The organism is Mucilaginibacter sp. PPCGB 2223 (assembly GCF_001705515.1).
GTDB lineage: Bacteria > Bacteroidota > Bacteroidia > Sphingobacteriales > Sphingobacteriaceae > Mucilaginibacter.
The window spans coordinates 461,372-519,042 of record NZ_MDJS01000001.1 but is presented as its reverse complement, the minus strand read 5'-3'; the positions used below and the strand labels follow the sequence as shown (position 1 = coordinate 519,042).

The following is a 57,671-nucleotide window of genomic DNA, read 5'->3' as shown; positions in this document are numbered from 1 at the left end:
GACGGTTTGTGGGACGTATATAACGACTTCCACATGGGTTCGGCAGCTGAGCTGTGTGCTGTGGAGTGTAACGTGAGCCGTGAGGACCAGGATGCTTACGCCATCGAATCATATAATCGCTCCTTAAAAGCTCAGGCCGAAGGCCGTTTTAGCGATGAGATAACCCAGGTTGAAGTAAAAGATAAAAAAGGTAACATTACCGTTGTCAATGAAGACGAAGACCCTAAAGCGGTCAAATTTGATAAGATACCTACCTTAAGACCTGTGTTCAAAAAAGATGGAACAGTTACCGCAGCTAACGCCTCAGCGCTGAACGACGGTGCTGCCGCAGTAGTTTTGATGAGCAAACAGAAAGCCGAAGAGTTAGGTATTAAACCGCTGGCCCGGGTTATTGCTTACGCTGATACTCAACAGGAACCTGAAAGATTTACCACCACCCCGTCGAAAGCCATTCCCCTGGCTATGCACCGTGCGGGACTAAAAAATGAAGATGTTGATTATTTTGAGATCAATGAGGCTTTCTCGGTTGTATCAGTTGCCAATAACAAATTAATGCATCTCGATCCTGCCAAGGTAAACGTAAACGGCGGAGCTGTTTCGCTTGGGCATCCGCTGGGTGCATCGGGCGCGCGCATTGTGGTAACTTTACTGTCTGTGCTGCAACAAAATAAAGGTAAATACGGTGTTGCCGGAATTTGCAACGGCGGCGGCGGGGCCAGCGCAATTGTTATCGAAAATTTACGTTAATAGGTAGATTCGCCGCGACATGAAGTACCCTTTAATTGTATTGCTATTTTTTGTTTTACCTGCCCTTACTTTCGCACAAGCCGGTAGCGACAGGCTAAAGCAACTCAAAACATATGAAGACAGCCTAAAAAGCCTGGGCTATAAAATTGTAAACAAGCGCGAGGAAAACGAGCGTAAGAACGCTAACTATACCTTTATCCGTACATTGGTGAGCGCGTTGAAGATTAACGACTCGTTCCACTACGGTTTCGATTCGGTAAAAAGCGTAACCATACTCAACTCACCCGATTCGAAATTCAGGCTGATTACCTGGCATGTGGCCGAAGACGACGGCGGCTTCCGCTTTTACGGCGCCATCCAGATGAACACTCCGGGCCCGCTAAAACTTTACCCCCTTGAGGATTATTCACCTTTACAGAAAAACCCTGAAGATTCGGTATTGAGCAATCGCAAATGGTACGGTGCGCGCTATTATAAGATCATCCCGGTAACCACATCTGTAACGCCTTATTATGTTATTTTAGGCTGGAAAGGCAACAGCGCCAAATCGACCAAGAAAGTGATCGATGTATTGTCCTTTAAAAATGATCAGCCGCAATTCGGCTTGCCGGTATTTATGGGCAACGGTAAAACCCGCAATCGCGTGGTGTTTGAGTACACCAGCCAGGCCACCATGGCGCTGCGCCAAGCCGACGATGCGCCCGATATGATCGTGTTTGACCACCTGAGTCCATCTCAGCCCAGCCTGAAAGGCAAATACGAGTATTATGGGCCCGATATGACCTACAGCGGCTACCGCCTGAAACAAGGTGTTTGGATATTTGAGGATAACCTCGATCTGAAAAACCTGGCCGATCCGCATGATGCCATACCTTACGTAGATCCTAAAAAACAGGCGGCTATCGATGCCGCCTCGGCAGCACGCAGCACACACCAGTATTGAAATTTGATTTTTGATTCCCCGCAGGTATACATACAAAGTAATTTTATTTGGTTACTTTTCAGGATTAAATTTCGATTTACCGGAATAATGCTATTTTAGACGAAAATTATTAAATCCCTATTTATGCAAGAATCAGCAGAAGTAGCTGTTAAACCGCGATATCCGCGAAGCATCCCTTTCATTATCGGCAACGAAGCCGCCGAGCGTTTTAGCTTTTATGGCATGCGCTCCATATTGGTCACATTTTTAGTTGCCCAATTTTACAATCCGACACATAGCAAAGATCCGTCGATCGTACAAACTGCCGAGGCACATGCCAACGCAAGCACGCACTTTTTTGTGGCGCTGGCCTATGCCCTGCCTTTTGTAGGTGGTGTGGTATCCGACTGGTTTACCGGTAAATATAAAATCATTCTTTACATATCGATAGTTTATTGTTTTGGCCACCTTTGTCTTGGTTTGTTTGATACCAACCTGAGCATGTTCACGTTCGGTCTGGTGCTGATAGCCATAGGTGCAGGCGGCATTAAATCGTGCGTATCGGCTAACGTTGGCGATCAGTTCGATAAAACCAATGCGAGTTTACTGGATAAGGTTTACGGCTGGTTTTATTTCAGTATCAATGCCGGATCGATGATATCGACAGTATTGATCCCTTGGGTATACGAAACTTATGGGCCTAAATGGGCGTTCGGCATTCCCGGTATACTGATGCTGCTGGCTACGATCATCTTCTTCTCGGGTCGTAAGATGTATGTGCGTGTGCCGCCATCCGGGGTTAACAAAAATAACTTCGTTTTTATTTCGGTTTATGCATTGTTCAATCTTGGTAAAAAGAAAAAAGGCGAATCTTGGCTGGATGTAGCCAAAGGCGAATACGACCCCGAGCGGGTTGAAGGTGTTAAAGCAGTTTATCGTGTAATGGCCGTTTTCTTTTTCGCGCTGGCATTTTGGGCCGTGTGGGATCAAAACCTGTCAGAATGGGTTATACAGGCTGATAAAATGGATCGTACCATTAACCTGGGCTTTACTAAATTTACCATACTGGCCGGCCAGGTACAAACCTTTAACCCGGTGTTCCTGCTGATATTTATTCCGTTATTTAACTACTGGTTATACCCGGCTTTAGATAAGATCGGTTTGAAAACCACGCCGTTGAGAAGATTAGGCGTTGGTTTGATATTAACTGCTTTATCGTTCGTAGTTATCGCGATAATACAACAAAGCATTGATCATGGCGGCCATCCGACCATCTGGTGGCAGGTATTCGCTTACGTGGTGCTTTCGGCAGCCGAGGTACTGGTATCCATTACCGGTTTGGAGTATGCTTATACCCACTCGCCAAAATCGATGAAGAGCACCATGTCGGGCATTTGGTTCCTGGTAGTGGCACTGGGCAATACCTTTACGGCGGTAATTAACGGCAATATTTCCTCGCACGGTTTTTTAGAGCCGCATTTACAAGGCGCCAATTACTACTGGTTCTTTGTATCGATCATCGTGGTATTTATCGTTGCGTTCCTGTTCGTATCTACAAGGTTAAAAGAGCGTAATTACATAACTGACCCGGATGTAGTTTCGGATATGGCGATTGGCGGCGAAGCACCCGAACATTAATTAAAACATATTTATAGGAGAGCCCCGGGGATCAAACCCCGGGCTTTTATTTTCTTTCCAGCGTATAGGCCGCCATATCTCCTTCCGATTCTCTTTCCTTTGCAAAACCTCTGCGCTTCAATAATTGTACCGATGCGATATTATCTTCGTGCAGGTCGGCAACAATAGTTTGTAACTTCATTACCGCAAACCCATATTCAATCACTGCGCTAACAGCTTCGCCCATCAGGCCCTGGTTGTGCAATTCAGGGTGCAAAATGTAACCTATCTCTGCCCTGTCGTGTTCAGGTTCGATGTTCCAGAAACATATCGTACCGATGATTTTCGGATCATCGCTTTGCGCAATTGCCCACATAATGGCCTCTCCGGCGGCCTCGTTATGCAATATCCGGTTAATATAAGTTTCGGTTTCAGCAACATTTTGATGAATCGCCATATTGGTGTAACGCAGCACCACGGGGTCGGTGCGGATAAGGTACAGGCCGGCGGCATCGGCAACATCCAATTGCCTTAACATTAGTCGCGCCGTTTCGAGTTTTGGGAATGGGTTAAAGTTGAGGTTAAGCATAGTTAATTTGCAATTACACTGTTACCGGTAATATCCACCTGCGAAATCTTACTATAATCGGGCACAAAAGTTTCGGGCGAGCTAATGGCCATGTTGACTTCAAAGCTTGGCGGATGCGGTGTTTCCAACAAACTCCTTTTCGGAATATAGGGGAACAACTGTGAATAAGTCTGGATCAGGTTCGCGCTCACCCTGCGGTAAATAAAAGGTCGATGCAGATCGCAGGGATGCTGCAAGCCTGCCGCGCCTATCATTTGCACCGCGCTGGCAATGGTTTCCTTATGAAAGTTCGCCACACGTACTTTTTTATCCGATACAACCAAGCCTTTCATCAGGCTTTTATCCTGCGTGGCTACGCCCGTAGGACAGGTATTCATATTACACTCCAACGCTTGTATGCAGCCTAAAGCGAACATCATCCCACGCGCGCTATTGCACATATCGGCGCCCAGGGCAAAATTCTTCACCAGGTCGAAACCGGTTGCCACTTTGCCCGATGCAATGATGCGGATATGTTTTTTGAGATCGAATCCCGTTAACGCATCGTATACAAAAGCTAAAGCTTCGCGTAATGGCATACCTACAGAGTTTGAGAATTCGAGGGGCGCAGCACCAGTACCGCCCTCGCCCCCGTCAACAGTTATGAAATCGGGATAGATACCCGTTTTAACCATAGCTTTACAAATAGCCAGGAACTCGCTTTTGTGCCCAACACAGAGTTTAAAGCCAACAGGCTTACCGCCCGAAAGATCGCGCAGTTTTTGGATAAAATCCATCATTTGCAAGGGTGTGCCGAAAGCGGTATGCCCCGGCGGTGAAATCACATCTTCGCCCATGTTTACCAGGCGGATACGGGCAATTTCGGGTGTAACCTTGGCTGCAGGCAATATACCGCCGTGGCCGGGCTTGGCACCTTGCGACAGTTTGATCTCGATCATTTTTACCTGCGGCAATACGGCGCGTTGTGCGAAAGCATCATAATCAAAAGTACCGTCGGGATGACGGCAACTGAAATAACCTGTGCCTATCTGCCAGAAAATATCGCCGCCGGGCTGCAGGTGATGCTCGCTTAAGCCGCCTTCGCCTGTATTATGCGCAAAATTGCCCAGTTTGGCGCCGCCGTTTAATGCGAGTATGGCATTTTCGCTCAACGAACCAAAACTCATAGCCGAAATATTAAATACACTGGCGCTGTAAGGCTGTTTACATTGTGGACCGCCAACCAGCACGCGCGGGTCTTCATTAAGTTTCTTATGATCGATAGCAGCAATGCTATGGTTAAGCCATTCGTAGCCATTTTCGTAAACGTCGAGTTCGGTACCGAAAGGTCGGGTATCATCCACCTTCTTGGCGCGCTGGTAAATCACACTGCGATTCAATCGGTTAAAAGGCGTACCGTCGGTATCGCTCTCCACAAAATACTGGTAAATTTTAGGCCGCAGTTCCTCCATTAGGAAACGGAGGTGACCAAACACCGGAAAATTGCGGACAATGCTATGCCTTTTCTGAAAAAGATCGAAAATACCGAGGACAATAAACGGACCAACGATAACGAATGAGAATACGGCCGGCGGCCAAATCAAACTCCACGCGGTAAGCGTGGCCACTATAACGACGGAACTGAAAATAAAGAGTTTTCTCATGGCGAAATCCTGGATAGAAAGGGCAATTTAGGGAAAATATTCGGGTGGAATTATTGACGCAGTGTAAGATTAAGTTTTGCTCAAACAACATCACGTACCAATGGTTATATTTATATAAAACTTAAACTTTATGATAACTCCAGACGAAGACGAGATCATCCCGACAGGCGAAAATTCAGAAAATGATGCCGAAGACCAGGAAAGTCAGAAAGATTACCATAGCGATGGTGTTGAACGGGCTAATGACGACGATGGTTATATTGACGATACTCAGGCATTAGACGCAGCCGATAAGGCCAGTGAAGCGGCGTACATATTACATCTTGATAAGGACAAGCCCAAGCAAAAAGAATAATATTTATTGCTACAACCTGGCTACCATGGCCATAATCATGGCGGCAGAGTTCTCGGCGGCTATTTTGTAAAAGCTGGCTACATCGGCAGAGGCTTTGTTTCCCGCATCATCGCTCAAACTGCGAATGACCAGGAAAGGCACTTTTTGCTGGTAACAGGTTTGCGCAATAGCCGCACCTTCCATCTCGGTAGCTTCGGCGTTCATCTTTTGGTGCATGTATTGTGTTGCTCTGCGCGATGAGACGAATACATCACCTGTTACTATGGTCCCGGTAACGATCTTTGGCGAACGGTCGCCGATTTTATGCAGCACCAGTTTATTGCTTACCTGCTGCGCCAGGCTGATGAGCGAGGTTGCAGATGGAAAATAAACAGGGTTTTCCTGCATGGATACCGGGTTTCGGGTAGCACGTAACATCATGCTATCGGGTGTAATGGTGCCGTAATCATGGTAGGCAACAGAAGAGCCGATAACCAGGTCGCCGGGCGAAAGATCAGGGTCGACCCCGCCGGCTATACCTGTAAACAGCACTTCGCGCGGATTGAAATGCTCAATAAGCAAAGCGGTCGTGATTGCTGCGTTTACTTTCCCCATACCAGTTTGGGCCAACACCACTGGCCGACCGTTAAGTACGCCCGTAGTATAGCGTATATTTTGGAATATCAGTTCCTTTTTTTGCTGAATACGATCGTGGATCAAAGCAACTTCGGGCGGAAAAGCGCCGAGGATTGCCGTAATGTTTTGCGGTTTGTATTCAGCAAGGCTGATATCACTGGCAACAATCACCGGTGATTGGGCCACGAGTACAAAACAGTTGATGAATACCGCGAACGGGAGGAGTATATATTTCTTCATATCAGTTTTAATCAGGCTAAAACAAGAGCGGCAATGGCAAATACATCAATAATGACCAGCGCCAGGCTCACTTCTCTGGCTTTGCCGCATAAGATCTTCAATAATGTGAAGCTTAAAAAGCCCCAGATAATTCCTTGTGTTATGGAATAAGTAAATGGTATCAGCACCATAGCTAAAAACGCAGGTATGGCATCATCCAACTGCAGCCAATTTATTTTGGTAACAGGCCGGATCATGAATACGCCCACCAAGACCAATGCAGGTGCAGTAGCGATAGCCGGCACTACCGATAATAGCGGTGCTAAAAACAGAAATGGTAAAAACCATAAAGCGCCTACTACTGCAGTTAGCCCGGTACGGCCACCTGCTTCGATACCCACGGCCGATTCGATATAGGCTGTGCCCGGGCTTGAGCCCAGCAATCCCGCTATGGTGGTAGATACCGCATCGGTCAATAAAGCTTTTTTAACGTTTTGAGGCTCACCCTTCTCGTCGAGCAGGTTTGCCGCCTCGGCCAGGCCGATGAACGTGGACAGGCTATCGAACATATCGGTAAACACAAATGCGAAGATCACCGGCACGAACGACCATTGCAGCGAATGAACGAAGTCAAGTTTACCGATCAGTGAAAAATCGGGAGCAGCGAATAAGCCTTGCCAGTTGATGACCGGTGCATGTCCGGCCGCCCACCAGCGGCCAATAGGATAAGCCAGAAGCGTAGTGAACAATATCCCCAAAAGAATACCCCCTCTCACCCTTTTAATGATCAGTACAGACATCAACAACAAGCCGGCTAAAAATGTTACTGTAACAACATCCGGCTTAGCAAAACCGACAATTGTCGCCGGGTTGGCCACCACGAATTTCGCGTTTACAAAACCGATCAATGTTATAAATAAACCGATCCCTGCCGAAATAGCGTAGCGTAACTGTTTGGGTATCGCTTTAACAATATGCGTGCGGATATTAAAAATGGATAGCAGCAGAAACACAATGCCCGACCAAAAAACCGCGCCCAGGGCAGTTTGCCAGGGCACCTTCATGCCAACAACCACTGCATAGGTAAAAAAGGCGTTCAGGCCCATCCCGGGTGCCACCAGAATTGGATTTTTGGCGTAGAGGCCCATCATCAGGCTGCTGAAGAACGATACCAATACCGTTGCCGTCAACACTCCCGCAAAAGGCAAACCGGCCTGACTTAAAATGGATGGGTTAACAACAATAATATAAGCCGTTGCCAGGAACGAAGACGTGCCGGCGATCAATTCGGTCGACAGCGTGGTTTGTTTGGCTTTTAGTTGAAAATAATCGCCCATTGTTGATTGAATGAGCTTAAATATAGGGAATTGGGTGATAAGGTGGAAATAATTGAAGATAATGACGCGCGGAAAGACTTGCATAACCGCTCTGTATGATGGGTGCCGAAACAAGTTCGGCATGACACAGATTTTTATGATTTGTATAACTACTCTATACAGTATAGAAATTGCTTTCCTGAACAAGTTCGGGACAGGCTGTGCTTTGCAATGACGCGCGGAGATATGAAGGTCCGATTAGCTTGGTCGATTTGCTTACGTAGAGATTGCTTCGCTACCGCTCGCAATGACGTGCGTTGAGATCTTGCTTCTTGACTCTTGATTCTAAGGTCTTACGCGTTCACCAAACAAATTTCCTTAACCTTGCTTACCGCATAATCGATATCCTCTTTAGTATTGTATTTGGAGAACGAAAAACGAACTGCCGGTCGGTTAGGATTAGTGCCAATGGCTGTTAATACGTGCGAACCGATATCCGTGCCCGAGCTGCATGCGCTGCCACCCGATGCCGAGATACCGGCAATATCCAGGCTAAACAATAACATATCGGCCATCTCCATTTCGGGGAAAGATACATTGAGTACGGTGTAAAGGCTTTTTTCAGGATCAGTTTCGCCGTTAAACTCTACGCCGGGAATACTGGCTTTGAGTTGGGCCATCATGTAGCTTTTCAGCTCCTGTATATGTGCCTGGTGTTGCGGCATTTCGGCGTAGGCCATCTCCAAAGCTTTGGCCATGCCCACAATGCCGTAAACATTTTCGGTACCGCCGCGCATATTGCGTTCCTGCGAGCCGCCGTAGATCATCGGTTTTATTTTGATGCGATGGTTGACATGCAGAAAGCCCACACCTTTTGGTCCGTGCAGTTTATGCGCTGCGCAAACGATGAAGTGTGCCTTTAATTTGCTCAGGTCGTGCGGGTAGTGCCCCATGGTTTGCACGGTGTCGCAGTGGTAAATGGCATTGTATTTTTCACACAGGTCGCCCACCTTTTCCATATCGGTTAAGGTACCTATCTCGTTATTGGCGTGCATCAGCGATACAAAACTGCGCTCCGGGTGTTGCAGTAAAGTTTCGAGGTGTTCGAGGTCGATGTTGCCTTTACTGTCTGTCTTAACAAAATCGAGTTCAATGATACCTGCCTTTTGCATAGCTTCGAGCGTGTGCACTACGGCGTGGTGCTCAGTTTTGCTGGTGATGGCATGTTTGATGCCATGATCGATAATACCGCAACGAATAGCGGTATTATCAGCCTCGGTACCGCCAGAGGTAAAGAAAATCTCGGCCGGCGAAGTGTGCAGTAACCCTGCTATGGTTTTACGCGCTTTTTCTATCAGGGTGCGTACCTCGCGCCCGTGCGCATGGATAGAGGATGGGTTACCGTAATGGTTTTCCATTACCTGGTACATCGCTTTCAGTACTTCGGGGTCAACAGGAGTGGTAGCAGCATTGTCCAAATAAACACGCATGGCAGTAGTTGTTTTAGTAAATCAGTTAACTCTTACATCATTGCTTCGTACCTCGCAATGACGCGGGTATGTTTTTAATTCTTCAGTTGAAGAATGTCTTTTATGTCAGCTATTATCTTATTTGCCAGATTCTCGGCAACGGTTTCCGAATCACCTTCTGAATAGATGCGGATGATGGGCTCGGTGTTCGAACGGCGCAGGTGTACCCATTGCTTGTCGAACTCGATCTTTAAACCGTCGATGGTTGAATGCGGCTGTTTTTTATATTTTTCTTTCACTTTCGCCAGCAGGCCATCAATGTCCATTTCGGGCGTTAAAGTGATTTTGTTTTTCGAAATAAAATAAGCAGGGTAGCTGTGGCGCAGCACCGAAATGCGTTTGCCCGATTTAGCCAAATGGGTTAAAAACAAAGCTATCCCAACCAAAGCATCACGGCCGTAGTGCGACTCAGGGTAGATCACCCCGCCGTTGCCCTCGCCGCCGATGATGGCATTAGTCTCTTTTATTTTATTCACCACGTTCACCTCGCCTACAGCGGCTGCGTTGTATTCGCCGCCGGCTGCTTCGGTTACATCGCGCAAAGCACGGGTTGACGACAGGTTTGATACCGTATTACCCTTGGTGTTTTTCAACACATAATCGGCTACAGCTACCAAAGTATATTCTTCGCCAAACATGTTGCCGTCTTCGTTCACAAAGCACAACCGGTCAACATCAGGGTCGACAGCTATACCAAGGTCGGCATTTTTGGCTAAAACTTCTTTGCTCAGTTCGATCAGGTTTTCGGGTAGCGGCTCGGGGTTATGCGGAAATTTGCCATCGGGTTCGCAAAACAACTTATACACTGTTTTAACGCCCAAGGCTTCCAGCAAGGCCGGTACAAAAATGCCGCCGGTTGAGTTTACACAGTCGATAGCTATTTTGAAGTTTGCTTTCGCGATGGCTTTTACATCCACCAAAGGCAGGGCCAGGATATGGTCGATATGCTTTTGCAGATAAGTATCATCGGTACGAACCGTACCCAGGTCGTTCACATCAGCATATTTAAAATCACTTTTTTCGGCAATATCCAAAACCTTTGCACCGTCGCTTTCGCTGATGAACTCACCATCGGCGTTGAGCAGCTTTAAGGCGTTCCATTGTTTCGGGTTGTGACTTGCAGTGAGGATAATACCCCCTGCGGCTTTCTCTAACGGTACGGCGATCTCGACAGTTGGGGTAGTTGATAAACCTAAATCCACCACATCGATCCCCAAACCCTGTAAGGTACCTGTAACCAGGTTAAGCGCCATGCTGCCTGATAAACGGGCATCGCGGCCTACAACTATTTTACGGATACCTGTTTTAGCAATTGCCCAGGTGCCAAATGCCGAAGTAAATTTTACGATATCAACAGGCGTTAAACCGTCGCCTGCGGCGCCTCCGATAGTGCCTCTTATTCCGGAAATAGATTTTATTAAAGTCAAGAGATAAAATTTAGCCTCAAAAATAATAATATTTGGCCGATAGCCAATGTTAAATATTGCATTTAGCATATTCCAATTGGCTATATTTGCACGTCATTATTACACGCACATGCCCAAAAAGTGGTTTCAAAACTGGTTTAATTCGCCTTATTACCACATACTGTACCAGCAACGCAACGTAGCCGAAGCCGAATTTTTTATCGATAACCTATGTGCATATTTAAAACCTGATGACAATTCGCACCTGCTGGATATTGCCTGCGGACGCGGCCGGCACTCTGTTTACCTGAATAAGCAAGGCTTCGATGTAACAGGTATTGACCTATCGATAGCCAACATACAATATGCCAAGCAATTTGAGAATGAACGCCTGCATTTCTATGTGCATGATATGCGCTATCTGGCTTATATCAATTATTTCGACATCGCCTTTAACCTGTTTACCAGTTTTGGTTATTTTGAGACGGAGAGCGATCATATCCGCGCCTTAAAAACGTTCCGCAGGGCTTTAAAACCCAATGGCATACTGGTGCTCGATTTTTTTAACTGCTATAAAATAAAACACCTCCTTAAATACAGCGAAGTAAAGGAACTGGATGGGATCAGTTTCAACATACATAAAAAAATAGATGGCGACCGGATAACCAAGAGTATTGAGTTTGATGACAAGGGCGAGCATTATTTGTTCACCGAAGAAGTTAAAGCTTTTGCCATAGCCGATTTTAAACGTTTCTTTGCGCAAAGCGGCTTCGAGATCGTACACAACTTTGGCAGTTATAAACTGGAAGAATTTGACCTCGAAACATCCGACCGATTGATATTTATCTGCAGAAAAACCAATGCTTGAGCAGTTAACGCAATTTGATCATCGACTTTTCTACCTGGTAAACCATGGTATGGGCAACGCTTTTTTCGATTGGCTTATGCCAATTATGCGGAACCCCCAAACCTGGATACCGCTCTACATCGCTATCGTTGGGTTCTGTATCTACAGTTATAAAAAAACGGGGGCATATCTTATCATCGCCTTAGCGTTGGCTGTTGGCGTTACCGACCTTACCGGCAATGTGATCAAGCATTCGGTTAAGCGGCTGCGGCCATGTAACAGCCCGCAAATGGCTACACTGATCATCACGCGGGTGCCTTGCGGTTCGGGGTATAGTTTTACCTCATCGCACGCCAGCGACCATTTTGCCATTGCAGTATTTTTAGGAATGGTGCTTTATCGCCGCAACAAATGGCTATGGGCACTAACAGTAGCCTGGGCGGGCATGATTGCCTTTGCACAGGTTTACGTAGGTCTGCACTACCCTGCCGACGTATTTGCCGGCGCACTGTTAGGCACTGTAATTGCCACGTTATTTACTTTTATATTCAGGAAATTTAATCCCCGGTTTTAATGATACATGTCTGGCAGCTTTTACTTTTGTTCGGCGCCGCCTTTTTTGGCGGAGTCAGCATTTTTTTGATCAAAAAAGGTGATCATACCAAACAATTAAAGCTTGTGCTCTCGTTCAGCGGGGCGTTTTTGTTTGCGATTACCGTGTTACATTTAATACCCGACGCGTACCACGGCAACGATAACCTGGTAGGCGTTTTCATACTGGGCGGCTTTTTGTTCCAGGTTATACTGGAACAGTTTTCGGATGGTGTGGAACACGGGCACATCCACCATCACGAGCACGATCACCACCGCGTTTTTCCGTTCGCCATTTTGGTGAGTCTTTGTATCCATGCTTTTTTAGAGGGCATGCCTTTGGCGCAGGGATATCAAAATCAATTGGTGTTCGGTATTGCGCTGCACCACATCCCGGCGGCATTTGCTTTAGCCAGCGTGATGATGGTAAACAAAGTATCCAAAAATAAAATGATCTTCTTTTTAGCGCTTTTCGCGATCATGGCGCCGGCGGGCTACTTTTTCAGCGATACGCTGAGCCATACTGCAGCCTTTAACCTGCAACAGTATTTTAACCGCATTATGGGCGTGGTAATCGGGATATTCCTGCATATTTCTACGACCATCCTGTTCGAATCCAGCGAGGGGCACCAATTTAACCTGCGTAAAATGGTGGTGGTGCTGCTGGGCATCAGCATCCCGCTGATTGGGTTTTTGATGGAGATGTAGTTTGGTGAGTGGTGAGCAGTGAATGGTGAATGGTAATATTTTCCAGTTAAATATTACTGACTACTCACCACTGACAACTGACCATCTTACCCTCTCAACTTATCCAGCAACTCGCTTAGCTTACCTGCTTCTTCTTCGGTTAAGTTGTTTTGAAACATGTCGCGGGTTTTGTACTCCTTGTCGATCTTTGATAACAGATCAAGGCCCTGCTCACTGATGCGGATATCTACGGCACGGCGGTCTTTATTGTTAGTACAGCGTGTTACCAACTGCTTTTGCACCAAACGATCGACGATACGCGATGCATCAGACATTTTATCGATCATACGCTCCTTAATGAGGTTTACCGTGGCCGGCTTAGGGTATTGCCCGCGCAGAATACGCAGTACATTGAATTGCTGCTGTGTGATATTATGTTTCTCGAACTGCCCACGCGTAACGCCGCCAAGCCACCCGTAGGTGAAAAGGATATTTACCACGGCGCGGTGGTAATTATCTTCAAATTTGTCGGTATGTATTTCTTTATCTATCTGCATATTCATCCTCGCGGCAAATATCGGTAAAAATAAATTAGCCCGCTAACTTCTGAAAGTAAGTAACTTGTACTTAGGCTTATCCGGCGGCTTCATCACTTTCCTGCTGCGGCGTACGGTCATAGTTCCAGGGACAATGCAAGCATTTGTTTTTACAGCACGTACCGCGTTTTAAGTGGTACTCGCGGGTAAAAACAAAGTTACCATCTTCGTTAATATAATAGTCTTCATTTTCAACCAGTGTCATCCTAATAATTTTACATCAATGCTACCTTTAAAATGGCTCTGCAGGTGCTTGCCATCACCGTGCAGGGTCCATATCTGCTTTGGTTCGACAAGTGCAATACATTGTAAAATATCGTTCCAATCCACATGGTCTGATATAAACAAGGTATCTTTCTCGTTGGTTTGCAGGTTTTTCCATCCCGAAGCAAATAAACGCTTCACCCCTTTTGCCTTAAAATAACTATCGAACGTAAAGGGCGGAACCAGGTAAACGTACTCCTTTTGTTCTTTCATTAGCTTGCGGCCGTATAATTGATATTTGCCCGGCGAAAACCCGAATTGCTCGTAAATCAGGTTGACGGGCATGATGCGATGATGCACAAGGATAATCTTTTGCGGGCACCAGGTTGTGATGAGGTTAATTAAACGCTGGCTTTTGCCCAGCGCGTAAGCCCCGAGCAGGATATTGCTTTTAATATCGTTAAGTTTCTTGATCTCGGCTACCGGGTCGGGGTGCTGAACAGATGGGTCGGCAAAAGTAGTTTCGGTAATCAGTACGTCGGCCTTTACCCATTCGATAGCATCACAGGTAACATCGGGTTGTAATTTATAGTCGCCCGTGTACAGGTACTTTGTGCCCTGGTATTCCATGAGCACCTGTGCAGAGCCCAGCATGTGGCCTGCGGAAATGAAACTGATCTGTACGCCGCCGATATCAAATATCTGCCGGAAGCCAAACAAATGAAACTGCCTGGCGGCCAGTTTACCGTAGCGCAGTTCCATAAATGCAGAGGTAGCTCCGGTACAATAAACATTGGCATTACCGCTTACTGCATGATCGCCATGGGCATGTGAGATGACCGCGTTCTGTACCGGCTGTTTCGGATCGAGATAAAAGTCGCCGTAACGGCAATACAGGCCATTTTCGTTAACAACAATAAAATCTGATGTGATCATTTGCCTGCCGCCATGGTTAGGAATTGCTGATGAAGGGCCAGTACCTGCGGGATGACCAGCTGACTATCATCATTAGTAATCACATAATCAGCTAACTTCATCTTTTGTTCATCGGTAAACTGGCGGGCGTTACGGCTCTCCACTTCTGCCTTGCTTAAATTATCACGCTTAACCACCCTGTCGATACGCATTGCGAGCGGGGCATAAACCAGGATGTTTTTATCGCAAAGCTTTGCCGAGCCGCTTTCGAACATCAGCGCAGCTTCCTTCATTACATAAGGCGCATGGTGGGTTTGCTCCAACCAGGTATCAAATGCCCTGAATACGGCCGGATGAGTTATGGCATTCAGTTTTGCCAGTTGCTGCGGATCGTTAAAAACGATATTCGCGATGTATTTGCGGTTGAGTGAGCCATCACTGAAATAAGCTTCATCTCCAAATGTTTCTTTCAAAGCGCTGATCAGTACCGGATCGGCGGTCATGACCTCTTTAGCGGCATCATCAGCATAAAACACCGGTATGCCCAAAACTTCGAAAACTTTGCTGATGGTACTTTTACCACTGCCTATACCGCCTGTTATTCCTATTTTCAGCATTATTTTCGCACAATAAAATCAAGATTTTTGGGTTCAATGCTCACAATCTTACAATAATCAGGAAAAGTGGTGAGCCTTACCGGCAGTTCTTCCGGCCCCTTTTCGTGCCATTGATCAAGGTCGGCCACGGCTTCAAAAAACTCATTATTGATACCCGGGTACCTGTTGAGCGATACCATAAACGTAACCTTTACCTTTTGCGGGTAGAGTTTTACATTATAATAATTTTTGTTGTTGATGAGCTTTACGGGTATCTGCACGGTTTTTTCGGTAAACTCGTCAACCGGTATCCTTACCCGCACGGTTTTAGGATAAATAGTCATGTTCGATTCGTGCAGCCCCTGCAGTCGAACACTTTCTTCAACCGGCGCTTCTACATCGTTCAATACTAATGAGTCGGTTTTCCAGCTTTTGATCTTTTCCAAAACATCTGCCGGTCCGCTCAAAGTAACATAGTTGGGGCGCAGCACGATCTGATCGGAAATACCGAACTGCTTTTTAAAACCGATATTGTATTGCAATTGTATGGGCACACGCTTTACGGCGCGCGATGAGAAATCAAAATACAAGGTATCGGGCAATAGTTTGGTAATAGGCCGGTCGGCCGGGCGCTTTTGGTTGATGGCAGCGAGCTGCGTGCTCAACACAATATAATTGCGCTGATCCAGATCCTTCAGGCTAACACTGATGCTGGTATTTTCGACGTTCATGCTCGATAACAACAGGTTCCAGCCGGTGCCTTTAACCTTAGCCTCGATAGTATCGGGCTGTAACGAGCGGAACGACCTGCGTAAGGGCGGATTGGTAAACACCACGGCCATTTTTACTTTATACTCCTGCTGCGCCGAAAGGCTTGTTAACAACCAGGCAACAATGGCCAAAACAAGGCAGGTAATAAATACCGATACCCGTCTGCGTTCGTTTTTGGATAGTTTGATAATTGCCATATTGCCCGGTTATCAAAATTAGGAATAAATACTACAATGCGGGCGTTCGCAGCAGGATTTGACCTTCGGGTTACCATCGCAAACAAAAAAAGCTTCACAAAGTGAAGCCTTCCATATCGCTTTTTGAATATTCAAGCTTTCTTTTCGGCATTCAACGCTTTCGACGAATCTAAAGATATGGCCGCCTTATCGAAACGGATCTTAACGCCGTTGTCAACCTCAACTAATATCGTCGTATCGGCAATTTCGACGATCTTGCCGTGTATACCAGCGGTGGTCACCACTTTATCGCCCTTCTTTAATTCTTCAACAAATTTTTTCTGATCCTTTTGTTTTTTGATCTGCGGGCGGATCATGAAAAAATAAAACACAAGGGCCAATAAACCCATCATAATATATGATTGAACCTGGCTGTTGACCTGTAATAAAATAGCTGTAGTCATGTTTTTGAAATGTAATTTAAATTATTTATTTGCTGTCTGGCCGGGTACCAAAACCTCGCCTACCAGGTGAACCATCGTTTGCGCAGGCACAGTATTGGCCGTAATAGTGATCATTTTATCCTGAAGGCCCGATTTGCCAACGCTATGGAATGTGACGTGGATGACACCGCCTTCGTTTGGCTTTATCGGACCTTTTGGCCACTCAGGCTTGGTACAACCGCAGGTTGCCACGGCATCGGTAATAATAAGCGGGGTTTTACCAATGTTGGTGAATTTAAAATCGTGCACTACAGAGTCGCCCTGCATAATTTTGCCGAAGCTGTAGCTATCCAGGTCAAATTTCATGATCGGCGCGGTAGCCGGGTCGGCATTTGACGCCGGAGCGGCGGCAGTTGCCATAGCGCCCTGAGCAGCGTTCGCATTCTGATCCTTATACGTTTCGTTACAAGCGGCAAGCATTGCAACGGCAGCAATGCCTAAAAGTACTTTTCTCATTGTTGGTTATTCTATTAATCCTCTGCCTGTTTTTTTGATCTTTCCTTCTGATTTTAACTCAGCCAAAATTTTGTCTAAGATACCGTTTATAAACGAATTACTCTTAGGTGTGCTAAATTCCTTCGAGATTTCGAGGTATTCGTTAATGGTTACCTTTACAGGGATCGAAGGAAAATACATAAACTCGGCAAGGGCCATCTTCATTAGCAGGGTATCCATCATAGCTATACGCTCGGGTTCCCAGTTCTGGGTTTTATTGCTGATCATTACCTGGAAGTCGTCATCATAGCGGATGCTGTACTGAAACAACCTGGTGATAAATTCCTCATCTTCTTCCCAGTTCACCACTACTTCGGCCAATTTGTTTTTTTCAGGTTCCTCGTAAGCAAAGTTCTTGAAGGTTTTGGCGATCATGGCCTGCAAAACGTCTTTATCAACCGGCCAGTAGATAAACTTATCCTCAAAAAACTGTTCGGCCAAAAGCGATTTAAGGATCACTTTTTTAAAGATATGCTTCATGATATCTTTATCCGAATGAACGGTATCATCCGTTTTTTCGAGATAAGCCTTGTATTCGGGCGAGGTTTTCAATGATGCAAAAAGCGATTTGGTGAGTTCGGGATCAAACGTCCAGGATACTTTGTATTTTTTTATCGCGGCAAGGTATTCCTTGTTCTTATTGAGCGAGTTGATAAATGTATTGCCCAATATTTTAAGGTTAGGTTTCAGGTCCTCTTCAGTAGGTAAAAACTTATTGGCCAATGTAGTGGCGTCTACATCGGCATACTGCGCTACCTCGTTCATTAGCGAGAGCATCCAGATATACATTTCGTGAACCTTATCAACACTTTGGATCAAACCTTTTTCGTGTTGTTTAATGTCCTTTTTTTCTGACTGATGGTAAGCATACAATGACTGTAATACTTTTACGCGGAGGTGCCTTCTGTTTAGCATGTTGTAAGAACGATTTAGTTCCGTAAACGGAACAGGTTAGTATAAATTGTTTTTTAGAAAGATGTTTTTATTTTTTTGATATCGGCTATCCGTTTTTCGGCAATTTTATTGGCTGCTTCAACGGTTGGTATGTTTTCGGCTTTTGAAAGTTTTAATACATTTCGTACGGCATCATAAATATTCTCGGTAAGCTGCATCGTACGTTTTTTACTGAACCTGGCTATCTCCGAGTACATATTGATAAGTCCGCCGGCGTTAATCAGGTAATCGGGCGCGTATAAAATACCTTTATCCAGCAGCATTTTGCCATGCAGGGTTTCATCCTCTAACTGGCTATTGGCCGAGCCGGCAATAACAGCACATTTTAAGCGGCTGATGGTTTTGGTATTAACAGTTGCACCCAGGGCGCAAGGCGCATAAATATCCACGTCAAGATCGAAGATGCTGTTGTGGCCAACGGGCTCGGCGCCGTATTTTTTGGCCACCTGGCGCAGGCGGTCGTCGTCGATATCGCTTACGTATACCTTGGCGTTTTCATCGCGCAGCAGTTTTACCAGGTTTTCGCCCACATGGCCGGTACCTTGTACTGCAACTGATTTCCCGGCAAGGTTATCGTTGCCATAAAGCTCCTTTAAGCAAGCTTTGATACCCATATAAACCCCCCGTGCGGCTACTGGTGTAGGATCGCCGCTGCCACCGATACTTTCGGGCAAGCCGGTTACGTGTTCGGTTTCCATACGGATGTATTCCATGTCGCGGGTATTGGTACCAACGTCCTCGGCCGCTATAAATTCGCCGTTAAGGTTTTTAACAAACTGCCCAAACCTGCGAAACAATGCTTCGGTTTTATCACGGCGCGAATCACCGATGATAACGGCGTATCCGCCGCCAACATTCAATCCCGAAATTGCCGCTTTGTATGTCATGCTGCGCGAAAGGCGCAAAACATCCTGCAGGGCATCTTCTTCGGTTTTGTACGGCCACATACGTACTCCGCCCAACGCAGGGCCGAGTGTAGTATTGTGTATAGCTATAATGGCTTTCAGACCGGTAAGTGCATCATTACAAAAAACAACTTTTTGATGACCAAAAATACTCAGCTGGTTAAAAACGGAAGTATCGGGTTGGTTTATAGCTGACATTTGTTATTTGAATACATTAAGGTTGACGCTGCAACAAAAGTAGATGTTTTTTTTAATTAATGTGTAGCATGTTATTAAATGTTGATTTTGGCCTTTAAATAATATTATTTGCCTGTGAGCCATTTCAATTATTAATAAATACCAGTCCGAATTAATTTGCGCATCGGAAGATTTGCGCATTTACCACTATCTTTGCCTTAAGCATGAAACACCTGGCTTACCTCAATAAGTTTTTTTACAAATACCGCTGGCGATTGATTCCGGGGATATTGTTCGTGATCATATCCAACATTTTTGGCGTGCTACCTGCACAGGTAGTGCGTATAGCCTTTAACCTGGTCACCGAAAATATTGGGTTGTTCCAGTTATTTGAGGGCTTTAGCCGTCAGTCGGTTATTTCGGGCATATTCGGGTCGAGTTTGTTTTTGTTTGGTGTATTGGTACTGGTGCTGTCGTTGCTGCGCGGTATTTTCCTGTTCTTTATGAGGCAGACTATTATTTTGATGTCGCGGCATATCGAATTTGATCAGAAGAACGAGATCTATGCCCATTACCAGGCTTTATCGCTGGCTTTTTACCGCCGCCATAACACGGGCGACCTGATGAACCGGGTTACTGAAGATGTGAGCCGGGTGCGCATGTACCTCGGCCCGGGCATTATGTATGCCATCAACATGATCACGCTGTTTATTATGGCTATCGGCATTATGCTTACGGTTAACGTAAGGCTCACCTTGTTTTCGTTAATGCCGATGCCGATACTGGCTTTCAGTATCTTCTACGTTAATAATATCATCAACCATCGCAGCGAGCAGATACAGGAGCGCCTGTCGGCCCTGTCGAGCTTTGTGCAGGAGAATTTTTCGGGCATCCGTATCATTAAAGCTTATGTGCGCGAAGCTTTTGTAAGGCAGAATTTTGCCAAAGAGAGCGAAGATTACAAAACCCACAGCATGGAGCTGGTACGCGTGCAGGCATTATTTTACCCAATGATGCTTTTGCTTATTGGCCTGAGCTCGGTCATTACCATATATATAGGCGGCATCGAAGTAATGAAAGGCAATATCACCGCCGGTAATATTGCCGAGTTTATTGTTTACCTGAGCCAGCTTACCTTCCCGGTGATTGCATTGGGTTGGGTAAGCAGCTTAACTCAACGTGCTGCAGCATCGCAAAAACGCATCAACGAGTTTTTGAACGAGCAGCCCGAGATAGCCTCGCCTGCCAATACCGCAGCACAAACGATAAATGGTACTATCGAATTTAAAAACGTATCGTTCACCTATCCTGATACGGGCATTACAGCGTTAAAAAATGTATCGTTCACCGCCAACCCGGGCGAACTGGTGGCTATTATCGGCCGTACCGGCTCGGGTAAAACAACTATTGCCAACCTGATCATGCGGATGTACGACATCAGCGGAGGCGAAATATTGGTAGACAGTAAACATTTGTCATCGCTTAACCTCGAAAGTTACCGCTCGCAAATAGGTTTCGTACCGCAGGAGGTATTCCTCTTTTCGGATACTATCGCTAATAATATAGCTTTCAGCGCCGATACGCTTGATATGCCTTCGGTTGAGCAGGCAGCACGCGATGCCGCCGTTTACAACAACATCGTCGAATTTGAAAAAGGTTTTGAAACGCTGATCGGCGAACGGGGAATCACGCTTTCGGGCGGGCAAAAACAGCGAGTATCTATCGCCCGCGGTATCTTCAAGCAGCCGCAGGTGTTGATATTTGATGATTGCCTCTCGGCAGTCGATACCAAAACCGAGGAGGAAATACTAAGCAACCTTGGCGGCATTATGCAGGATAAAACCAGTATTATTATTGCCCACCGGATATCGACCATTAAAAATGCCGATAAAATATTAGTGCTCGATCAGGGCGAAATACTGGAACAAGGCACGCATAACGAGCTGATGGAGGCCCAGGGAGCTTATTTCGACTTGTACGAAAAGCAACTATTGGAGGAGCAGGAAACCCCTTAATATTAAAGAATTAGTCCGATTATATTATAAAATAGTTAAGGAAAATTTATTTTTATGATAAATTTTGCATTTGTACTTTCAAAATTTTTCTATATTTATCCCAAGCTAATTTAAACAACCAAACTTTTTATATGGGAGATTTTGAAAACAGGGATCGCGAGGAGGTTTTTTCGAAGAAGGTAAGGGCAGGGAAAAGAACTTATTTTTTTGATGTGAAGGCTACGCGTTCAAACGATTATTACATCACCGTAACCGAGAGCAAAAAACGTTTAGAGGATGGTGTTTTTGTAAAGCACAAGATTTTTTTATACAAAGAAGATTTTGAAAAATTTGCAGAAGGGTTGAAAGACACTATCGACTACATCAAAGCCAACCAGGAGGTTGTTGAGAAACGCTACGAATACAGCGAAGTAACCGAAGTGGTGAAGGAGAGCGATGATTTTTCGTTCGATAGTTTGTAAACTAACCAAACAACATACTGAACCCCGCCTGATGCGGGGTTTTTTGTTTTTAAAGCCGAATGTAATACCTTCGGTCTCACCAATTGAACCCACACTAACCTGTAATGAAAACTGTAAAAAAAACCGCAATCTATCTGGCTATTCTGCTGTTCTCGTCTGCCACTTTTGCGCAAGACACCCTGTTCAAACAAAAAAGTATCCTGAAAACCATGGAGCGTGTTGCCGACTGGCAGATCAACACCTGGAAGGATAAAGGCTTTACGCACCAAAAATACGACTGGACAAACGGCGCCTGCTACGCCGGTTTGTTCGAATTAGGTAAAATGAGTAAAAAAGGCACTTACCTGCCCTACCTGGTAAGCATCGGTAACGACCTCGACTGGAACACCGGGCCGCGCAAAGGCATGGCCGACGATTACTGCATCGGCCAGCTTTACTCAAACCTGTACCTGGTGTATAAAGACCCTAAAATGATAGCCAAATGGCGTACGCAAGCCGATAGCATTATCGATGCCCCGCATACCGAATCGCTGGAGTGGAAGAATAAGATCAGCCTGCGCGAGTGGGCGTGGTGTGATGCGCTATTTATGGGCCCGCCTGCTTTGGGTTACCTTTCAACAGCTACAAAAAATCCCAAATATATTGACGGCGCCGCTAAATTGTGGTGGAAGACTACCGACTATCTCTACGCCCCCGCCGAGAAGCTTTATTTCAGGGATCAAACCTTTTTTGAGAAAAAGGAAGCCAACGGCAAAAACGTATTCTGGAGCCGTGGTAATGGTTGGGTAATGGGTGGTTTGGTACGTATGCTTGATAATTTACCGGCAAAAAGTCCAGACAGAGAAAATTTCATCAAACTGTACAAAGATATGGCAGCCAAAATCGCTTCCTTACAGCAAGCCGATGGCAGCTGGCATGCTTCCTTGCTCGATCCGGCAAGCTATCCGCCTAAGGAAACCAGCGGTACCGGCTTTTATACCTATGCCCTGCTTTGGGGTTTGAATAACGGCACGCTCAATAAAAAAACGTATTGGCCAATTGTTAAGAAAGCCTGGGAAGCTTTAGCTACCTCAGTCCATGCCGATGGCATGCTGGGTTATGTACAGAAAATCGGCGCGGCGCCGGATAAGGTTGACGAAAACAGCACTGAAGTATATGGCGTAGGTGCATTTTTACTCGCAGGCACGCAGCTTTGCCATTTCCTCGATCATAACAAAGTGCAATAAATACCCGTTTTCCGGCCTTAAAAATGCTCCGGATATGCTTTCCGGAGCATTTTTTTATTTAAAATTTCTGTTACACCAGAGTTAATTTATTGTGCGAAACGCCTGTTTTGCAATAGATTACAAAAGCGTTCTCACTCAAAAGCAAATTTTATATTTAAATCATTATTTATTTGTCATTTTTACATAAATAACTTTCTTTTTTTTCGAATTATATTAGCTATTGCCCGTATCTTTGCATAGTTAATAACACACCATGGCTACGAAGAAGAAAGCTGCCGAAACAAACCCCGATGTGGTTTTGATCGGCGCGGGGATTATGAGCGCCACTCTGGGCGTAATGCTGAAACAATTAGACCCCAACCTTACTATTGAAGTTTTTGAGCGATTGGACATTGTAGCGGGCGAAAGCTCGGATGCATGGAACAATGCGGGCACCGGCCACTCTGCGCTTTGCGAGCTAAACTACACACCGCAAAAAGCTGATGGTTCGATAGAAACATCAAAGGCGGTAAAAATTGCCGAGCAATTTGAGGTATCTAAAGAGTTTTGGGCTTACCTGGTTGAGCAGAAACTGGTGGGCGATCCTGAACAATTCATTCGGAGCATTCCTCATATGAGCTTTGTTTGGGGCGATGAAAACGTTGATTATCTCAAAAAACGGCATGAAGCTTTAGAGCAATTTCACCTTTTTAAAGGTATGGAATACTCTGAAGACGAAGCTACTTTAAAACAATGGATACCATTGGTAATGGAAGGCCGTACACCTGGCCAGAAGGTTGCCGCCACCCGGATGGAGATCGGTACCGACGTTAACTTCGGCGCGCTGAGCAGCCAGTTGTTCGGTTACCTGAACAAACAGGAAGGTGTTTCTATGTTCATGAACCACGAGGTACGCGATCTGAAACAGGATAAACAGGGCAACTGGGAAATTACGGTTAAAAACCTCGGTACCAAAGATAAACGTAAGCTGACATCAAAATTCGTATTTATCGGTGCAGGCGGCGGTTCGCTGTTATTACTCGAAAAATCGGGCATCCCTGAGGGTAAAGGCTTCGGCGGTTTCCCGGTAAGTGGCCAGTGGCTGAAATGCACCAACCCCGAAGTGATTGAGCAGCACCAGGCTAAAGTGTATGGCAAAGCATCGGTAGGTGCGCCGCCAATGTCGGTGCCGCATTTGGATACCCGCATGATCAATGGGCGCAAAGAATTACTTTTTGGCCCGTATGCAGGTTTCTCAACCCGTTTCCTGAAACATGGTTCGTTGCTGGATTTGCCGTCATCTATCAAAGCCAATAACATTATCCCAATGGTTTCGGCCGGTTTGGATAATATCCCGCTGACCAAATACCTCATCGAACAGGTTCGCCAATCGCCTGAGGACAGGCTGGAAGCTTTAAAAGACTACTGCCCTACCGCTAAAATGAGCGACTGGGAACTGGAAATAGCCGGACAACGTGTACAGGTCATTAAAAAAGACCCCGAGCATGGCGGCGTATTAGAGTTTGGTACCGAAGTAGTTACTGCAGGCGATGGTAGCATTGCAGCCCTCTTGGGCGCTTCGCCTGGTGCATCGACATCGGTATCCATCATGGTAGGTTTATTGGAGCGTTGCTTTGCCGGCCAGCTGCATACCCATGCGTGGCAAACCAAGCTGGCTGAGATGATCCCGTCGTATGGTAAATCATTGGCTGCCGATGCCGACCTGTTGGAAAAAACCCGTGCAAGAACAAGTGAAATACTGAGCCTGACCACGCTGGAGACAGCGTAATTGAGCTTAAAGCTGGAAGCCGGAGGCAAAAAGCTTTTTATTATTTATGGAGGCTTCTTGCTTCAGGCTTTTAGCTTCCGGTTTAAATAACTATATTCTCCAGGTACTTATAGCCGCTGCCGGTATTGATCAGTAATACTCTTTCGCCCGGCCTGATCCAGTTATCTGCTTTCAGCTTTTTGTAGGCGGGCCATAAGGCAGCGCCTTCGGGTGCCATCAGCATGCCTTCTTTGCGGGCAATTTCTTTAAGGGCTGCGCTCATTTCGGCATCGCTTATGGTCAATGCGTTGCCATTGCTTTCGCGAAGTACTTTGAGTATTTGTTTATCTGCATAGGGTTTTGGTACGCGCAGGCCATTGGCAATAGTAAAACCGCCGTCCACAAATTCCGATTCGGTTTTGCCGGCTTTAAAAGCCCGTACAATACCATCACAACTTTCGGATTGCACCGTCACCATCCTGGGGCGCTTGCTGCCTATCCAGCCTAATTGTTCCATCTCATCAAAAGCTTTCCAAATGCCGATCAGTCCGGTTCCGCCCCCGGTAGGATATAAAATTACATCGGGCAATTCCCAGTTAAACTGCTCCGCTATTTCATAACCCATGGTTTTTTTGCCTTCAAGGCGATAGGGCTCTTTTAATGTAGATAGCTGAAACCATCCATTTTGCAGCGAATGCTCGTTAACCAGCTTACCACAATCACTGATACTGCCATCAATTTCTACCAGGTCGGCACCATACAGGCGGCACTCATCTTTAAATACCTGCGGGGTAAGTTTTGGCATGTATACCACAGCTTTGATACCGGCACGGGCCGCATAAGCCGCCATAGCACCGCCTGCATTGCCTGCTGTAGGAATGGCCATTACTTTAACGCCTAATTCTTTAGCTTTGGACACAGCCGCGCTGATGCCGCGGGCTTTGAAAGACCCGGTTGGGTTGCCCGACTCGTCTTTCCAAAAAACCTGGTTACCGATGATAAAGTCTTTTAAATTTTGTACCGGGATGACCGGTGTAAAACCCTCGCCTGACGTTACAATATTCTTTGGATCAACAACGGGCAAAAACTCGCGGTAGCGCCACATATCTGCGGGCCGTTTTTTTAATATTTCTTTATCGATGCCGGTACCCAGGTCGTATTGCGCAAACAGGGTCGAACGGCAGTCGGGGTTGGTACAAACTGTATTGATAACGTTGGCCTGATGGATAGTGCCGCACTCCGGGCATTTTAAATTGGTGATAAGCGAAACTTCAGCCAAACCTGTGGTGGTTGCCATAATTGAGATAGATAGTAGATCAGTTGGCAGCAAAATTAAATATATCTGCTGCCAAACCCTTTTTTGTTGTGTAATAATTCAATTACGGTACAGGCACAGCTTAAGTTGCTTACTGCTGCGTGCTAAAAATATCCCCGGTATTCCAAACGGGCTTCTTCACGTCCTGGGCAACTAAATAACCTATCAAAAAGTTGAGTTGCGCATATTTTTTGCCGGAGCCAAAATCAAATATCCCGTTGATATCATCCTGTGGCTTATGGTAATATTTGGCCCGCCAGGGTGCTACAATTTCGGCCAGGTTATTTTTGCCATCGGCAGTTTTATTGCCGTATTTTACATGCAGCGCCGGTATGCCGTTCACCACAAAGCTGTATTGATCGCTGCGGGTAAAACGTGCCTGTGCAGGTTCGGGGTCGGGCTCAACACTGATACCCAAATAACCAGCCGCCTGATCGACCTGCTTCGCCAGCGACGAATGCTCGGCTCCCAAAGCAGTGATGGATAGCAATGGTGCGATTATCGTCGGCATATCGGTATTCACATCAGCTACCATGCTTTTAGCCGGTATGGTTGGATGCAGGGCGAAATACCCCGATCCCAGATCGCCCATCTCCTCGCCTGTCACCATCACAATAAGTACAGACCGTTTGGGCTTAACCTTCATGTGTGCGTATACTTTGGCAATGCCCAGTAAACCCGCAACTCCGGAGGCATTATCGTGCGCTCCGTTGTAGATCGAATCGCCCCGCACGGGTACGCCAATGCCCAGGTGATCTAAATGCGCGCTGTGCACCACGTATTGGTTTTTGAGTTTCGGATCAGAGCCTTCAATTTTGCCGACGATGTTATAGCTTACAATATCCTGGTAACCTGAAGTATACGAGACGGCAACACCTGCATTTTCCATCACAAACGAGTGCGGCGTACCATCTTTTAATTGTTTGGCAATGCTTTGTACTTCGTCGCCTAAAAACGATTTCAGCAAACCGTACTTTGCCGATATAAAGAACTGGATCTGGTCAGAATAATAGCTCCGTGATAGAGCTACTTTACCCTGATCGTCCATAACACTGTATACACCTCTGTTTACCGGTGTTAGCGTCCTAACCGCCGAATCGGCTGAAGCCATAATGACCCCGATGGCGCCATGTTTTGCAGCAGTTTTCAGGATGGTGGTCGTATTGGCGACATGCGCCTTTACCGATGATGAAAATTTATCCGGCGTGCCACGCATCACCAGGATCACTTTACCTTTTACATCTATCCCGGCATAATCATCATAACCTAACGCGGGCTGACTGATGCCATATCCTGCGAAAACAACTTTACCCACCGATTCAATTTTGGGTACCGACGGATTAGGATAGATCACATAGTCGGCAGGTCTAACAGGCAGTACAGTCCCGGCTGCTATAAGAGAGGTGTTATGCACGATGGCTTTTCGCAGGCGCACGGTTTGTAGCCAGGTACCCTTTTCGCCGGCAGGCAGCACTTTTAAACCGATCAACCGGTCAACTACATAATCAACCGCCGCGCGGTACCCTGGCGTGCCGGGCATACGGCCAAGCAGCTTATCATCGGCCAGGTATTTAATGTCGGCTTTTATCTCGGCCGAGTCGACGGTATTCATGGCATTTGCAACATCTTTACTTAGTTTAACCTGCTGTGCGCAAGTTATTTGTGCAAATGCGCTTATCGCGAAAGTAAGAAAGGTCAGTTTGATTTTGAGCATGGAAGGGATGTAAAACAAAAATGTCACCGTGGGTTACACGATGACATTTTTGGCAATATTATAGATAGTTATTTATCTGTTCCCTTAGGATTGACAGACTTGGCACTACCGCCGGTAACCTGTGCCAGTTTGTTCACCAAAGCTGCGCCACGCAGGTTTTTAGCGATGATCTTTCCGTTAGGATCCAACAGGAAATTTTGCGGGATAGCACGCACACCGTAAAGCACTGCGGCTTCATTTTGCCAGAATTTCAGGTCGGTAACCTGAGTCCAGGTCAAACCATCTTTCTCTATAGCGGCCAGCCATTTTTCACGGCCTGTAGGCTGATCTAACGACACACCTAATATGGTAAAGTTTTTATCTTTAAACTGGTTATATGCTTTTACCACATTCGGGTTTTCGGCACGGCAAGGTCCGCACCACGAGGCCCAGAAATCAATCAACAGGTATTTACCGCGGAAAGACGACAGGGCGATAGATTTACCATCCTTGTCATTCTGTGCAAATTCCGGAGCGGTTGCACCTAAAGCTACCAATCTTAGTTTAGGCAGCATATCTGCATAAGCTTTTCCTTGTTTCGAAGCTTTTAACTCCGGCGAAAGCAGGTTCAGCAATGGCTCCAGGTCGGTCGCTTCAGGATAATAACCAACTGCAGACTGGATACTGTTCAGGCTCACATACGAAGCCGGATGTGCTTTGATAAACTTAGCATAAATCACACGCTTATCTTTATCAATAGCTTCTTCGCGCGCGTCGAAAGCGTCGCTTTGCTCTGGCGTAGGTGTTTTAACTGCACCTTCTTCAGCGTATAATGCAGTCATTTTTTCATTCAGCGGTTTTAATTCAGCTATCAAAGCCTGGTTTTCGTCGTTCAGTTTCGAACCGGCAATTTTAGCGCGTTTTACAGAGTCGGTACCCGTAAGCTGAATATTTACATTTTCAACATACAGGTTTATCAGATCTACCTTGCGCGAACGGCGCAGTGCACCTAAAGTCTGGTCGGAATGAGTTACCAACAGAGTACCCATGGTTGGGTTGGCAACAGTGCCCTTAAATTCAAAGCTACCGTTTACTACCTGGGTCGAGTCGGTCATACTCTTACCATCCGAACTGTACAATAAAAAAGCCTTGGATGTGGCACCCGCACTGGGCAGTGAGCCTTTGATTGAAAATGTGCCGCTTTGCGCGAATATTGCCGCTGCAGGCAGCAATAATAAAGCCGTAGCTGTGAATTTCTTCATGATATTGTTAATTTGATTGATTACGAGTTAACTAAAATCTAAGTTAGTAAATGGATCGGTATAAAATAGCATGCGATTAATTTTTTACAAATAAAAAACACGGTTTGTAACAATCCCGGTTTCTGCAAATCAAACAGGCAAAACGTTTGCCTGAATCATGAGAATACCTTTTATCACCAAAAAGAAACCTGCGGCAAAAAAATCGAAGGCCCGCGAATGGCTCGATGCGCTGGTGTTTGCGTTTGTGGCTTCGACTATTATTCGTGGTTTATTATTTTCTGCTTTCGCGATACCTTCTGCATCAATGGAACGTTCGTTGCTTACCGGCGATTATTTATTTGTAAGTAAGGTTGCTTATGGTCCGCGTATGCCGATGACGCCGTTAGCTATACCTTTTATGGAATCGAAAGTTGGCGATCATAATACCTTTTGGGATGGCATTAAGCTGCCTTATTTCCGTTTGCCGGGATTTGGCGAAGTAAAAAAAGGCGACCCGGTGGTGTTCAACTACCCGGTTGAAAGCGACAGGCCCATAGATATGCGGACGCATTACATCAAGCGCTGCCAGGGCACACCAGGCGACCTGCTCACCATCGTAAACAGCCAGGTTTATATCAACGGCAAGCCATTTACCGCTGCCGAAAAAGCGCAGACATCCTATATTGTAACAATGCAAGGTTCGGGATTAAACCCTAAAATCTACGACGATCTGCATATCGAAGTACGCGGGCAGGTAGCCGAAAACGCCTGGGAAATGATCATCCCCGGCGAAAGCCTTGCCACAATCAAAAGCTATTCTAATATCAGATCGGTTGAACCTTTTATCGAGCCGAAGGGCGTTTACCACCCCGAGCTTTTTCCGCATAACGAACATTTTAAATGGAGCCAGGATAATTTCGGACCGTTAAAGATCCCTGCAAAAGGCTATACCATACCGATCAACGACTCGACCCTGGCGCTATACGAACGCTGCATTACTGTTTATGAAGGAAATAAACTGGAACGCGTTGGTAAAGAAGTACTAATCAACGGGAAGAAAGCCGCCAGCTATACCTTCGCGCAGAATTACTACTGGATGATGGGCGATAACCGCCATAACTCGGAAGACTCGCGCTACTGGGGCTTTGTACCTGATGATCACATCGTAGGTAAAGCCGTCATCACTTGGATGAGTATCGACAGCACTAAAAATTTTATTGACAAAGTACGCTGGAACAGGATTATGCGACTGGTACATTGAACTGAAAGTGAGTGGTGGGCGGTGAGTTGTGAATGATTACATGTTTTTGATATATTTAGCAATAATTAATTTGCCATGCCACATTACATGCTTAAACTGGTACCCTGCCGCCCAAGCTTCGCGCAGGACATGACCGATGCCGAACGTGCCGTTATGATGGAGCATATTGCTTACTGGAAGCCATATCTGGAAGATGGTACCATGATCGTTTTCGGCCCTGTGGCCGATCCGGCCGGCGCTTACGGACTGGGTATCGTAGCTGTCGACAGTGAAGAGCAGGCCAAACAATTAATGGCCGATGATCCTGCCTCAAAGATCAATACTTACGAATACTACCCTATGCGTGCCGTGACTAAAGGGTAACGCTATTTAAACAGCCATTTTTGCAACCGATTTCTAATCGAAAATGCATTGCTGCATCCTTAATTTTTCAAATTACAAGCTTAATCGTTTCTGACTGTTAAAATTTATTATTGATTTATTGCAATCGATTGTGTTTACTTGCTATCTTTATCATACCTAACCAATCGCCGTCAATAAACCATGAAAAGAACTATTACACTGACTTTTATTGTCGCGGTATTGAGGGTTGCCGCGCAGTCTCCTGCAGCAGCCACCTATCCTCCGCCGGTAACTTTTACCAATGAGCAGGATCATCAAAATATGATGGACCAATTGGGTATTAAAAAACTGCGCCCCGGTGCCAGCGGCAATGATGCCGACGCGAATCACGCCAACTACGATGAAGCCCTCGCTAATCCCTACCCCAACCTGCCCGACGCGCTTACATTAAAAAATGGTAAAAAAGTAACATCTGCTGCGGTATGGTGGAACGAACGCCGGCCCGAGATTGCCGAAGATATGGAACGCGAAATGTATGGCCGTGTACCAAAAAACACGCCTAAAGTAAGCTGGGAAGTAAAATTTACCGACCGGGAGTTTGTTGGCCGTACGCCCGTGATAGCCAAACAGCTGGTTGGGCATGTCGACAATTCGTCGTACCCGCTCATCAGCGTTGATATCGAGATGACATTGGTATTGCCTGCCAACGCCAAAAAGCCGGTACCGCTTTTAATGATGTTCGGCCCGGCACGTGTGCCGGCTGCCAGTCAGCCCAACCCGGCCGAACTGGAGATATTGAATAACGCCTTAAAGAAATTATTATCGCAGGATCCGGCAGTAAAAGCGGTTTTCGATCAGCACCCGGCTTACCAGCCGCTTACATCAACCAATACCGGATTTGGTTTTTTTGGCGCACCGCCCCGCCCGGTTACACCGGGCCCGATGGATCAGCCGGGCGTAAACGGTGTAAATAACGATCCGCCATCAAACGAGCAGCTTATTGCCGACGGCTGGGGCTATGCCATGATCAACCCGGGCAGCATACAAGCTGATAACGGCGCCGGCCTAACCCGGGGTATCATTGGGTTGGTAAATAAGGGCCAGCCCCGCAAGCCCGACGACTGGGGCGCACTGCGTGCCTGGGCCTGGGGCGCAGCACGCGCACTCGATTACCTGGAAACCAGCGAGCCCACGGTAGATGTTAAACATGTTGGCATCGAAGGGGTTTCGCGCTATGGCAAAGCTGCGTTATTAACATTGGCCTTTGAACCGCGTTTTGCCATGGGGCTGATCGGTTCATCGGGCGAGGGCGGCGCAAAATTAAGCCGGCGCAACTGGGGCGAAGCGCTCGAAAACCTTACCGGCGGCGAATACCACTGGATGGCTGGCAATTTCATCAAATACGGCGCATCGGAAGCTGGATTCGGTACTAAAACTGCCGGCGACCTGCCTGTCGATGCACACGAACTGATCGCCTTATGCGCCCCACGCCTCGTGTTCGTCAGCTACGGTATCCCCGAAAAGGGCGATGCCAAATGGCTCGATCATCAGGGCAGTTACATGGCCACTGTAGCCGCGGGACCGGTATTTAAATTATTAGGTGTAAAAGATCTCGGCGTATCAAACGAGTATCATACCGAAAAAATGCCGCCGGTAAATACCCCGATGTTAGATGGCCAGCTGGCCTGGCGCCAACACGACCAGGGTCACCAGGATCAGGCCAATATGAAATGGTTCATCAAATGGGCCGATAAAAATATCGGCCACGAAGCCGGGAAATAAATGCCTTCAACATCAAACAGCAAAAGCCTCTTTACTAAAATGTAAAGAGGCTTTTGTATATGGTGCCGAAAATCTTAGTTTTGATAAACCAGACCTGATCATAACTGCATGAAAGCAAAGATCTTACTTCGTACAGCCAGCATTATGGTAATGTTGCATACGTTAGGCCATACACTTGGCGCCCTGAGTTGGAAAAACGCGCCTAATGCTGCAATCAAGGTGGTTATTGATGGCATGCTCGGTAACCGTTTTGACTTTGGTGGAAAATCAGTCAGTATAGGTGATTTTTATGCAGGTTATGGTTATAGCATGATAGGTGTATTATTAATGATCACTGTGCTGCTATGGCTTTTATCTAACGAAACCATTAGCACTTTGTCGAGGCAGATCCGTTGGATCACAAGCATTCTCCTGTTGTTTTTGGGTGTGGTCGAACTGACCTGTTTCTTTCCGCTCCCTGCGGTGTTATCGTTGTTGGCCGCAATAGCCACTTTGGTTTCTTTATTTGCGAAGCAAGGAAATAAGGCATCCTCGTAACCGTAACAATAAGGGTTATCGCTCATTTCACATTTAAATATCTTTTAAAGTCAGTTCGTCCTCAGCCTGGGCGTTTTTCTTTCCAGTTAAGGTAACTCCGGCGCTTGCCATAATAACCAATGCTACCGCAAGCCATTCGCGGAAAGAAAGGTATTCGTGCAGGAAAAGCAAGCCGGAGAATGCCGCCACCGCGGGTTCAAGGCTCATTAAAATACTAAATGTTTTTGCAGGGATTTTTCGCAGCGCGTGCATTTCGAGTGTAAACGGGATAGCGCTCGAAAGCAGGGCCAGTGCAAGGCCCGGCAACAGCATTGCGGGCCTGAAATGGATCAGCAGTCCATCCTTGATAGCTATTGGCAACACCAGTACCGATGCAAAAATCATCCCGGTGGCAACAGCTTTGCCACCGTCCATTATTTGAGATATGCGCCCACCCAGTAAAATATACGCTGCCCAAAATGCACCGGCAAGCAAGGCAAAAAGCACCCCAATAATATTTAAGCCATTATTGCTCCAGGGTGCAATCAACGCTATCCCCGCAGCCGCCAGCAGCACCCATAACAAATCGGCAAGGCGTTTAGAGGTAGTCAGCGCAAGCGTGAGGGGGCCAATAAATTCGAGCGCGACACCCAAACCAAGGGGTATACGGGCAATTGCCATATAAAAAATAATGTTCATTGCGCCTAAGGTCAAGCCATACAGGGCCACGAGCCCCCATTGCTCTGCGGTGAGGCTCCTTAGGTTGGGACGGTTAAAAACAACCAGGATAACGGCAGACAAAACTATCCTTAGCGAAGAAGTTGCAACAGCGCCCAGTACAGGAAATATACCTTTTGCTATGGCCGCGCCTCCCTGAAAGCTGGCTATAGCCAATAGTACAGCCAGCACCGCCGGGAATTCGAACGTTTTTTTATTCTTCATCTTAAGAATATTTGATGGAATGTACTGAAAGCCTGATATTTTCATATCAGGCTTTGCGTCGATTGATTTGTAAGTGCGCAAAGATATACTATGTTTATCCGTTTGGTGGAAAGTACCAGGAATATGATGAAAGGTACTGTTCTTGCGGTCAGTCACGAATAGTTTTTAAGTTTGTTCATTTTTAGGGCCATTTCGTCACAGTTGCGGAATGGTGTTTTGTTTTACAAGTGTGTGCTTATATTTTATCCGTCTGAGACCAAAACACTACTTTTGGCTAAAACCACATCACTATGAAAAAAGTACGCTGGGGAATATTGAGCACAGCTAAGATCGGGCTGAAGCAGGTTATACCCGCCATGCAAAAAAGCAGGCTCATCGAAGTAGCTGCTATTGCCTCGCGCGACGCAAGCAAAGCTAAACAAGCAGCTGACGGGCTAAAAATTGCCAAAGCTTACGACAGCTATGAGGCACTGCTGGCCGATCCGGATATCGACGCCGTATATAACCCTTTGCCTAATCAGCTACATGTGCCTTATGCCATTAAAGCGCTGCAATCAGGGAAACATGTACTTTGCGAAAAACCCATAGGTATGGATGCGTCCGATGCACAAAAATTGATTGAGGCCGCTCAACAATATCCCAAACTTAAAGTAATGGAGGCGTTTATGTACCGCTTCCATCCGCAATGGCAAAAAGCAAAAGCAATTGTTGAGCAAGGCCTTTTAGGCGAAGTAAAAACCATTCATGCATTTTTTAGCTATTTTAATGCCGATGCCAACAACATCCGCAATAAACCAGAAACCGGTGGCGGCGCTTTGATGGATATCGGTTGTTACTGTATCTCGTTCCCACGCTTTATTTATGGTTCAGAGCCCGAAAAAGTAGTTGCCACAGCATATTTTGATGCTGTTTTAAAAACAGATACGCTAACCTCGGGCATACTTGATTTTGGGGGAGGTAAATCGGCTACATTCACCTGTTCAACGCAGCTTGAACCTTATCAACGCGTACATATCTTTGGCACCAAAGGCAAACTGGAGATCGAAATACCGGTAAATGCCATACCCGGTAAAAAAGCGCGGCTATGGCTGCAAACTAACAGGGAGATTAAAGAAATAAAGATCGAAAAAGTAAATCAGTATACCTTACAGGGCGAAGCTTTCTCAAAAGCTATATTACACGATACTCCTGTGCCTGCCCCGCTTACAGATGCTCTTGATAATATGCGGGTGATCGATGCAATATTTAAAAGCGCGAAAGAAGGAAAATGGATAAGAATCTCTCCCTGAACCACTCTCCGGCAGAGAGGGACTTTGAAAATCCAAAATAAGTCTCCCTTTTCAGGAGGAGATTTAGAATGGCCAACTACCTCACGAGCATCCTCGCCCCTTCCGAGTGCGCATTAAACTCGGGTGCATACATGCTTTGTACCGAAGTTATACCGGTTGAAAAATTACCCGGCTGCGCTACACGCAAACGGTATTCAAAAACATAATTACCTTTATTCAGCCTGTCGATAAAGAAATTGGTGGCCGCATCTTTGGTTACCTGATAATACCATAACCCATCCTGATATTTATAACCGGACAAAACATCGATTGGTTCGGTACCCGATGGGCGCATGTCTTTTAACTGCACATACTCGTAATCGCGTCCGGCTTTCAGATACACAACTACTTTCAGCAGATCGCCAACTTTAGGCTGGTGGGTAGCGTCTATAGCGGTTAATATCTCGCCCGCATCGGTGTGTTTTACAACAAAATACCTACGCTCAAGTGCAATATCCGTTGTCGACGGGGTGATCTTATCCAGGTTTTCGAGATATTGCCAATAAACTGCACCCCAATTTATGAGTTTACTATTGTTTTTGATCTCCACTTTAGCCATATCGCGGGTGATCTGCTCGTCGGCCCAGGCGGTTTTAATATAACCGGTGCCGGCGTCGGTTTTAATATCGGGTTTTAAACTCTGCAGGTTAGCGCCCCCAAGTTTAATTTCGGCCGGAGTTTGTTCGGCAAGCCAATCCTCACTCTTTAACAGCAAAGCATAAACAGCGGCGGCAGTGGCCTTAGTGGTTTTCCAGCTATTGGTTTGCTTATTGCGCAGGAGCCATATCTTCATTTCGGCCACGGCTTTATCCTGGTTACCGGCCTCGGTAAACAATTCTATCAGCATGCTCTGTGTTTCGATCGGCGATTCGTACCAAAACCAACCCAAACGGTTTTTGGCCCAATACATACCTAACTCGTCGCTTTGCTGGGCGTTTTCGGTAAGCGAATGTATAATCGCCTTCGCTACTTCGGGCTTGCCATCGCGCAGCATGGTCAAGGCAATCAGGCCTTGTTCGTAAACCCCCAAATGCAGCCATTGGCGCTCGGCATGCTGCAGGTAGTTGGCCTGCAGCTCTTTCATTTCGGCAGTGGCTGCCTCCGCTGGGAAATAGCTTTTGGTGTAGTAGCTGTATATTTCTGTCGAACTTACCAGTCTGCTATCATACTCGTGGTGTGCTTTCTCCCAGTTGGCATCGGCTATAAGCCGGCTATTCAGATACTGCATGGCCTTATCGGCGATATTCATTAATTGGGTATTTTTAGCATCGGCAACAGCCAGGTGGTACAATTGCCCGATACCTTCCAAGATATGAACGGTTATATACCTGTCCGCCCTGTCGCCGCCAAACCACGGGAACCCGCCGTCGCTCAACTGCCGTTGTTGCAGTTTATCCAGGTTTTGCTGTAACTCGTAGCCCATCTTGTTTACATCGAACAATAAGGCTATGCGTTTTTTCTGTTCGGTTTCGCTTTGCGCATCACGCAGCCAGGGCGTTTCTTCAAGCAATGTAGCCTTTAACTCCTGGTTTTTCTCCAGGTTCGATAACAATTCAGAGCTGTTCGTTGCTTTCCACTGATCGAACACCCGCTTAATTACCGGTAATTTATTTACCAAGCTGGTACCTAAACTATTGGCATAATAACGGCTGAAAAGCTGCTCGGAGCATTCGTAAGGGAACTCCATCATATACGGCAATGCCTGCACAGCGTACCATGCCGGGTTTTGCGTATATTCCAGGGTAAGTGTTTTATTTTTTAGCGTACTGCTGTGCTGGTTCAATAATTTGTCGAAGGTGTAAGCGCGGTGCTCACCCGGTCTCACCATCATCGGCATGGCCTCAGTCACCAGCATACGGTTTGGCAATACGGGTACTGTGTTTTCCTCACCATCGGTAAACAACCCGGCGTCGGCGGTAAGCCTGTAGGTTAACGCATCAAGCCCCGATGGGATAACCATCCTGAATGATACTGCTTTGGTTGCCGAAGCCGTGATGTCAAAATCCTGATGCGCATCTGTAGCGTTAAGCAGCAGGCTAATGGGCTGCATGTTAACACCGTTAAACAGTTGCAGGTTAACCTTACCTTTTAAAGCTGTTGTGGTTAAATTGGCGATCCTTGCCGAAATAGTAATGGTGTCTCCCTCACGCAAAAAACGTGGAGTGTTAGCTGTTATGCTTAGCTGTTTCTGGGTAACTATCTGGGTTTCGTAATAGCCGTTCTTCAGGTCTTTAGTGTGTGCAAAGGCTTTGAACTTCCAACTGGTGAGCGCCTCGGGCATGGTAAAGTCGAGCAATATTTCGCCGTTCTCGCCGGTATGTAACTGCGGATAAAAAAAGGCTGTTTCGTTAAAATTTTTACGGATAGCAATAGGTTTGCTTGAATTAGCAAGCGCTGCCGCACCTTTTTTTGTATTAATAACAACCACACCATTTGACCCGCGCGAACCGTATATCGCGGTTGCTTCGCTCACTTTTAAGATATTAATGCTCGAAATATCTCCCGCATCAATATCCAAATGATCTGCAATAACACCATCGATAACGTATAAAGGCGCGTTTACCGACCCTAACGACGATGCACCGCGTATTAATATTTGCGCAGCATCACCCGGTGTCCCGTTAATGATCTCGACACCGGCAAGTTTACCCTCCAGTGCATTTTTGGCACTGGCCCCGGCAAAGTCTTTACCATTAATCCTGACAGAAGAGACCGTAGATACTGACGCCGTAACATCTTTTTTTGCGACAGACCCGTAGCCGACTACTGCTACCTCACTCAGCGCCTGCGAACTTTCTTTTAAAACAACGCTAAGGCTTTCATTCTTTGTTACCGCTACCTCTTTGGTGATGTATCCTATGAAACTAAAAACAAGCACATCGTTAAGCGGTACTTTTATTTTAAAATAGCCCAGGGTGTTGGTAATCACGAAAATATTGGTACCCTTGATCTTTACGGCGACACCTGCGATCGGATCGCCATCTTCAGCGCCGGTAACCTTACCGGTTATATCCACTCCATTTTTTATCAGGGCCGAATTACGCAGGTACTGGGCATTCATCTCATCATCCAGTTTCCGGGTAGAGATACTCGATGTATGCTTATCGAGGTATGCCCGGTATGCATAATTGTAGTCTCCATAGTAGTTATACCCATACATGTCGAGATATTCGTAAATGCGTGCTGAAGTCTGGTAGCGGTAATATTTATATAACAGGGGCGCAGTACTGTGTTGACTGACAAAATCGTAGGTTTGCCAATTTGTACGGTTATTACTATAACGATACTGATATTGGTATAAAATATCCTGCCAGCTTTTAGCCGGTGCCAGTGCATCCAGCGATGCATCGTACAAACCGGCTACCAATTCGGCGGACTGTTTCTCTCCGGCCATATTGGTTATGCGCAGCTTCCATTCATCTTTTTGCCCGGGCTGCAGTTTGTTATGGAATGTAAGCATTTTAATATCAAGATCTTTACCTGGTTTCTGAACGTATATTTTCTCGCTGGTTTGATACATGCGGTTGTGGTATACCATCAAAAACTGCACGCTGATATCGCTATCCTGCATATTGACCGGAACCCTAACATGTTGCTGCCCGCCTGAGCCAATGTCGAGCCATTTGGATAATAATAACTTTGGCCCTTCAAATTTTTCCATCAGGACGCGGCAATGCTGATTGTTGCCCACCAAAAAATCGGCAAAACCACCGGGTTTAACTATAGTATAAACCGGCACTACCCACTGTGTCAGCTTAGATGCCCTGGGCTTATCGGCCAGTAATGAAACATACCTGTCTGCAGAAACAGTATCGCCTTTCTCGTTTTGCGCACTGATGGCTACCAGGTAAACAGCCGATGTTTGCTTACGCAGCGCGTTGAGGTTAAAGTACGCCTTCCTGACATTGTCGACTGTGAAAGTAGTATCGCTGATCTTTTTCAGCCGTTTCCAGGCTCGCTGGTCATCTTCGTTGCGGTAAGTATAATCAGGAAAAGCGGCCCTGAAGTTACCTTCTGTCATCGATTGCTGGTCGGGCGCTTGCCAAAGCCTGTTTTTATACAGTTGTTCGGGATTTTGCAAAGCATACACCCTGATGTTCAGGCTGCCCTTTATAGCTTGTCCGTTCAAATTATTAATACCCGCGAATACCTTGCCCGTATCTTTCGACAGCACTTCGGCGGGCAGATAAGTGTTTATTAAGATGTTATTATTGCCGACATTCACACTGGCATTGGCCGAATGTGTTTCGCCAGAGGCATCGGTCACATCGGCATTAATCGCATAATTATAGACCAGGCCTTTAAGATCTGCCGAGTCTGCCGGCAGAGCCTTAAATTTTATCTCAAATTGCCCTTTATCGTCGGCCTTAATGGTATCTGTTTTTATTTCTACTTCGGGGTTATTGTAGCCATAACGGTAGCTTGTCCACTGCTGCCTGCGTGTAATATGGTATGCCACAACAGGTTGCGACAAGCCATATCCCGAAAAGGCGGTTACCTGGCCTTTAACTTTAACCGAATCGTTAAGCCGGTAACTTTCCTTTACAGGTAAAAAGGCGACCTCAAAAGTAGGACGTTTATATTCTTCAACCCTAACTTCTATCTCTCCGTCATCAGTTTCAATGGTAACCTGGCCGGTAAGCATGCTTTGCGGTAGGGCAAAAGAGCCGGCCACCGTACCATATTCGTTTGTTTTGAGGGTTAAACTATTAATCGCCTTACCGTTAACATCTCTTAAGTCGACAGTGACCTCTTTCCCAGGATCTATCAGCGTTTTCTTACGGTATGCCAGCAATTGCAGTGCTTTAAAATAGATAATTTGGCCAGGGCGGTATATCTGTCTGTCGGTAAATAATATGGTGCGATTCTTGGGGTCGTCATCATCACTATCGTTATTCCTGTAAACATAACGCGACTGGTTCGACAAGGTGTCGCCGTTAAAGCTAAGGTCAAAATTTAACCTGCCGCTGGTCGCACCTTCAATTTTAAACATGCCTTTGCTATCGGTTTTACCAGATCCATGAACATTGGTTTGGTAACTGTAATAATTATCCCCATTCATTTTTATATCGATCCGTACCCCTTTTAGCGGCTCACCCGTCTCACGGTCCATCACCCTTACTTCGGTAGTATTATCGGGACAGTCGCGAGCCGCAAACGAAAGCCCGCTCACATTAAAACTCACAAAGCACATCAGCAAACTATCCGTTTCTTCGGCATTTTCGATAAACGCCAGGTAATTGCCCGACTTTAACGAGCCTGCATTGATTTCGCTGCGGTGCTGGCGATAATCCTGCGGATCGGGCAACTGGAAAAACTGTTGAGATGCGATAGTTTTATCTTTTAAAAAACCCGGCAACCAATTGGCTAACTCGGGCGACCGGTACCTGGCCAGGTAACCATGTTCCTCATCGTCGAACTGCTTTTGCTGCGCTTCGCTCAATTTATAAACCGTGAATTTTATTTTCTGCACATTGCGGTAATTGATGAGTGCCAGGATGGGACTGTTGGGTATGTTAATATTCTCAATATTTGCCGAAAGAGCTTTTTGCGCCACCTGTTTGATCAGCACATCTGCGTTTTTACCGCCAAAACTTTCCGGATAATCGCTATGGGCCTTTCTGAAATAAGCGAGCGAGGTTTTCAGGCTGTCTTTCTGTTGAAAGTATCTGCCTATAGTTACCCAGGCATCCGCGCTGATGGGATCAGCCGCGAACTGTTTCGCCACGCTTCTCAAGGCTCTAACGTAGAGCGAGTCCTTACCTAACAAAGTTGCTTTGCTGTATAAAAAGGCAAGCCGCCTGATATCAAGGTCGCCCAGGGCGGCTGCGTTATGTTTTTTTAAATGGAACAATGTAGCCTGCTGCAGATATTTTATCCCGCGATAAAATGTAGAGGCCGTATCGGCGGTAACAACCGGTAAGCCGGCAAATGTTTGGCTATCGCCGAAAAAACCAGGATCGTTTACCGAAAACGCCAGCTTGGGCCGGGTTAAAGCAGGTTCATCCGAAAGAAAAAAATCGAGCGCCCGGTGCAGCAGAAAGTCATACAGGGTAGGCCTGAGCACACGCGTAGACTGGTCGCCTTTTAAAACACCATCCAATACATCAATCGGGGTAACCTGCTCACGCTGCGTATCCGCCAGCGATGCCATGTAGGTAGCGCCCGTTTCGTTGATAATGGTTTGCAGATCCCAGTTACGAAAATCTACCGAGGCTTTTTCCAGCCGGCTGCGGCTGGCGAATTTCCACCTGTTTTGCTGATAATAATTATAATACATCGACGCCAGTATCGACTGTAATACCGGTTTTACGGGATAGCCGGCCTTTGCAACATCGAGCTTTAAACGGGTTATGATAGCTACGAGCGCGTTCTCTTCGATATAGGTTTGAAACGTCATCCGGTAGATAGCCGCATTAATTTGCTGGGGAACGTTTTTGTTGACCCGGGCCAGTTCGTCAAGTTTATCAACCTGCTCCATTGCTGATTTTGGTAAACCCAGTTGCAGCAGCGAATCGATACGATAGTTTATTCTCAAATAATCCTGGCCCCTGGCTGCGATACCCGCGCAAAGCAGCGCTATTACTAAAGTTGCATTTTTTAACACACGGCAGTTATGCATATATAAGGTTCTAATACGGTTTTATTTCTTAAGATGCGCAAACCGGGGAAATTCCACATCGTGAAAAAAATCGTCATTGGTTATGTCTTAAAGATATCACTTTTAAGTGTGTCTTTAATAGTAACATTCTGCTAAAATTGCAGTAAATGGCCCTGCTGCGGGAAGATGAGTTTTAAAGCTTGTTCATTTTGTACAGCCAGTTGTTTTTTGATAGCTGAGATATGCCCACCGGCCGGTTTAAGGTGGGTTATTACTACCGGGAAGCTCTTCATAGCTCCGGGGCCTGCAAGTTTTCCCAAAACAGTCATTTCCTGCATCAGTAAATGCGGGGTGAGGTGCCCGAACAAGGATTTTAGCGGCTGCTCATCCGGAAAGGAAACCTCGATCATGATCCCTTTTAAACTTTTGTTTCTGATCAGCGGCGCTACGTATTCCCAAAGCTCGCGCAGTTTGGTCGATTTCTCTACTTCATCGCTCCCTGTATCGCCCAGGTAAAGCATATAGTTGCCATTATGCTCAACCAGAAAAGCTGTACTTTCGTAAGGGTTGCCGTGGCTCAGTACAAAAGCCTGAACCGTCATACCGGTATTTGTTACGGGTGTTTTTTGTCCCGGAACAAGCGGTTCATAATGGTATTTGTTAAGAACGGGCTTATCCCCTTCGCTGCCAAAGTTGGCCCAGCTTTTCCAGGTAAAGTAGTTATCGCGCAGTACGCCAATGGTATAAGGCAAAGCGTAAATGCTTTTCGGCGCATCATCCGGCGAATTGATGATCATCCCCGCCAGGTGATCGAGATGCGGGTGAGATATAAAATAGCCTTTGATATAACGCTTCAGCACGGTATCCGCAGGTACAGCAAAAACTCTATTGGCGACCGCTCTTTCAATACCTGCATGCAGCGTACCGGCATCTAAACATACATACGCATCCGAGCCGGCAGGTGCCAGCATATAGGCCGACAGGTTACTCTCATCGCTACCGCCGTACACGCCTAAAGGCACCACTTTAAAGGCTGGTTTAGGTTGGGCCTTTATACCGATACTATTACAAATGGAAAGTATAATAATGAGGGCTTTTGCAAGGCTTTTCATACATGTCAAATATAAATCAAAATCGGTATAATCATTATCTTAATCGGTGTAATCATTTCCAAATCTGTGTAATCATCTCATAAAATCGTATCTTTGCACCCTTATTAAAACAGGCTGCATACAAGCCCATTACAAGCGTTTATGGTTAACCCCGAGATAGAGAAAAGAAAAACATTCGCCATTATCAGTCACCCCGATGCCGGTAAAACTACCCTGACCGAAAAGTTCCTGCTTTTTGGCGGCGCCATCAACACAGCCGGTGCCGTAAAACGTAACAAAGCCAACCAAAGCAATACTTCCGATTTTATGGAGATCGAGAAGCAGCGCGGTATTTCGGTAGCTACCTCGGTAATGGGTTTTGAGTATAAGGATAAACGCATCAACATTTTGGATACCCCCGGCCACAAGGATTTTGCCGAGGATACCTATCGTACCCTGTCGGCTGTCGACAGTGTTATCCTGGTGGTGGATAGCGTGAAAGGTGTGGAAGAGCAAACCCGGAAGCTGATGAGCGTTTGCCGGATGCGCAATACCCCGGTTATCGTTTTTGTGAACAAAATGGACCGTGAGGGTAAGGAAACTTTCGACCTGCTGGATGAGATCGAAAAAGAACTCAACATCAGCCTTTGCCCGCTTTCGTGGCCTATCGGCCAGGGTTATACCTTTAAAGGTGTTTACAGTATCTACAATAAACAGCTAAACCTGTTCGACCCGGATAAAACCCGTATTACCGAATCGCTGATCGAGGTAAGCGATCTCGATGATGAAAAGCTCAGCCAGCATTTAAAGCCAAAGGAATTATCTACCTTAAAAGATGACCTGGAACTGGTAAGCGGTGTTTACGGCGAACTGGATAAAGACATGTACCTGGAAGGCTTGCTGGCGCCGGTGTTTTTCGGCAGCGCCATCAATAACTTCGGTATCCGCGAAATGCTGGATACATTCATCAATATCGCGCCAAGCCCCAAAAGCCGCGAAGCCGAAACACGCGAGGTCTTGGCCACCGAGAAGCCTTTTACCGGTTTTGTATTTAAAATACATGCCAACCTCGACCCTAACCACCGCGACCGTATCGCATTTTTGCGTATCTGCTCGGGCAAGTTTGAGCGTAATAAATTTTACTACCATACCCGTTTGCAGAAGAAGCTGAAATTCAGCAACCCGATGGATTTTATGGCCAACGAGAAAAGTTTGGTTGAAGAAGCCTGGCCGGGCGATGTGGTTGGTTTGTACGACAGCGGCAATTTTAAAATTGGCGATACCTTAACCGAAGGCGAACAATTGCAGTTTAAGGGCATCCCGAGTTTCTCGCCCGAGATATTTAAGGAACTGGAGAACCGCGACCCGCTGCGATCAAAACAACTGGAAAAAGGCATTCAGCAATTGACCGAAGAAGGCGTTGCGCAGTTGTTCATTCAACAACCCGGAAACCGTAAGATCATCGGTACCGTAGGCGAACTGCAATTTGAGGTGATCATGTTTCGTTTAGAGCACGAATACGGCGCTAAGGCGGCATTCCGGCTGTTAACCTTTAAGCGTTCAAGCTGGATAACCTCGGCCGATAAAAAGAAGCTGGACGAGATCATGTATCGCAGGTCGGCCAATATTGCCATGGATAAGGAAGGTAACCCGGTATTTTTGGCCGATAACGATTTTATGATCAACCTGGCCAAGCGCGATTTCCCGGATGTAGAGTTCCACACCACTTCTGAGCATAAACGGGATCTTGTCTGATTTCGGATATCGGATGTTCGATTTCGGATTTATTGAATGGGTACGAATTATCCGTTTGACAGCACCTTCACCGTAACCAGCAGTTGCCCTGCATGGCGCATCACGTGCTCGGCGGCATGGAATAACAAACCGATCACGGTAGTAGGTATCTGCGCGCGACCCAATCCGCGAAAGTCGGTCAGGGTATTTGGATCAGTGCGTTTCAATTGCCCGATGGCTTCGTTTACCTGTTTACCAAAAGCGGCTACCATTTTTTGTGTAATGTCATCATCCAGGTAGGGCTTTCCTTCCGAGCGCAGGTAATTCAGTTGTTCATCATTCAGCGTTTCGGCGCGGGCGTAGGTAAATAAACGATCCAGCACGCCGCGCATATGTTCCAGGTGAAATGCCGGCGAAGCCATATTGGCCGGGCTTTCCCACAGCAACCTGTCGGGGAAACCCCGCATCAATTGCTCGGTTTCTTCGTGTGCCTGCAACAAAGCATGTGCAACAGGTTGTAAAAGCGCAGGTACGTCATCAACAGGGCCGCGCTGCCATACTTCGGGTTTATTTGCCATCGTAAGAACAAAAGTAAAGCATCTGTTGTTGAAACTCAAAAACCGTCAAGCATGTCATTTGATCAATACCACGAACCCGCCAACGAACTATCCGAAGAAACACGCACCTTTGCACGCATGATCGTATCTCTTACCGAAGAAGCCGAAGCCATCAACTGGTACGAGCAGCGCATTTCCGTCGAAAAAAACAAACAAGCCAAAGCCATTATGCAGAACGCTCAGCACGAAGAGTTTAAACACTTCGGCATGGATCTGGAATTTTTACTGCGCCAGAAACCGGTGTGGCGCAAAACGCTGCGGGCCATCCTGTTTAAGACAGGCGATATTGTTGAGTTGGGCGAAAAGGGTGAGGAAGAATCGGAATAAACTATAACATCACCCTTTAGCCTCATCATCATGTGTATTTTGGATAATACGTTTGATGATCTCGTCTAACTCCTCAGTTAGTGTTTTTAAATGCCCGAGGATAGTGATGTTCAATTCGTCTTTAATCGATTCTTCGTTCATCAGTTGCATCACACCCAAAATGCTGGCAACAGGTTTACGCAGCTCGTGTGAGTTGATCTGCGCTATTTGTTTAAGTTTTTCATTCTGCTCGATGATGCGCAACTCGCGTTCCTTTAGCAGGGTAATATCGGTTGTATTGCAGATGTAGCCGTTTATGGCCGGATCATCGAGACAATTGGTGGCTACCGTTTGCAACCAGCGCCAGTTGCCCCCGGCATCCTGATAACGGTGCCCCAATACATCTATTTTTTGGTTTGTGAGGATATCCTCAAAAGCTTTATCGATGATATGTACGTCATCCGGGTGTACAAAATCGTAGGGCGTTTTACCAATATAATCCTCAGGCTGCTTACCTAAAGTTGTTTTGACAGAAGGGCTTATGTAGGTATATACACCATCTTTTGATATAATGGCTATCAGGTCTGAACCGCTTTGCACCAGCGACTCCAACCTGCGTTCGTGCATTACCGCAGCGTTCTGCTGCTTTTTTAACTCGGTTATATCGCGGGCAACCGAAAAAATGATCTGATCGCTTTCGGACCATACGGCCGACCATGCAATGTACCGCACTTCGCCGCTTTTATGGATAAAACGGTTCTCAAAATTGGTTAACGATTCGCCTTCTTTGATCTTTTCGGTGGCAGCCATGCTCATTGCACGGTCGTCGGGATGTATATAGTTAAGGTAATTATTACCCAAAAGTTCATCGGGTTTGTACCCCCACATTTTTTGCACAGCATTGTTAAGCCGGATGTAGTTACCATCGGCATCCATGCTGCAAATCACATCCAATGATGAATCGAATATCTTTTGATAATCGTTCAAAAAAGTATTGAGCTTCTCCTCCCGCGCTTTCAGGTTTTTGATGTTACGACCCGAAAAATACAGCATATCCTGATCGGGTAGCTTAATGGCCGACCAGGCCATCCACTCAGATTTGCCCGAATTTGTCAGGTAGCGTATTTCTATATCTGTGCGTGCGTTTAAAGCCACTATCTTGTTCATCCAGCTGAAAGCGCCCTGTTTATCATCGGCGTGCACAAAATCGAGGAAGTTTTTTGATGTCGATTCGAATTTCGAGATGCTCACCCCGTCGCAAAAAGCCTGGTTAGCAACCATAATATTCCCGTTTTCATCTGCCAGACAGTTGAAATTTTTTGAAACATTAAATAGATAATCGGTTAAATTAAAGTCACTTACGTTGATCATTGCATATTGACCAGGTTTATAAACGGCTACGACTAATGATATCTAAATATACTATTTAGCTAACAATTACTATACATACGCATCAAACATTACTGAGGTTTGGGGCCGCGTTTGTAAATTACCAGCCCGTTTAAAAAATTGCGCAGTATCTGGTCGCCGCAAGGCTTAAAGTTCGGGTGATCTTCGTTCCTAAAAATGGCGCTTAGCTCTGTTTTGGTGGTCTTGAAATTGGCAAGCGCCAATATTTCAATAATATCATCGTCGCGCAGCGAAAGCGCCACGCGCAGCTTTTTCATTATATCGTTGTTACTCATAAGGCTATAAATTGTGTAAGATGCAAAATTAGTTGTTTTATTATATGCCCTGCTTAACTAATTATTAACATGGCCTGGGCAAGCACCTGTTAAAACCGTAACTTTGCGGCAATGTGGCCCGAAAAATTAAAATTGACCAAACAACTGCAGCGTTCGGTTACCGATGCCGGCTTTCTAAGTCCGAAAGAGATACAGGCTAAAACTTTATCGCGCATTGTGGGCGGACAGGATGTAATAGCCATTGGCCCCGAAGGCTGCGGCAAAACTACTACCTATGTTTTGGGCGTATTGGCGCGTTTAAAATATGGCTTTGAAGAAGCCCCGCGCGCGCTGATTTTAGCTCCCGATAAAGAACATGCAGAGGCTATAGCCGCACAATTTGAGCTGTTGAATAAAAACGACACCATCCGCATCGTTCAGCTTTACAATACACCCGGCACTGAGGCGCAAATGAACGCTTTGGCCGATGGCGCAGATATTGTGATCGCCACCCCCGACAGGGCGCGGGCCATCTATCTGAAACTCGGATTGAATCTCAACAAGATCATGATGTTCATCGTGGACGATGCCGACCTGATCGTAAAACAAGGGCTGCAGTTACCTGTGAATGAGTTGGCCAACAGCATTATCAAATGCCAGCGACTGGTGTTTACCGAAGTAATGCACGGCAAATTGGAGCACATGATCGAGCCTTTTACACAGCAGGCTGCCATTGTAGAGGTTGAAGGCGATGCCGAAGAAAGTATCGAAGTTTATCCGCAGCTGCTGTATCACTTGCCTAATTTTCGCACCAAACAAAACCTGCTCAGCATGCTTTTGCGCGATGCCGGGCCTGAAGAAAAAACCGTAGTTTTTGTGAACACACGCCTCACGGCCGAAAAGGTATTCAACAACCTGTTTCAATCTGTCAAAGCAAAAACGGCTGTACTGAACCCAATATTTTTTGAGACCAGGGGCTTTCAGCATATCGAGGATTTTAAGGACCAGGATCAGATCAAGACACTCATTATTGCCGATGAGCAGCAAGGCGACCTGGATATGTTCAGGATAGATACCCTGATCCATTTTGAACTGCCTGCAGAAAAGGAAATCTTTATCCAACGCATTATACAGCCTGCTACGGTAAGCGACCGGCTCTACATCAACTTCAGCACCGATATCGAGCTCACACAGGTAAGAAAGATCGAAAATGCCACTGGCCGCAAAATGGAACTTCTTGAGCTTCCGCCCGATCTGCCTATCGCTAAAGAACATAAAGACGAGCCGGTAAAAAAACAGGCTAATCATAAAAAAGTTGAAGAACCCGGGCGCGGAGCCGCTTTTCATGAGAAAAAGGAAAGCAATAAAAAGGATTTTAACTACAGCGCCAGCACTAAGGCGAAAATGAACAAAAAGAAGAAACACGGATAGCTTGATTTCGGATTTCGGATGTTCAATTTCGAATTTATTTTGAATTCCTCATCTCGAAAAGACCAATAAACCAATGGCAAATCGACTAATGAACTAAAAAAATGCAAGAACCATTCGACATAGAGATAGGCCCTGTTACCTACTCTGTTTTCCCGGAAGGAAATGACACCTACACTATTTTTAAAGAAGGCGAAGAATACGTAACCATACAAAAAGATACCGAAGAGCAGTGGCTGAAGCTCGACCCAGAAACCGATTTGCCTTTGTTTGGCGCCGATGAAGAGATCAATACCATAGGCCGGGAGATCATTATTTACGAAGCCGAGAATCCCTGATCAATGATCTGTTCGGGTTAGTAGGGCTGCATCTCTGCAGCATCTAACAATTCGTTTACCAGTTTCACCATTTCGTCGAGTCCGAAAGGTTTTGCCAGGAATGCATCCGAACGGTAACTGCCCAGCGACAGGATAACTTTCGAATAAGCCGATACGATAACGACGGGGATGTGAGCCGTTTCAGGATGTACCTTGATCTCGTGGCAGGTCTCCCCTCCGTTTACACCGTCCAAAATATAATCGATCATGATCAGGTTGGGTTTGTACCCGGCAATAACGTCAAAGATGTTATATGTATTTCCCAAAATCTTAACCTCAAAACCCTCGTATACCAATGCTTCCTGCATTACATTCAGCACTTCGGCATCGTTATCGATGATCAGCAATCGTTTCGACATATTGTTTTATTGTTTTAGGTAAACCTGGTTAATGAGCCAACAGGCTATAAAAAATATCAGTTAATTTATATAATAAACCAAAGGTTTAAAATATTGCAATTAATGACATTTGTCATCTTTTAACAAAAAAACATTGTCCGATGTTTTACCTTTATACAAAACAAGTAATAGTGTTTAACTTACAGATTAAGCTTAGGTTACTTCTGTAGCATTAACGCAACCCTGGCAGGCGATCCGGCCATATCCCCTGTAGGTAAAGTTACATGAATGGTCTGTTTACTAAGTGCAAGATCGATACTTTGCAGCTTCTGCGTCGGGTCGGATATCCAGATGTTATTATCCCGGCCAAGCATCATTATACAAGGCGCACTTGCTTTCAGTAGTGTATTGTTGCCTAAATTCAGGCCTCCGGCCTCGTAAAATACAGCCATTATCTGTTTATTTACTTTGATGGCTTGTTGCTGAGGGGTATTGGCCAGTACGGTTACCTGTAAATTAGCAAGTAATTTCCTCGTGTCCGCAAGGCTTATATCTGGTTTAACGACGTAGAAATAATGATCGCTCTGTTTGTGTTCAATCCAGATTGATAATATCCGACCGTCAACCGGCACATTGCCCGAGCCCTTATCCACATCGCCCCAGTTGCCATGCACGTTATGTATGGTCATCTTAACGGGCGTGTTCCTTTCGGGGAAAAGATAGGCCGTGCCATCGTGCCAGATCAACTCCTGCATATTATTAGGCTTTTGCGTATAGGTGTTTTTTAGACCGTTTGCATTCACCTGGTTTACCGTAGTCACCACATTAGCCTGGTCGGCCGAACTGATGCCTGCACCCAGGGCCACCATCATCCCATCCACAAAAAAGTAGCTTTTGTTAGCTTTTACACCCAGGCGATTATAAGCCATGGCGCTAACACCGCTCTTACCATCGCTTACCTGTCCAACAAAACCAGATGTATTTATAGTCGACCACGTTTCTTTAGCCACTGGATCTACGGTCGTATCGCAGGTGACTCCTGGCAGCATCCGCCAGTTCCATATCGGTTCGATGTTGTGGTACTCCTTACCGCTATGTTGTATCAATGTTGCGCCGTCATTCAAAAACGAGCCGCGCAGGTTGTCCCCGTTTATCGATTCGAGCCTCTTCACTCCCGCGCCATGCATTTTTACACTCATCATATATTGATCTTTCGCCAGTTGCACCATATAGGCACTGCGCCAAAAGCTCTGGTTACCGTTCAACTCGCATGCTTTCGAATGATCAAAGCCATCCATGGCATATTTACAAGGGTCGGCCTTATCGAAAGACTTCAGCAAATTAAAATCAACCTGTAAACACTCTCCTCGCTTGGTATCACAATCATCCCTGAACTGCCGCCCAAGAGCCGTCAGATCCATGCCGCGTTTAAATACCGTCCAACGCAAACCTTTGCTGCAATAATCAAACAGCATCTGTTGTTTTTCGGGTGCGAAAGCCATCGGTGTATTCGCGGTAATGGTCATCCAGAAAAGCAGGCTGTTCACAAAGTGCAGCCCGTAATTACCGAACTGCAACATCACGCCATGCTGTTGAAATGAATAGTCGGGCTGTATACCTTCCTTTGCCGAAACGCTGATCACTTGCTGCATCGCTTTCATGCTTTCGCCAAAAGCTGTCATATCCTGGTGTATCAGCGCCAGCCGTGCCTGGTTATCCAGTTGCCATATCAGATTTTGCCCTGTCGGGTTTTTCAACGGCACACGTTTGGCCAGCACATCGTTCAGGTAAGCCAGTTCATCGGCGCTGGCATCTTTATCCAGCATGATCATCAGGCTCGAAAACGTAAACGGCGTATTGATCTGATTCTGCCACCAGTTGGTGCATTGTATATCGTTTTTTATCCAGAAACGGGCCGCCCGGTGTATTGCTTCCAAATAGGTCGCGTCATGGTTTTTATGATAAGCACGTGCAATCATCAGCACCCTGTACAGGTGGTTGGCCGGCATCCATGCCGCCGGCTGCTTCGAAGCATAGTCAATATCCTTCCAGTTCCCCTCCGGGGTCAGCGACTTAAAATATCCGGCACCGTCTGTAGTGTATTTTACCTCATCGGTCAGCAAATAGCTTTGCTCGGTAGCATAAGGCGTATCCGACAGCAGCAACTCACGGCAGTGATCATAAACAGGTTTAAGGCTGGCCGGCTGGCAATAAGCCGATGTTGCGAAAGGTAACAGCAACAGCAGCAGAACAACTTTCTTCATTACGCAATTTTAGCGAAGTTGTTTATGGGTTAACTAAGCTAATTTGGCTAATAATATGCCCATATATGCAATCATAGTGCATTATCGCTGAATTTTCATCGATCATTGAATCATTAAGTCGTTGATCATTAAAAAGCAGGGTGGTGTTTGTCGGTATTTTGAGTTTAGTATCAAATCAAGTCGCAAGTATCAAGTATTTGATTTTTCTCTTGTCTTACTACTTGATACTTTCAACACACATGGGTATTTATGGGTATTTCAAAAAAAGAAGTCAAGCTGTCCCGATAGCCATGGGGATTGTTTCAGCACCTCTCAGGACAAACCCGCTTGCAAGTCATTTTTGAATTTTTAATTTTAACTTTTGACTTTTGACTTTTAATCAGGGCGTTGCCTGCGGCCGGGCTATTCCTGCCCGTCCGGCAGGCGGGCACTCATACGGCTGCAGGCATTAGCCACAAGGCCGGTATCCCTGCCTGCCGGCAGGCAGGCGTTGCTATCCCTAACGCATTTTTAGTCCGGAGCCTTGAGCCCGAAGCCCTGAGTCATTTCTTCCCAACTCAAGACCCATTAAAACCAGGGGGGAAATTGTAGGAAATATTTCGACTGGGCAATTATTCAATCATTCAAAAATCAATCCTTCAATCGTTAACCAGGGGGGGGGAATTGTAAGAGATTCTTGCAACATTTCAGCTTCCTGCTTCCTGCTCAATCCTACAATATACGCATTTTAACGTATATAATCAAGCAATTCACCCGATGTCGGTTTCCTCACCGCTATCAACTGCCGTACCTTCCTGCGGCCTTTTCCGCCAGTAATTAGCCAGTATCGACCCCGAAATATTCATCCACGGACTAAACACCGCCGGTGCCAAACCCACCGTAGCCAGTTTACCCATGCTGCCTGCTAAACCCGATGCCATGCCGCCGTTTTGCAGGCCGACCTCAAAGGCAACAGTCCGTGCGGAGTTTTTATCCAACCCGAATATCCGGCTCAGCCAATAACCGAAAAAGTACCCCGCACCGTTATGAATGACCGATGCGATAAACAGCAAAAAGCCCACATGAAGCAGATTATCGCGCCCGGCAGCGGTGGTAACTGTAGTAAAGTAAACTATCCCGAACATCGACAGATATGGGATACGCTTATCGATGTTCTTGTTTTGAATATATAATTGATGATAAACCGTACCGACGATAAAAGCCCCGGTGAAAAAATTGAATAATTGTACCGATTGCATGGCAGTATCAGGTAGCTGGCCCGTCATCCAACTCCAAACACCCAATACCTGGGCAATTAGCAAAAACGTACAAAGCAATGCGATAAGGTTAACATTGCGTTTAGATTTAACGTCCGCTCTTTTTAAATAATCATGCAATAATGCCGCGCCAATCGGTACGATCACGATCTTGATGATCTCCATCATCATATTCACAAATTTCACCTCGATCAGTGTCCCCGCAAGTAAACGCATCAACAGGGGCGTTAAAAAAGGCGCGGCTAAGGTTGCCATGGCCGTTACGGTTACCGATAGCACCAGGTTGGCACGCGCCAGGTACACCATCACATTCGAGGCCAAGCCGCTCGAGCACGAACCGATCAAAATAATACCCGCCGCAATCTCAGCTTCAAAATGGAATATTCGCGTCAACATAAAACCCATCAGCGGCATCACCGAAAAATGGCAAAGCAAACCGATCAAAACACCTTTACCCGTATTAGCCAATCCCGAAAAATCGTGCAGGCTCATCTGTATCCCCATCCCGAACATTACCATCTGCACAATAACAAGGATAAGCCATCTATTGCGCAGGTCGATGCTCCCCCATTTTAAAAACGCATTGGGGTAAGCCAAAGCCACAACCACCGCAACGATGATCCAGGCGGTATATTGGTAACTGGCCAATGCAGGTATCGCGCCAATACCTATCGCCAGGCTTAGGGCCATACAAACCACAGCAGGCAACCGGATGGCATCATTCGCCATCAACAAACCGGCAAGCAAAGCTACCAGTGCCAGCGCGCTTACACCCAAACAGAACCGTTGCAGCGCTTTCATTTCAACACCGAAGCAATATATTTTATGGCATTTGGCGGACTGGCAACTATCGGTACAATTTTATCGGCAGCATCCAGTGTATCAACCACCCGCGCCATCGAAGCCTGTGCCAGCAGGACCACATCCACTTTTTTCGATAGTTCGCGTAAAGCATTTCCCACCAACAGATCGTGCTTAGCTGCATCGCCACCCATCAACGCCTCAAAAGCGCCATCAACCACTATTGCCTCCAATTCAATTTCTTTACCGGCAGCCGCAGCGCTGCGTTTCACCAGTTCGCTGGTTGGTTGCAAGGTGGTTTGCAAAGTGGCGATAACGCCGATGCGTTTCCCGGTTTGCACCGCCATATCGGCCATCGGCTGGTCAACCCGCAGCACAGGTACATTGGCCTTCTTGGCCGCCGCCTCAATTGGCGCACCTATGGATGAGCAGGTAACCAAAATATAATCAGCCCCAGCGTCCTGCGCCGAGAGCACGTAATCTTCTACCCGTTTAAATATTTCGGGCGTAACCTCTCCACGCTCTCGGATGTTACGTACAATACTGTCATCAACAATATTAAACGTAGCAACTCCCGGCAAATGCTGCTTGCATAACTCCTGGAAAACCGGTATCAGCGTAGCCGATGTATGGATCAATCCTAATGTTTTTGGTTTCATATCTTTCCTTGTAATACCTGATCAAAATAAGTTTCGGCCCCAACTTGCCCGCCTTTAAAAACCACTTCCAGGCCGTTAACAGCGCCTTGTCCGTAGGCTTTGCATAAAGGTGCGCCCGGCGTTAAAGGCGCTATCATTTCTACTGCTTCTATACCCATAGCACGGGCAACATAGCCCGATGTATCGCCCCCGGCGATAATCACGCGCTGCAAGGCGTTTTTTTCAGCCACTCCTAAAACAGTCAAGCCTAAAGCAGTACCGTATAATTGCGCAGTTTTAGCTTTGATATCGTTTTGCGTTAAGCCTTGTTTTGCAAAATGCTCGTATGTTTTGGCAAAGCGCACATCATCCGTTCCTAAACTGGTATGTATAATTACCGGTATCCCGCGCTGCATCAGTTCGGCAATTAGTTGAACGTACACCGCTACCGAACTTTTCAGATCAGCAGAATTAGCCATAGCTACCGTATCCAGTTCGACTTCGGCAAAATCGTGTTCTGCAGCGTATTCAATTTGCTTAGCCGTTACCGGCGAACAGCTCCCCGATACCACCAGCATGGTTTTTGCCTTTCCCGGCGAAGGCCATTCTGTTTTTGGTTGCGCAATGCCTTGCTGTTCCCAAAGAGCACCCAAAGCCATTTCTATGCCCGACGAACCTATCGAAAATAAAGGTTTATCGCTTGTTGCGTAAGCATCTGTTACTTGCGCAATAACCGGCAGATGTGTCTCTTCCAAAGCATCAAAAAACACAATCTCTTTACCGTTGTTGAGTTCATTCTGCAATTTCGCTTTCGCGGATTCGATACCTTGTGTGATATCCAGAACATCAACCAACCCGATGATTTTATCCGTTTGCTTAGCCAGGTGCAGGCGCAGATCGCTCTCATCGGCAGGTGTAACCGGGTGCTTGCTCATGCTCGGGTGCCGGTCAAGCCGGAAGATATCACCGGTACTCCCAATCCCCATACGGGCAAACAAATTACCGAAAGTACAATACCGGCCCAGTGCAGGTGCGGCCACTAAAACCGGGATAAATGGCGCTCCAAATGCTTCAGCGCCCACATCCGCAGCTTTACCTATGCTGCCAATTTGTGGTGAAGAATCGAACGTAGAGCAAACTTTATAATGTACATGCACTGCGCCAAGTGCCTTTAAGCTTTTGAACGCAGGTTTTAATATTTTTTCCATTTCAGCCGGCGGCATAGCACGCGTCATACCTGCAATGCCTATGGCCTGCAAACCCGGATAGTTTTCTATCTGTTGCTGGGTTGGCGGTTCAATAAAGAGCAAGGTTTTAACCCCGGCCCGGTTTAAAAACTCCAGCGCGTCTGTCGACCCGGTAAAATCGTCGCCATAATAAGCCAGTAAAAATTGAGGTTTATTCTCCATCAGACCTTACCAAATTTTTCAACTGATTTACCAAACTCCGGGTAATAAGCGGCGGCCTGTTCGAGCGACATGCCCTTAACCGCGCCTTCCCAGGCTTGCTGCAAGGCCCTTACCCCCCCGCCCGGCCCGTCGGGATGCGCCATAATGCCGCCGCCTGCCATATAAAGCAGGTCGGTAGTTTGGGTACGATGCCAGGTTTCGAAAGCCTGCCCGCCCCACTGGCCTGACGACACCACCGGCAATACCGTATGCCCGAACAAAGGTTTCAAACACGCTTCTATCGATCGCACTACCGAATCATCGCTCTCCCAAAATTTATTCTGAATACCGTTAACATGCATCTGGTCAACCCCCGCCAAACGCCATATTTTTTGATACGCCGGAAATTCAATTCCCAGCAATGGGTGCCTGTTCAGCATTCCCCAGCCGTTACGGTGCCCGTGTATCACCAGCTCACCCTGGTCGCATATTTTCTTCACCCCGCTCAAGCCAACGCTGTTGATGCTCACCATCGCACAGGTGCCGCCGGCTTTAATGATATACTCATACCGGCGCAGCATACTGTCCACCTCATCACTCAGGTTAAAAGCGTACATCACCTTCTTCCCGGTTTTATCGGCATGGACATTGATCACCGCCATGATCGCGTCCACCCTGTCCTCAAATTTCGAGTTCGCCGCGCTCGACATCAGCTCATCATCCTTCACAAAATCTATCCCTGCCTCGGCTAAGGTTTTCACCAATGCTGCCGTATCCTGCGGCGTCATCCCGATGCTCGGCTTAATAATGGTACCTATCAGCGGCCGACCTTCAACTCCTGTACTTTTCCTACAGCCTTCAATACCGAAACGTGTCCCTTTAAAATGTTCACGGTACGATGCCGGTAATTCAATATCCATCAGCTTCAAGCCGGTAAATTGGGTAATCTCGTACAAATTACCCTGTAAAGTCGACACCAGCACCGGCAGGTTATAACCAAAATTCTCTACCGACCAGGATACCTCCACATTTGCACGACGATATAATCCATCCTTAGATGTAGCGCCGGGTATCGCCGGCTGGTTCACGGTTTCCAGTTCTTCTATTCGCTCTACCCTCGCAGCAAAGCGCTGCTTCAGCTCTTCCGTCTCGCCCGGCACAGCCACAAACGTCCCCGACGATTGCTCGCCCGCCAATACCTGTGCCGCCTCCTCAACCGGGTAAGGCGTTTCGATATAATATTTAGCAGTTATTCTTTCCACTCTGGTCTTATTATTAATTTTCAATTCCCCTCTTGAGGTGGGGTATCATATTCACGGGTCTTTTTAATTCCCTCCCTGGGGAGGGGTGAGCTGGGTAGTGATGTGGCAGGGAGGGGTTTCTCCGTTATGCTCTACGCTAAAACCCCTCCCTACACCCTCCCCAAGGAGGGAATCGCACTTATCCCACACTTTTAAACACTGTCCTTTAATAAGTTATACTTTTAGAAAATCACTACCCAACCCATCAATAAACCTTTTTATAAATCAAATCCAGCCCCAAAGTATCAGGACTGGATTCTTTATTAGCTAAGTTAAGTTATCATTTCGCTCCCGGCACCACTTTGCTTATCGGCACAATGCTGTTCAGGTAAATCTCGATATTGGTATAACCACCACCGTTTTTAGGGAAAGCATAAGCATCCTTGGCATCATGCGGGTTTAAACCGTGTTTAATCTCATACTCATCGGGCATACCGTCGCCATCGCTGTCTTTATAAGGCGTACCTTTATACTCCGGGTAACCGCCAACCTGCTTAATATCGGTAATGATCCCTTGTTTATACGATTCATCGCCCAGGCGGTGTTTCAAATACTCGCTGCCTTTGCTGCTCGCGGTATTATCCACATAAACTATCTTACCGGTTTTCACTACACCAATGATG

General features: G+C 46.4%; 51 protein-coding genes (2 of these 51 running past the window's edge). 20 read left to right on the top strand and 31 right to left on the bottom strand.

Annotated elements, in window-relative coordinates; all coding sequences use genetic code 11:
- The 3 genes from BEL04_RS02025 to BEL04_RS02015 form a co-directional block, all read left to right on the top strand.
- Positions 1–747, top strand: partial view of an acetyl-CoA C-acyltransferase gene (locus tag BEL04_RS02025; RefSeq protein WP_065999645.1) — the 3' portion only. Its footprint begins 432 nt before the window's first position; only the last 747 of its 1,179 coding nucleotides appear in the window; the start codon falls outside the window, past its left edge; its stop codon occupies positions 745–747.
- 19 nt (positions 748–766) lie between these two features.
- A complete protein-coding gene (locus BEL04_RS02020) occupies positions 767–1,690 on the top strand; it encodes a hypothetical protein (RefSeq protein ID WP_065999640.1) in 924 nt (307 codons plus the stop codon).
- Between the two features lie 123 nt (positions 1,691–1,813).
- Positions 1,814–3,307, top strand: a complete 1,494-nt coding sequence (locus BEL04_RS02015) for a POT family MFS transporter (protein WP_065999638.1) — start codon at positions 1,814–1,816, stop codon at positions 3,305–3,307.
- A gap of 46 nt (positions 3,308–3,353) precedes the next feature.
- On the opposite strand, the gene BEL04_RS02010 is transcribed toward BEL04_RS02015, so the two are convergent.
- Both BEL04_RS02010 and BEL04_RS02005 read right to left on the bottom strand, forming a co-directional pair.
- Positions 3,354–3,875, bottom strand: a complete 522-nt coding sequence (locus tag BEL04_RS02010; RefSeq protein WP_065999635.1) for a GNAT family N-acetyltransferase — start codon at positions 3,873–3,875, stop codon at positions 3,354–3,356.
- 2 nt (positions 3,876–3,877) lie between these two features.
- Positions 3,878–5,518, bottom strand: coding sequence for an FMN-binding glutamate synthase family protein (locus BEL04_RS02005; protein WP_065999632.1), 1,641 nt, complete (start codon positions 5,516–5,518; stop codon positions 3,878–3,880).
- A gap of 130 nt (positions 5,519–5,648) precedes the next feature.
- Here BEL04_RS02005 and BEL04_RS02000 point away from each other — a divergent pair, with 130 nt between their 5' ends.
- The gene (locus BEL04_RS02000) at positions 5,649–5,873 is read left to right on the top strand and encodes a hypothetical protein (protein WP_065999630.1); all 225 of its coding nucleotides are present in this window, start codon (positions 5,649–5,651) and stop codon (positions 5,871–5,873) included.
- A 9-nt stretch (positions 5,874–5,882) separates the two neighbouring features.
- On the opposite strand, the gene BEL04_RS01995 is transcribed toward BEL04_RS02000, so the two are convergent.
- From BEL04_RS01995 to glmM, 4 genes are all read right to left on the bottom strand, one after another.
- Positions 5,883–6,728, bottom strand: a complete 846-nt coding sequence (locus BEL04_RS01995) for a 5'-methylthioadenosine/adenosylhomocysteine nucleosidase (RefSeq protein WP_083227723.1) — start codon at positions 6,726–6,728, stop codon at positions 5,883–5,885.
- An 11-nt stretch (positions 6,729–6,739) separates the two neighbouring features.
- Positions 6,740–8,128, bottom strand: a complete 1,389-nt coding sequence (locus tag BEL04_RS01990) for an NCS2 family permease (protein WP_254659511.1) — start codon at positions 8,126–8,128, stop codon at positions 6,740–6,742.
- Between the two features lie 248 nt (positions 8,129–8,376).
- Positions 8,377–9,513: a cysteine desulfurase family protein gene (locus BEL04_RS01985; RefSeq protein ID WP_065999622.1), complete on the bottom strand. Its 1,137-nt coding sequence runs from the start codon at positions 9,511–9,513 to the stop codon at positions 8,377–8,379.
- 74 nt (positions 9,514–9,587) lie between these two features.
- Entirely contained in the window at positions 9,588–10,979 is a 1,392-nt protein-coding gene (glmM, locus tag BEL04_RS01980) for a phosphoglucosamine mutase (protein WP_066003349.1), read from the bottom strand.
- A 109-nt stretch (positions 10,980–11,088) separates the two neighbouring features.
- Between glmM and BEL04_RS01975 the strand changes: the two genes are divergently transcribed.
- From BEL04_RS01975 to BEL04_RS01965, 3 genes are read left to right on the top strand one after another with little or no spacing between them, the layout of a single operon-like run.
- On the top strand, positions 11,089–11,826 hold the full coding sequence (locus tag BEL04_RS01975; protein WP_065999621.1) for a bifunctional 2-polyprenyl-6-hydroxyphenol methylase/3-demethylubiquinol 3-O-methyltransferase UbiG: 738 nt from the start codon (positions 11,089–11,091) through the stop codon (positions 11,824–11,826).
- Complete coding sequence (locus tag BEL04_RS01970) at positions 11,819–12,379, top strand: phosphatase PAP2 family protein (RefSeq protein WP_065999620.1); 561 nt, start codon at positions 11,819–11,821, stop codon at positions 12,377–12,379. The genes BEL04_RS01975 and BEL04_RS01970 overlap by 8 nt, the downstream gene beginning before the upstream one ends.
- Before the next feature lie 2 nt (positions 12,380–12,381).
- Entirely contained in the window at positions 12,382–13,104 is a 723-nt protein-coding gene (locus BEL04_RS01965; protein WP_066003347.1) for a ZIP family metal transporter, read from the top strand.
- Between the two features lie 86 nt (positions 13,105–13,190).
- Here BEL04_RS01965 and BEL04_RS01960 read toward each other — a convergent pair whose 3' ends face one another.
- From BEL04_RS01960 to BEL04_RS01925, 9 genes are all read right to left on the bottom strand, one after another.
- Positions 13,191–13,646, bottom strand: coding sequence for a MarR family winged helix-turn-helix transcriptional regulator (locus BEL04_RS01960; protein WP_371327575.1), 456 nt, complete (start codon positions 13,644–13,646; stop codon positions 13,191–13,193).
- A gap of 70 nt (positions 13,647–13,716) precedes the next feature.
- A complete protein-coding gene (locus tag BEL04_RS24135) occupies positions 13,717–13,884 on the bottom strand; it encodes a DUF5522 domain-containing protein (RefSeq protein WP_175403978.1) in 168 nt (55 codons plus the stop codon).
- On the bottom strand, positions 13,881–14,819 hold the full coding sequence (locus BEL04_RS01955; protein WP_065999619.1) for an MBL fold metallo-hydrolase: 939 nt from the start codon (positions 14,817–14,819) through the stop codon (positions 13,881–13,883). The genes BEL04_RS24135 and BEL04_RS01955 overlap by 4 nt, the downstream gene beginning before the upstream one ends.
- Positions 14,816–15,415 carry a dephospho-CoA kinase gene (coaE, locus tag BEL04_RS01950; protein WP_175403977.1) on the bottom strand — a complete coding sequence of 200 codons (600 nt, stop codon included), beginning with the start codon at positions 15,413–15,415 and terminating at the stop codon, positions 14,816–14,818. Before coaE ends, BEL04_RS01955 begins: the two co-directional genes overlap by 4 nt.
- The gene (locus BEL04_RS01945) at positions 15,415–16,362 is read right to left on the bottom strand and encodes a CdaR family protein (RefSeq protein ID WP_065999617.1); all 948 of its coding nucleotides are present in this window, start codon (positions 16,360–16,362) and stop codon (positions 15,415–15,417) included. The genes coaE and BEL04_RS01945 overlap by 1 nt, the downstream gene beginning before the upstream one ends.
- Positions 16,363–16,493: 131 nt before the next feature.
- On the bottom strand, positions 16,494–16,805 hold the full coding sequence (gene yajC / locus BEL04_RS01940) for a preprotein translocase subunit YajC (RefSeq protein ID WP_065999616.1): 312 nt from the start codon (positions 16,803–16,805) through the stop codon (positions 16,494–16,496).
- 21 nt (positions 16,806–16,826) lie between these two features.
- Complete coding sequence (locus tag BEL04_RS01935; protein WP_065999614.1) at positions 16,827–17,300, bottom strand: DUF1573 domain-containing protein; 474 nt, start codon at positions 17,298–17,300, stop codon at positions 16,827–16,829.
- A gap of 6 nt (positions 17,301–17,306) precedes the next feature.
- Positions 17,307–18,254: a transcription antitermination protein NusB gene (locus BEL04_RS01930; protein WP_065999612.1), complete on the bottom strand. Its 948-nt coding sequence runs from the start codon at positions 18,252–18,254 to the stop codon at positions 17,307–17,309.
- 53 nt (positions 18,255–18,307) lie between these two features.
- Positions 18,308–19,396, bottom strand: a complete 1,089-nt coding sequence (locus BEL04_RS01925) for a Glu/Leu/Phe/Val dehydrogenase dimerization domain-containing protein (RefSeq protein WP_065999610.1) — start codon at positions 19,394–19,396, stop codon at positions 18,308–18,310.
- A 203-nt stretch (positions 19,397–19,599) separates the two neighbouring features.
- Between BEL04_RS01925 and BEL04_RS01920 the strand changes: the two genes are divergently transcribed.
- From BEL04_RS01920 to BEL04_RS01905, 4 genes are all read left to right on the top strand, one after another.
- Complete coding sequence (locus tag BEL04_RS01920) at positions 19,600–21,390, top strand: ABC transporter ATP-binding protein (protein ID WP_065999609.1); 1,791 nt, start codon at positions 19,600–19,602, stop codon at positions 21,388–21,390.
- Between the two features lie 131 nt (positions 21,391–21,521).
- Positions 21,522–21,851 carry a DUF3276 family protein gene (locus BEL04_RS01915; protein WP_065999606.1) on the top strand — a complete coding sequence of 110 codons (330 nt, stop codon included), beginning with the start codon at positions 21,522–21,524 and terminating at the stop codon, positions 21,849–21,851.
- Positions 21,852–21,955: 104 nt separating this feature from the next.
- Positions 21,956–23,077 carry a glycoside hydrolase family 105 protein gene (locus BEL04_RS01910; RefSeq protein ID WP_065999604.1) on the top strand — a complete coding sequence of 374 codons (1,122 nt, stop codon included), beginning with the start codon at positions 21,956–21,958 and terminating at the stop codon, positions 23,075–23,077.
- A 253-nt stretch (positions 23,078–23,330) separates the two neighbouring features.
- Positions 23,331–24,845: a malate:quinone oxidoreductase gene (locus tag BEL04_RS01905; protein WP_065999603.1), complete on the top strand. Its 1,515-nt coding sequence runs from the start codon at positions 23,331–23,333 to the stop codon at positions 24,843–24,845.
- Positions 24,846–24,927: 82 nt separating this feature from the next.
- Here BEL04_RS01905 and BEL04_RS01900 read toward each other — a convergent pair whose 3' ends face one another.
- The 3 genes from BEL04_RS01900 to BEL04_RS01890 form a co-directional block, all read right to left on the bottom strand.
- Complete coding sequence (locus tag BEL04_RS01900) at positions 24,928–26,121, bottom strand: threonine synthase (RefSeq protein WP_065999601.1); 1,194 nt, start codon at positions 26,119–26,121, stop codon at positions 24,928–24,930.
- Positions 26,122–26,230: 109 nt separating this feature from the next.
- The gene (locus BEL04_RS01895; protein WP_065999599.1) at positions 26,231–27,853 is read right to left on the bottom strand and encodes a M28 family peptidase; all 1,623 of its coding nucleotides are present in this window, start codon (positions 27,851–27,853) and stop codon (positions 26,231–26,233) included.
- Positions 27,854–27,921: 68 nt separating this feature from the next.
- Complete coding sequence (locus BEL04_RS01890; protein ID WP_065999597.1) at positions 27,922–29,094, bottom strand: TlpA disulfide reductase family protein; 1,173 nt, start codon at positions 29,092–29,094, stop codon at positions 27,922–27,924.
- A 157-nt stretch (positions 29,095–29,251) separates the two neighbouring features.
- On the opposite strand from BEL04_RS01890, the gene lepB reads away from it, so the two are divergent.
- The 4 genes from lepB (at position 29,252) to BEL04_RS01870 (ending at position 32,995) form a co-directional block, all read left to right on the top strand.
- Positions 29,252–30,334: a signal peptidase I gene (lepB, locus tag BEL04_RS01885; RefSeq protein ID WP_065999594.1), complete on the top strand. Its 1,083-nt coding sequence runs from the start codon at positions 29,252–29,254 to the stop codon at positions 30,332–30,334.
- Between the two features lie 75 nt (positions 30,335–30,409).
- Positions 30,410–30,697: a YciI family protein gene (locus BEL04_RS01880; protein ID WP_065999592.1), complete on the top strand. Its 288-nt coding sequence runs from the start codon at positions 30,410–30,412 to the stop codon at positions 30,695–30,697.
- Between the two features lie 180 nt (positions 30,698–30,877).
- A complete protein-coding gene (locus BEL04_RS01875) occupies positions 30,878–32,458 on the top strand; it encodes an acetylxylan esterase (protein ID WP_065999589.1) in 1,581 nt (526 codons plus the stop codon).
- 108 nt (positions 32,459–32,566) lie between these two features.
- Positions 32,567–32,995: a hypothetical protein gene (locus BEL04_RS01870; protein WP_065999586.1), complete on the top strand. Its 429-nt coding sequence runs from the start codon at positions 32,567–32,569 to the stop codon at positions 32,993–32,995.
- A gap of 33 nt (positions 32,996–33,028) precedes the next feature.
- Here the strand turns inward: BEL04_RS01870 and BEL04_RS01865 are convergent, their stop codons facing one another.
- Positions 33,029–33,916 (bottom strand): DMT family transporter, encoded by an 888-nt coding sequence (locus BEL04_RS01865; RefSeq protein ID WP_066003344.1) that lies wholly within the window; start codon positions 33,914–33,916, stop codon positions 33,029–33,031.
- A 290-nt stretch (positions 33,917–34,206) separates the two neighbouring features.
- On the opposite strand from BEL04_RS01865, the gene BEL04_RS01860 reads away from it, so the two are divergent.
- Positions 34,207–35,205 carry a Gfo/Idh/MocA family protein gene (locus tag BEL04_RS01860; protein ID WP_065999584.1) on the top strand — a complete coding sequence of 333 codons (999 nt, stop codon included), beginning with the start codon at positions 34,207–34,209 and terminating at the stop codon, positions 35,203–35,205.
- 76 nt (positions 35,206–35,281) lie between these two features.
- On the opposite strand, the gene BEL04_RS01855 is transcribed toward BEL04_RS01860, so the two are convergent.
- Positions 35,282–41,866 carry an alpha-2-macroglobulin family protein gene (locus BEL04_RS01855; RefSeq protein WP_065999581.1) on the bottom strand — a complete coding sequence of 2,195 codons (6,585 nt, stop codon included), beginning with the start codon at positions 41,864–41,866 and terminating at the stop codon, positions 35,282–35,284.
- 131 nt (positions 41,867–41,997) lie between these two features.
- Positions 41,998–42,957, bottom strand: coding sequence for an MBL fold metallo-hydrolase (locus BEL04_RS01850; RefSeq protein WP_065999579.1), 960 nt, complete (start codon positions 42,955–42,957; stop codon positions 41,998–42,000).
- A gap of 141 nt (positions 42,958–43,098) precedes the next feature.
- Between BEL04_RS01850 and BEL04_RS01845 the strand changes: the two genes are divergently transcribed.
- Positions 43,099–44,691: a peptide chain release factor 3 gene (locus BEL04_RS01845; protein WP_065999577.1), complete on the top strand. Its 1,593-nt coding sequence runs from the start codon at positions 43,099–43,101 to the stop codon at positions 44,689–44,691.
- A gap of 47 nt (positions 44,692–44,738) precedes the next feature.
- Here BEL04_RS01845 and BEL04_RS01840 read toward each other — a convergent pair whose 3' ends face one another.
- A complete protein-coding gene (locus tag BEL04_RS01840) occupies positions 44,739–45,248 on the bottom strand; it encodes a DinB family protein (protein WP_065999575.1) in 510 nt (169 codons plus the stop codon).
- A 51-nt stretch (positions 45,249–45,299) separates the two neighbouring features.
- On the opposite strand from BEL04_RS01840, the gene BEL04_RS01835 reads away from it, so the two are divergent.
- A complete protein-coding gene (locus tag BEL04_RS01835) occupies positions 45,300–45,614 on the top strand; it encodes a hypothetical protein (protein ID WP_065999572.1) in 315 nt (104 codons plus the stop codon).
- Positions 45,615–45,623: 9 nt separating this feature from the next.
- On the opposite strand, the gene BEL04_RS01830 is transcribed toward BEL04_RS01835, so the two are convergent.
- The gene (locus BEL04_RS01830; protein ID WP_065999570.1) at positions 45,624–46,964 is read right to left on the bottom strand and encodes a PAS domain S-box protein; all 1,341 of its coding nucleotides are present in this window, start codon (positions 46,962–46,964) and stop codon (positions 45,624–45,626) included.
- Positions 46,965–47,053: 89 nt separating this feature from the next.
- Entirely contained in the window at positions 47,054–47,278 is a 225-nt protein-coding gene (locus BEL04_RS01825; protein WP_065999568.1) for a DUF1456 family protein, read from the bottom strand.
- A 111-nt stretch (positions 47,279–47,389) separates the two neighbouring features.
- On the opposite strand from BEL04_RS01825, the gene BEL04_RS01820 reads away from it, so the two are divergent.
- Both BEL04_RS01820 and BEL04_RS01815 read left to right on the top strand, forming a co-directional pair.
- Entirely contained in the window at positions 47,390–48,688 is a 1,299-nt protein-coding gene (locus BEL04_RS01820) for a DEAD/DEAH box helicase (protein WP_065999565.1), read from the top strand.
- Positions 48,689–48,789: 101 nt separating this feature from the next.
- The gene (locus BEL04_RS01815) at positions 48,790–49,023 is read left to right on the top strand and encodes a hypothetical protein (protein ID WP_065999563.1); all 234 of its coding nucleotides are present in this window, start codon (positions 48,790–48,792) and stop codon (positions 49,021–49,023) included.
- A gap of 17 nt (positions 49,024–49,040) precedes the next feature.
- Here BEL04_RS01815 and BEL04_RS01810 read toward each other — a convergent pair whose 3' ends face one another.
- The 7 genes from BEL04_RS01810 to BEL04_RS01775 all read right to left on the bottom strand — a co-directional run.
- The gene (locus BEL04_RS01810; protein WP_065999561.1) at positions 49,041–49,421 is read right to left on the bottom strand and encodes a response regulator; all 381 of its coding nucleotides are present in this window, start codon (positions 49,419–49,421) and stop codon (positions 49,041–49,043) included.
- A gap of 197 nt (positions 49,422–49,618) precedes the next feature.
- The gene (locus BEL04_RS01805) at positions 49,619–51,664 is read right to left on the bottom strand and encodes a polysaccharide lyase family 8 super-sandwich domain-containing protein (RefSeq protein WP_065999559.1); all 2,046 of its coding nucleotides are present in this window, start codon (positions 51,662–51,664) and stop codon (positions 49,619–49,621) included.
- A 749-nt stretch (positions 51,665–52,413) separates the two neighbouring features.
- Positions 52,414–53,721, bottom strand: coding sequence for a bile acid:sodium symporter family protein (locus BEL04_RS01795; RefSeq protein ID WP_065999556.1), 1,308 nt, complete (start codon positions 53,719–53,721; stop codon positions 52,414–52,416).
- Complete coding sequence (locus tag BEL04_RS01790; protein ID WP_065999549.1) at positions 53,718–54,380, bottom strand: aspartate/glutamate racemase family protein; 663 nt, start codon at positions 54,378–54,380, stop codon at positions 53,718–53,720. Before BEL04_RS01790 ends, BEL04_RS01795 begins: the two co-directional genes overlap by 4 nt.
- The gene (locus BEL04_RS01785; RefSeq protein ID WP_065999548.1) at positions 54,377–55,768 is read right to left on the bottom strand and encodes a four-carbon acid sugar kinase family protein; all 1,392 of its coding nucleotides are present in this window, start codon (positions 55,766–55,768) and stop codon (positions 54,377–54,379) included. The genes BEL04_RS01790 and BEL04_RS01785 overlap by 4 nt, the downstream gene beginning before the upstream one ends.
- Positions 55,768–57,009, bottom strand: a complete 1,242-nt coding sequence (locus BEL04_RS01780; RefSeq protein WP_065999547.1) for a ribulose-bisphosphate carboxylase large subunit family protein — start codon at positions 57,007–57,009, stop codon at positions 55,768–55,770. Before BEL04_RS01780 ends, BEL04_RS01785 begins: the two co-directional genes overlap by 1 nt.
- Before the next feature lie 319 nt (positions 57,010–57,328).
- Positions 57,329–57,671 carry the 3' portion of a polysaccharide lyase gene (locus BEL04_RS01775; protein ID WP_065999545.1) on the bottom strand. The gene runs 1,313 nt beyond the window's last position, so only the last 343 of its 1,656 coding nucleotides appear in the window; its start codon lies beyond the right edge, outside the window; its stop codon occupies positions 57,329–57,331.

What these genes read in the sequence shown, in the direction of transcription:
- BEL04_RS01990 (WP_254659511.1), bottom strand. Translation starts at nt 8,128, where the DNA reads ATGCAAGTCTTTCCGCGCGTCATTATCTTCAATTATTTCCACCTTATC.
- BEL04_RS01840 (WP_065999575.1), bottom strand. Translation starts at nt 45,248, where the DNA reads ATGGCAAATAAACCCGAAGTATGGCAGCGCGGCCCTGTTGATGACGTA.
- BEL04_RS01905 (WP_065999603.1), top strand. Translation starts at nt 23,331, where the DNA reads ATGGCTACGAAGAAGAAAGCTGCCGAAACAAACCCCGATGTGGTTTTG.
- BEL04_RS01945 (WP_065999617.1), bottom strand. Translation starts at nt 16,362, where the DNA reads ATGGCAATTATCAAACTATCCAAAAACGAACGCAGACGGGTATCGGTA.
- BEL04_RS01850 (WP_065999579.1), bottom strand. Translation starts at nt 42,957, where the DNA reads ATGAAAAGCCTTGCAAAAGCCCTCATTATTATACTTTCCATTTGTAAT.
- BEL04_RS01805 (WP_065999559.1), bottom strand. Translation starts at nt 51,664, where the DNA reads ATGAAGAAAGTTGTTCTGCTGCTGTTGCTGTTACCTTTCGCAACATCG.
- BEL04_RS01955 (WP_065999619.1), bottom strand. Translation starts at nt 14,819, where the DNA reads ATGATCACATCAGATTTTATTGTTGTTAACGAAAATGGCCTGTATTGC.
- BEL04_RS02005 (WP_065999632.1), bottom strand. Translation starts at nt 5,518, where the DNA reads ATGAGAAAACTCTTTATTTTCAGTTCCGTCGTTATAGTGGCCACGCTT.
- BEL04_RS01900 (WP_065999601.1), bottom strand. Translation starts at nt 26,121, where the DNA reads ATGGCAACCACCACAGGTTTGGCTGAAGTTTCGCTTATCACCAATTTA.
- BEL04_RS01820 (WP_065999565.1), top strand. Translation starts at nt 47,390, where the DNA reads ATGTGGCCCGAAAAATTAAAATTGACCAAACAACTGCAGCGTTCGGTT.
- BEL04_RS01925 (WP_065999610.1), bottom strand. Translation starts at nt 19,396, where the DNA reads ATGTCAGCTATAAACCAACCCGATACTTCCGTTTTTAACCAGCTGAGT.
- BEL04_RS01935 (WP_065999614.1), bottom strand. Translation starts at nt 17,300, where the DNA reads ATGAGAAAAGTACTTTTAGGCATTGCTGCCGTTGCAATGCTTGCCGCT.
- BEL04_RS01915 (WP_065999606.1), top strand. Translation starts at nt 21,522, where the DNA reads ATGGGAGATTTTGAAAACAGGGATCGCGAGGAGGTTTTTTCGAAGAAG.
- BEL04_RS01845 (WP_065999577.1), top strand. Translation starts at nt 43,099, where the DNA reads ATGGTTAACCCCGAGATAGAGAAAAGAAAAACATTCGCCATTATCAGT.
- BEL04_RS01815 (WP_065999563.1), top strand. Translation starts at nt 48,790, where the DNA reads ATGCAAGAACCATTCGACATAGAGATAGGCCCTGTTACCTACTCTGTT.
- BEL04_RS01860 (WP_065999584.1), top strand. Translation starts at nt 34,207, where the DNA reads ATGAAAAAAGTACGCTGGGGAATATTGAGCACAGCTAAGATCGGGCTG.
- BEL04_RS24135 (WP_175403978.1), bottom strand. Translation starts at nt 13,884, where the DNA reads ATGACACTGGTTGAAAATGAAGACTATTATATTAACGAAGATGGTAAC.
- BEL04_RS01810 (WP_065999561.1), bottom strand. Translation starts at nt 49,421, where the DNA reads ATGTCGAAACGATTGCTGATCATCGATAACGATGCCGAAGTGCTGAAT.
- BEL04_RS01975 (WP_065999621.1), top strand. Translation starts at nt 11,089, where the DNA reads ATGCCCAAAAAGTGGTTTCAAAACTGGTTTAATTCGCCTTATTACCAC.
- BEL04_RS01960 (WP_371327575.1), bottom strand. Translation starts at nt 13,646, where the DNA reads ATGAATATGCAGATAGATAAAGAAATACATACCGACAAATTTGAAGAT.
- BEL04_RS01880 (WP_065999592.1), top strand. Translation starts at nt 30,410, where the DNA reads ATGCCACATTACATGCTTAAACTGGTACCCTGCCGCCCAAGCTTCGCG.
- BEL04_RS01785 (WP_065999548.1), bottom strand. Translation starts at nt 55,768, where the DNA reads ATGGAGAATAAACCTCAATTTTTACTGGCTTATTATGGCGACGATTTT.
- BEL04_RS01865 (WP_066003344.1), bottom strand. Translation starts at nt 33,916, where the DNA reads ATGAAGAATAAAAAAACGTTCGAATTCCCGGCGGTGCTGGCTGTACTA.
- BEL04_RS01870 (WP_065999586.1), top strand. Translation starts at nt 32,567, where the DNA reads ATGAAAGCAAAGATCTTACTTCGTACAGCCAGCATTATGGTAATGTTG.
- BEL04_RS02010 (WP_065999635.1), bottom strand. Translation starts at nt 3,875, where the DNA reads ATGCTTAACCTCAACTTTAACCCATTCCCAAAACTCGAAACGGCGCGA.
- BEL04_RS01995 (WP_083227723.1), bottom strand. Translation starts at nt 6,728, where the DNA reads ATGAAGAAATATATACTCCTCCCGTTCGCGGTATTCATCAACTGTTTT.
- BEL04_RS02020 (WP_065999640.1), top strand. Translation starts at nt 767, where the DNA reads ATGAAGTACCCTTTAATTGTATTGCTATTTTTTGTTTTACCTGCCCTT.
- BEL04_RS01910 (WP_065999604.1), top strand. Translation starts at nt 21,956, where the DNA reads ATGAAAACTGTAAAAAAAACCGCAATCTATCTGGCTATTCTGCTGTTC.
- lepB (WP_065999594.1), top strand. Translation starts at nt 29,252, where the DNA reads ATGAGAATACCTTTTATCACCAAAAAGAAACCTGCGGCAAAAAAATCG.
- BEL04_RS02015 (WP_065999638.1), top strand. Translation starts at nt 1,814, where the DNA reads ATGCAAGAATCAGCAGAAGTAGCTGTTAAACCGCGATATCCGCGAAGC.
- BEL04_RS01825 (WP_065999568.1), bottom strand. Translation starts at nt 47,278, where the DNA reads ATGAGTAACAACGATATAATGAAAAAGCTGCGCGTGGCGCTTTCGCTG.
- BEL04_RS01835 (WP_065999572.1), top strand. Translation starts at nt 45,300, where the DNA reads ATGTCATTTGATCAATACCACGAACCCGCCAACGAACTATCCGAAGAA.
- BEL04_RS01855 (WP_065999581.1), bottom strand. Translation starts at nt 41,866, where the DNA reads ATGCATAACTGCCGTGTGTTAAAAAATGCAACTTTAGTAATAGCGCTG.
- BEL04_RS01970 (WP_065999620.1), top strand. Translation starts at nt 11,819, where the DNA reads ATGCTTGAGCAGTTAACGCAATTTGATCATCGACTTTTCTACCTGGTA.
- BEL04_RS02000 (WP_065999630.1), top strand. Translation starts at nt 5,649, where the DNA reads ATGATAACTCCAGACGAAGACGAGATCATCCCGACAGGCGAAAATTCA.
- BEL04_RS01895 (WP_065999599.1), bottom strand. Translation starts at nt 27,853, where the DNA reads ATGCTCAAAATCAAACTGACCTTTCTTACTTTCGCGATAAGCGCATTT.
- BEL04_RS01985 (WP_065999622.1), bottom strand. Translation starts at nt 9,513, where the DNA reads ATGCGTGTTTATTTGGACAATGCTGCTACCACTCCTGTTGACCCCGAA.
- BEL04_RS01920 (WP_065999609.1), top strand. Translation starts at nt 19,600, where the DNA reads ATGAAACACCTGGCTTACCTCAATAAGTTTTTTTACAAATACCGCTGG.
- BEL04_RS01830 (WP_065999570.1), bottom strand. Translation starts at nt 46,964, where the DNA reads ATGATCAACGTAAGTGACTTTAATTTAACCGATTATCTATTTAATGTT.
- BEL04_RS01890 (WP_065999597.1), bottom strand. Translation starts at nt 29,094, where the DNA reads ATGAAGAAATTCACAGCTACGGCTTTATTATTGCTGCCTGCAGCGGCA.
- BEL04_RS01930 (WP_065999612.1), bottom strand. Translation starts at nt 18,254, where the DNA reads ATGCTAAACAGAAGGCACCTCCGCGTAAAAGTATTACAGTCATTGTAT.
- BEL04_RS01875 (WP_065999589.1), top strand. Translation starts at nt 30,878, where the DNA reads ATGAAAAGAACTATTACACTGACTTTTATTGTCGCGGTATTGAGGGTT.
- BEL04_RS01790 (WP_065999549.1), bottom strand. Translation starts at nt 54,380, where the DNA reads ATGAAACCAAAAACATTAGGATTGATCCATACATCGGCTACGCTGATA.
- BEL04_RS01795 (WP_065999556.1), bottom strand. Translation starts at nt 53,721, where the DNA reads ATGAAAGCGCTGCAACGGTTCTGTTTGGGTGTAAGCGCGCTGGCACTG.
- coaE (WP_175403977.1), bottom strand. Translation starts at nt 15,415, where the DNA reads ATGCTGAAAATAGGAATAACAGGCGGTATAGGCAGTGGTAAAAGTACC.
- yajC (WP_065999616.1), bottom strand. Translation starts at nt 16,805, where the DNA reads ATGACTACAGCTATTTTATTACAGGTCAACAGCCAGGTTCAATCATAT.